The sequence below is a fragment of the Kaistella sp. SH40-3 genome, assembly GCF_030686865.1.
In the GTDB taxonomy this organism is placed as follows: Bacteria; Bacteroidota; Bacteroidia; order Flavobacteriales; family Weeksellaceae; genus Kaistella.
The window spans coordinates 230,687-288,357 of record NZ_JAQYUS010000002.1 but is presented as its reverse complement, the minus strand read 5'-3'; the positions used below and the strand labels follow the sequence as shown (position 1 = coordinate 288,357).

Genomic DNA, 57,671 nt, shown 5'->3' with positions numbered 1-57,671 from the left:
AATTCATATAATTTCCCGGTTCGCTGGAAGTGAGTATTCTCTCTGAATCAGCATTTTCATTTTCATAATTTAGAATTCCGTCGGGTTGGGTTAAAGGTTTTGTCCAGTCTTTATTTAAAATAGGAATTGCGCCGGCAACCAATTCAGTTTCCTGATTATCAGTTCTTTCCTGTAAAAAACTTCCTTTGTTGCCGTGAAGAGTGTAGGCGTAATGGGCCTCTTTGCTGAAAACAGAAGATTTCAGACGAACTCTTAAATCATTTTTATAATAGAGGAGAATTTCAAAATAGTCATTGGCGAAGGCTGAACCTTTCATTGAAAATACATCTGCAAACATTTTCTCAGGGAAACCAAAAAGTTGAGTTGCCTGATCGATGAGATGCGAACCTAAATCATGAAGTGCACCAGAGCCATTCAACTTCGGATTTTCTTTGTGTTCTTTTGCGCTTGGTTCAGTTCGGAAACGGTCGAACCGGATTTCAACTTCTTTTAATGTTCCTAGTTTTCCGGTTTCTAAAATCTTTTGAACCTGAAGATAATCGCGGTCAAATCTACGGTTTTGATAAACACTGAGAAAGAGTTTTTTTTCTTTTGCCAATGTTACCAACGCTTCGGCTTCGGAAGTATTTACGGTAAACGGTTTTTCTACAATTACATTTTTACCCGCTTCCAAAGCCATTTTCACATATTCGAAATGGGTTTGGACCGGCGTGTTGACGACGACTAAATCAAGATCTGCCTGCTGAAGCATTTCTTCTACAGACTTATAAATCGTGCTTTCAGGATATTTGGCTTTGGATTCTTCTTTGGACCGTTCAACGACTGCAGCCATATAAAAGCCCGGATGTTCTTTTAAAAACGGCGCATGAAAAACTTTTCCACTCATTCCATAGGCACAAAGTCCCACTTTTACCAATTGCATATTCTAAATTTTAATAAATGTATTGATAAAAATAGTGCTTTAAAATTACATCAGTTAAAAATTAGGGGAAATTATTCAGTAACTATGGTTGGCCGATCACCTTCTTCTTCAATTCCTTTTTGTATTAATTCTTCAACTTCTTGTTTTTCATCGTCTTGCAGGTATTCCAGTTCGTCTTCCTGAATATCTTCTTTTTTATTAATGAAAAACGTGCAGTAGAGTGGTAGATGATCACTGCCAATATTTCGCAAGGTTCTAAAATCTTCTATGAAAATATCGGTAGAATGAAAGAACAAGTCGATGGGAAATCGCAGAAACCAATATTTTGCGTGGAAGGTGGCAACAAATCCTCGTCCGATTCGGGGATCGATTAATTCAGAAGTTTTCCGAAATAAAACAGAAGAGCGAGCCCAAGCAACATTGTTAAAATCACCGACCACAATCACCGGGCTTTTTATTTCTTTTACCTCTTTTGCCACGGCCAATAATTCACCATCTCTTTCTTTTGACGTGTCTTCTTCGGTCGGACTTGGCGGTGGCGGATGAACACCGAAAAAGGTGAAAGGTTGCCCGTTGTCAGTTAAGAGAGAGGCTTCGATGCTTGGTAAATCGTCGGCAATAAAGTAATTGACTTTAATGCTTTCCACTTTAAGTCGCGTATAAAAATGAATTCCATACGTGTTTTCTAAAGGAACTTTTTTGAAATTAGGATAATCACTTTCAATTTTGGTTAAGGCATTTTCCCAATCCTGATTCGATTCCATGGTTAATAAAATATCAGGTTTGGCTTCATTTACCAAATCGATTAACTTTCGATAACCGTTATTAAACTGATAAACATTGACTGAAATGATTGATATTAACTCGGAATGTTTCACTACTTTTTGCGCAGGTTTTCTTTTATAAATTACCGTGTATGGAATTAAAATAATAATATGGTTGATGATAAAGCCTATACTCACCACGGCGCTTCCCCAGAAAATTAGGGATTTTGGCGTAAAGAATACCAATCCAAAAACCAAAATTCCAAGTTGCAAAATGACTACCTGGATTCTAGCAAATTCCCAAATTCGAAAGAACCAATGCTGATTCGGGATTAGAGGAAGAATACTTGCGACAATACAAAAGGAGGTGAAAATAAAGTAAAATAGATGCATAGAATGTAAATAGGTTTGATCCTTTTTATTGGCAGGTGAATTTATTTGCAATAAAGATAATAAATTATACAGGAGTTCATCATGAAAATTAACGGATAACGGAAGTGAACTCAATTCTATTTCTTCCCAGGAATAAAACTAGCACCAGTTTTTACCTTTACGTTTAAAATATTTATAACTGCAGTTTTCAAATCCTCATATTTTTAGTACTTATTTTTTCATAATTAATGAGAACATAATTAATGATCTTAATCAAATTTCTAATAATCAAAAAGTCTTTGTAAATCATTTCCTGATTGAACTTGTGCGTTGGAATAAATCGCAAAAATGTAAAAAGTACAAGTAAAATCCCTTTTATTGTTTGATTAACTTTAAAAAGTGTTTTAGTACAATTTTATTTCTCGAAATAGTCCGAAATGTTTTTTCTGAAAGTGATCAGAATTCCACCGAGCAGAAGATTAAGAGCTGGAACAATAAGGTTCATCGCAGGGTTTTCTTCAACTGGAAAATTAGAATCAAGGCTTTTTCTGAAAACAAGATAAAGACCAGAAATTAGAGTAGTACTATTTTCAATAATTAAAAATCCACCGGTAATAAAAAGCGAGATATGGAGAATATTCTTTGCATTAAAATTATTAATGGAGATTGAATTATTATCAAAGTTTTTATCGAGTTTAAAAAGGTCAATGACTTTTTCCGGATTCCTGATGAGGAAATATAAAATTCCGATAGTAATTAGAAGAATGAAGATGAGGTAAAAAATAGTTCCTATTCTCTGGCTGAAATCCACGTCGAAACTCATAAATCCAATTTGAGACGGTAGGAACGAGAAAAGAATTTGAATGAAAAAATAAAGCCCGACGACTTTAATTAAAATTTTGAAGAAATCTCTGTTGGTCATGCTTAATGATTTTGTTGCTTCGTAAATGTAATTACAATCTGACTCTCAGACAACTGTTTTTTCACCGTCCAATTTTCAGTGAAATATTCCCACTGCTATTCGGTTAAAAAACCTTATTTTTGCAAAAATTATAGCCCGAAGATTCGAGGCTGAATTTAATTTAAAACATCCTAAATGGAACTCATACACAGAAACTTACTCATCGGAATTCACGATGCTTTACAGGAAACATTTTTTGAAGATAGAAAGTACGCCGATAAGGTTATAGAAAGACTTTTAAAAGGTCACAAACAATGGGGCAGCGAAGACAGGAAAGTGGTTGCACAGATTTTTTATGATATCATTCGTTGGAAAAAACGCCTAGAATATTATATGGGTGAAGGTGTAAAACCGGCTAATATCTATAAATTAATATTAACGTATTGCCTTTGGACCAAAACACATTACAAAAAATTTGAAGAATTCGACGGTATTAAAAACGCCGAAATTATTAACAAACTAAAGAAAAATAACGTTCCTACCAAAGCGATTGAATACTCAATTCCAGATTGGTTGGCAGAGACTTTAGAAAAAGAACTCGGGCCAAGTTGGGAAAGAGAAATGGTGGCCTTGAACGAACAGGCACCTACAGTTCTTCGAGTAAATACTTTGAAAACAACTGCCAGAGAACTTGTTTCTGATTTACGGGACGAAGGTGTAGAAAGTTTCCAAATACCGAATTATCCCGACGCTGTGCAATTAGAGCAAAAGAAAAACGTCTTTTTAACTTCCGCTTTTAAAGATGGTTTGTTTGAGGTTCAAGATGCTTCTTCTCAAAAAATTGGTGAGTTGTTGGATGTAAAAGAAGGAATGCGTGTGGTCGATGTTTGTGCCGGAGCGGGTGGAAAAACCTTGCACTTAGCGGCTTTAATGAAAAACAAAGGTCAAATTATCGCGCTTGATATTTACGAATGGAAATTGGCAGAACTGAAACGTCGTGCTAAAAGAGCTGGCGCACACAATGTTGAAACAAGATATATTGAAGATAATAAAGTCATCAAAAGATTACACGAAAAAGCAGACCGTTTGTTGATCGACGCACCTTGTTCAGGTTTGGGGGTTTTGAAAAGAAATCCAGATTCTAAATGGAAAATCGATCAGGATTTCATCGACCGTATCAAAAAAGAGCAACAGCAGATCTTACAAGATTATGCAAAAATATTAAAGAAAGGTGGGAAAATGGTTTACGCTACCTGTTCAATTTTACCAAGTGAAAACAATGAGCAAGTCGCAACTTTCCTGAAAAATAATGAAGGGTATACTTTAATCAAAGAAGAGAAAGTAATGCCGAGTTCAGGATTCGACGGATTTTATATGGCGTTGATTAGTAGAAACGCATAATATAATTAGGAGCAACACGATTTTCAAATCTTTTGACAGTTCGGTCGCGCTTTCCGCTGTATCTTTTTTTCGTCGTTCCTCCTCAAAAAAGGATGCCGCTTCAATCGCGGCTAAAATAAAGAATAGTACTGCTTTTCACAATTTCAAATACAGATAGCGTTCCTACAGAACGCTATTTTTTTATATTCAACCTTCCAAAGTTATGTGGCGTTCCTGCGAGTATCAATTTTTTTCACAAATCTTATGTAAATCATCTTTATTTTACGCGTTGTTTCCAAATCTAGTATGGTTTTTGTTTAGTGATCATCATGAATCGCAAAGAATTTATTCAAACAAGTAGTTTAGGAATCGCTGCCTTTTTCTTTTTAGGATCAGGCAATTTATTTGGGAAAACACAAAACCCACTAGAAAATAAAGTCAATCAACCCACAGAAATCATTGACAAAGAAGTCGTCATCATCGGCTCCGGTTATGGAGGTTCGGTGGCGGCACTGCGTCTTTGTGAGAAAAATATCCCAGTAACTCTTCTGGAAATGGGCTTGGACTGGGAAAAGTCTGGGTTGAAATTTTCAGCAATGAGCAATCCGGGACATTCCGCTGCGTGGTTGAAAACAAAAAGTATCGCCCCATTTTTTAATCTATTTAGTTTAGAGAAATTTACAGGAGCGCTCGACCGTTTGGATTTTGAGCATATTAAGGTCTGGGTAGGTCGTGGAGTAGGTGGTGGTTCTTTGGTCAATGGCGGAATGGCTGTAACACCTAAAAAAGAATACTTTAAAGAAATATTTCCAACTTTAGATACCGAGAAATTCTATTCTCATTATTTTCCTTTAGCAAATGAAGAACTGAAAACAAATGTCGTTTCAGAAGATTTTCTGAAAGATTGTGATTTCTATAAATTTAATAGGGTCGGCGAACAGGAAGCACATAAAGCCGGTTTCAAAACAGTTCGTGTTCCCAACGTCTATGATTTTAAATACATGGAGAAGGAATACAAAAATGAAGTTCCACGCTCTGCTTTAGCTGGAGAAGTTATTTATGGAAATAACCATGGAAAAAATTCTCTAGATAAAACCTATTTGAAAAAAGCATCGGCTACTGGAAATTTAGAAATTCTGGAACTGCATCAAGTGAATCATATTTCTCAAAATTCAGATAAAAGTTATGCTATTGATATTTCGGTTATTAATACAAAAGGGGAAGAAATTCAACATAAAATTATCAACACTAAAAAATTAATTTTATCAGCGGGAACAATGGGTTCGCTGGAATTATTATTAAAATCAAAAGCAAAAACTCAATTTCCTATCGATGAAAATATCGGTAAAGAGTGGGGGAATAACGGGAATTTTATGACGGGAAGAAATTGGGTAAAAGCATTTTCGGGCGGAACGGGATTTCAGCAAGCTACCATTCCTGTCGGTGGGATCGATCATTGGGAAGATCAAAAACATCCATTTTTTGTAGAGATCGCTCCTTTGCCAATGGGCATGAATGTGGCAACTTCATTGTATTTAATGGTCAACAAATTGAAGAAATTTGGAGAAGTTAATTACGATACTGAATCTCAGAAATTACAAGTTGATTGGGATGAATCACACACGGCTCATATGAAAGACAATGCGAAATATTTTCTACGAACCATGAATAAAGCCAATGGCGGAACTCGTTCCCACATGTTGTTTCATAATGGTTTTGGTGCAGATGTTTGTTATCATCCGTTGGGTGGAATTGTTTTAGGAAAAGCCACCGATCAATTCGGAAGATTGAACGGTCATCAGAATTTATATGTGATTGATGGTTCTTTAATTCCAGGCACAATTGGAGTGAATCCTTTTGTTACGATTACGGCGATTGCGGAATATTGTATGGAACATTTGATTAAAGAAGATTTTGGTTAAAATAACTTCTCTTGTACAAAATTGTTAATTCCTCTAAAAAAATAAATTCCACTTTAACGGATCAAAACTTTGGTAAAACTTAAATTTTTCCTCTTTATAAATTAATATTAGTAATTAATTCGCTTTTGTTAATTTTTACTTTCTATTTATAAAGGTTTATAATATGTTTGCATTAGAATTTTAATCAATTATTATAAAAAACCTAACAACGATATAAAAATGTGTGGAATAGTATGCTTGTTTGACGCCAAACAAAAAACCGAAATCTTAAGACCTCAAGTTTTAGAAATGTCGAAAAAAGTCCGCCACCGTGGTCCGGATTGGAGTGGCGTTTTCCAAAATGAAAAGGTGATTTTTTCGCACGAAAGATTGGCAATTGTAGATCCGACTTCCGGGAAACAACCTTTGTTTTCAAAAGATAAAAAAATAGTTTTAGCCGTAAATGGGGAGATTTATAACCATAGAGAATTAAGAAAAGAATTTCCAGATTATGATTTTCAAACCGAATCTGATTGTGAAGTGATTATTCCTTTGTTTCAAAAATATGGGAAAACGTTTGTCGATAAATTAAACGGAATTTTCGCTTTTGCAATTTATGATATTGAAAATGATATTTATTTAGTTGCCAGAGATCATATGGGGATTTGTCCACTCTATCAAGGTTGGGATAAAAATGGAAGTTACTATGTCGCTTCAGAACTAAAAGCGCTGGAGGGAGTTTGCAAAAGCATCGAAACTTTTTTACCGGGACATTTCCTGTTCAGTCAAGATGGTTATAAAATGCAGCAATGGTACAAAAGAGATTGGGAAGATTACGACAATGTAAAAGACAATACAACTGATATTGACGTGTTGAGAAAAGCCATGGAAGATGCTGTACACCGCCAATTAATGAGCGATGTTCCTTATGGAGTATTACTTTCAGGTGGTTTGGATTCATCAATTATTTCTGCGCTTACTGCGAAATATGCCAGAAACAGAATTGAAAGTGGCGATACTCAAGAAGCCTGGTATCCGCGTTTGCACAGTTTTGCAATTGGTTTAGAAGGAAGTCCGGATTTGATTGCTGCTAAAAAAGCCGCTGATCATATCGGGTCGATTCACCACGAAGTTCATTTCACTATACAGGAAGGTTTAGATGCTGTTCGCGACGTAATTTATCATTTGGAAACCTATGATGTTACTACTATTCGCGCTTCCACGCCGATGTATTTATTGGCGAGAGTCATTAAATCAATGGGAATAAAAATGGTTCTTTCCGGCGAAGGAAGTGATGAGATTTTTGGAGGATATTTGTATTTCCATAAAGCACCAACTGCGAAAGATTTTCATGAAGAGAATGTTCGTAAACTGGGAAAACTTCATTTATATGATTGTTTGCGAGCCAACAAAGCCTTGATGAGTTGGGGAATTGAAGGTCGTGTTCCGTTTTTAGATAAAGAATTTATCGATGTTGCGATGCGCATTAATCCGAAAGATAAAATGGTTGGAGCGCATGAACCAAGAATTGAGAAATGGATTTTAAGAAAAGCCTTTGAGGATATTTTACCAGCCAATATTACTTGGCGTCAAAAAGAACAGTTCTCTGATGGTGTTGGTTATTCCTGGATTGATTCTTTAAAAGAAGTTGCCGAAAATGAAGTAACGGATGAAATGATGACGAATGCGAAATTCCGTTTTCCATTAAATACGCCACAGAATAAAGAGGAATACCGTTACCGCACTATTTTCGAAGGACATTTTCCAAGTGAAACTGCGGCTGCAACTGTTCCCTCAGTTCCCTCGGTGGCTTGTTCTACGCCAATTGCTTTGGAATGGGATGAGGCCTTTAAAAACGCCAACGATCCAAGTGGAAGAGCAGTGCTTTCTGTTCACGAAGATTCTTATTAGAAGAGCCAAAGAAAGAGAAAATACAACCAAGGATAAATAACGAATGATAAAGGTAATTGTCTAAATTTCTTTTAATCCGCAAAAGAGGCAAAAGTTTTACTTAAAAATAAATAGTTCAAGAGTTTGTAATAGCGCTAAAATAAAAATTTTACCATTTTGTATTCTTCTGAAATTTTTTTTTAATTTGTCTTTTACTTTTGCGGTTTAAAAGAATTCGTATTTGAGTTTTTTAACTATTAATAAAAAAATAGGTCATTTTTTTAATTTTTAAATTCTGCGATTTAGGTCGTAGAATTTTTTTTGTCATTATTCAATAATTTTTTAATCCCTGATATAAAGATTAAACTTTCTTTATCTTTGCAAAATGATACGCATTACAAAAATTTTCACGTTCGAAACTGCACACGTTCTCTATAATTACGATGGCAAATGCAAGAATATGCATGGACATTCTTATAAACTTTTCGTTTCTGTAAAAGGAAATCCAATCAATGATTTAGACGATCCAAAAAACGGAATGGTCGTGGATTTTGGGGATATTAAAAAAATTGTAAAGTCAGAAATTATTAATGTTTGGGATCATGCCGTAATGTTGAACGGAACTTCACCACACAAACAATTAGGTGAAGATTTAGAAAATCAAGGGCATAAAGTAATTTACTGTGATTATCAACCGACTTGCGAAAATATGCTTTACGATATTGCAAATAAGATAAAAAAACAACTTCCAGAAACGGTTTCCTTGGCTTATCTTAAACTGCACGAAACCGAAAATTCTTATGGAGAATGGTTTGCTGAAGACCAAATTTAATTTGAAATGAGAAAATCAATTCATTGATAATAGTATTTAAATTAAGATAAGTAACCTTCCAACCTTCAATCTATAAACTTGCAACCCGAAACCTGTAGCATGAAAATCAATTTAGAATCAAATAAAAAAGTCTATTTCGCTTCCGATCAGCATTTTGGTGCACCAACACCAAAGGAAAGTAAGATTCGGGAAGAAAAATTCATCCGTTGGCTTGATGAAATAAAAACCGATGCACAGGTTTTGTTTTTGATGGGAGATTTATTTGATTTTTGGCACGAGTGGAATCATGTTATTCCAAAAGGTTACGTTCGTGTTTTAGGGAAATTGGCAGAATTAAAAGATTCCGGAATCGAACTCTTTATGTTTGTCGGAAATCATGATTTGTGGATGAAAAATTATTTCGAAGAAGAAATCGGTTGTAAAGTTTATTTTGACAAACAGTACTTCGAGATCAACGGAAAGAACTTTCTGCTCGCACATGGCGATGGTTTGGGACCTGGTGACAATGGATATAAAAGAATGAAAAAACTCTTTACCAATCCAGTTGCACAGTGGGCTTTCAAATGGTTGCATCCTGATATAGCCATGAAAATTGCCATCTATTTTTCTACCAAAAATAAAATGATTTCTGGAGAAGAAGACAAAGCGTTTTTGGGAGAAGACAAAGAATTTTTAATCATTTATTCTAAAGAAAAACTCAAAACTGAAAAGATAGATTATTTCGTTTACGGTCATAGACACTTACCAATGGTTTTGGATTTGGAAAACGGAAAAGCCAAGTACATCAACCTCGGTGACTGGATTTCTTACTTTACTTATGGTGAATTCGGTACTGATTTTGAACTGAAAACTTTTGAAAAGTAAAATATTTCGGAACGATTGTTGACCAAGAGAATCGCCGTGAAAATGTTAGGATTTTCGGCAAAATAACTTTTAATAATTATCTAAATTTTCATCATGAAAAATTCATTTATTGCGCTTTTCTTTGTGCTTATCTCCGCTTTTAGTTTCGGACAGAAAAAAGAAGTTACTTACCAATTATCGAGTCATATTTTAGATGTTTCAAAAGGAATGCCGGCTGCAGGAGTTACCATTAAACTGGAAAAATTTAATGACGCTAAAAAAATCTGGACTGCTGTTGAAGAAAAGGTAACCGACAAAAACGGGCGAGTTCCTGATTTTTTACCGAATGACCAATCAAACCTGGGAATTTACAAACTGACGTATTATACCAGCGAGTATTTCAAAAAAATGAACACTGAAAGTTTTTATCCTTGGGTTGAAGTGGTTTTCCAAATTACAAATGCGGATCATTACCACGTCCCAATCACTCTTTCTGCATACGGTTACTCGACTTATAGAGGAAACTAAAATTTTTCTTTAATTAAAATTAATGAGCGGAATTCAACTATAAATTTTGAATTCCGCTTTTCTTTTTTGACTTTTGTGCTTTCAAAACCAATGATTAATATTTTCAACATCCAGACCGAAGAAGAATTCCAGCAGAAATGTCTGGAAACTTTTCGATATCAATATCATAACAACGAGGTTTACAAGAAGTTTGTCGACTATTTAAACATTAATCCAGATGAAATTCAGGAAGTTGAAAAGATTCCTTTTCTGCCAATTGAGATGTTTAAAAATCATAAACTTTTAGATAAAAACAAAAATGCAGATCTGTTTTTTCAAAGTTCAGGAACCACTCATATAAATCTTTCTAAACATTGGATTGCTGATGAAAAGTTGTATCAGGAAAGTATTGAGAAAAGTTTCGAGCAGTTTATCGGAAAGCCTGAAGATTATGTTTTCCTTGGACTATTGCCAAGTTATCTCGAAAAACAAAATTCATCTTTAATCTATATGGTTGATTTTCTGATGAAGAAATCGGGGAAACCTGAAAATGGATATTTCTTGTATAATCATCAAGATTTGTTTGAATTGTTAAAGAAACTTTCCAACGACAATAAAAAAGTAATTCTTTTCGGAGTTTCTTTTGCGCTGTTAGATTTTCTGGACTTTTGTCAGCCTAATCTTGTGGAAGGATCTTTTCAATTGACAAACGATTTCACCATCATCGAAACGGGGGGAATGAAAGGTCGTAAGCAAGAAATGACGAAAGACGAATTGTTGGCCATTTTTCATAAAGGCTTTGGAACAGATAAAATTTATTCAGAATATTCGATGACCGAATTGCTTTCTCAAGCGTATTCTTTAGGTCAAAATATTTATGAAAGTCCAAACTGGATGCGGATTCTCATTAGAAATACCGAAGATCCCTTTTCGTACGTTGAAGCCGGACGAAATGGTGCTATTAATATTATCGATTTAGCAAACCGTCATTCCTGTAGTTTTATTGCGACGCAGGATTTAGGCAAAATTTTGACAGATTTTGAAATTCCTCACTTCATTCAGAGAGAAAGTGAAATGATGTCAAATCAATTTCAAGTTTTAGGAAGAATCGATCATTCTGATATTCGCGGTTGCAGTTTATTGGTTTCTTAATTTTAAATTTCATGTTGAAAGTAGAAGAACTGACCTATAATTATATTTCTCAATTTTGTGACTTTGAGAAAGATTTAGTGTTGACGAATCACTTTCATTCTGATTGGGAAGCCGATATTTTAATTATTAATGAAGAGGGTTTCAGTCATGAATTAGAAATTAAATTCTCTAAAGCCGACTTTAAAAATGATTTTAAAAAGCAATATCAAAATCAGAAAACCAAAGAAAAATTTTTGAAACACGATAAGATTTCCTCTGGAGATTATCCTTGTAATCAGTTTAGTTTCCTTTTACCACAGGGAATGATTGAGGCAGAGGCTATTCCGGAACATTGCGGGATTATCGAATTTTACCACAATCCAGATTCCTGGATAACCACTTTTACGGAAATCAGAAAACCTAAAAAAGTTCATGACGATTCTTTCTGGAAGTTTTTTGACAAAGATTTGATGCTGAAAATTATGGCTCGAAATCTCTACTATAAAAAGTTAGAAGTCAAAGGGAAATTTGAAGAATTAATTCTACCGCCGAAGTTTATTTTAAGGAAATAGAAATTGAAAACGGGTCTATAATTCGGTGATATTTAGAGTTTCAATATTTTTTGAAAATTCCTACCTTTACCTAAACTCAACATTATGAATTTTAAAAAATATAAAATTATTTTCTGGGCTTTAGGAATTGCGATTGTCGGTTTTCTTGTTTTTTTTCTTTATCAAATGACCCAAAGCGAATCGATCAATTCCATGATGACTTTGTTGATGTTGTTATTAGGTTTGATCCTCGGTGGAATTATTGCATTTCTTGCTTCTAATAAATGGAGTTCGTCGCCACCAGTTATTACTGAAAGTTCGCACACCATTGCAGAAAGCATGAGAAAGGTTTTCAAAGTAGTTTCTGCAGAAGGTCATTTTAATGAAATTTATAATTATGAAGAAACGACTAAACTTTTTAATTTTATTCCCTCCAAAAAGAAAGCATTGGTCATCATTCAGGCCAAAGTTCTGGTGGGTTATGATTTTGAAAAGTTTAAGTGGGAAGTCGATGAACAGAAGAGAAGCGTGAAGTTATTAAATTTTCCTGCACCAGAAATACTGTCTACTGAAACCGACTATAAATATTACAATATCGAAGAGCAGTTTTTCAATCTTTTCAGTAAAGATGATCTGGCAAAAATTCAACAGAACGGAAAACAACAAGTAATCGAAGCGGCGAAGAAATCCCATCTTCCGGAAGTGGCGGCAGAACAAATGCGAACTTTGCTCACCGAACTTTTATCGGGAAAAAACTTCTTTCTGGAAAATGCCAATGTAATTTCGGAAACTAAAAATCAAATTCAATACACCCCGCTCAATATTAAAGAGGTTTCTTCTACAAAAATCTAAATTTTTAATAATAGTTTGGCAAAAACCCTAGAACATTAATTTTTATTAGTAATGAAAATCTTTCGGTGTATGTTTAATGTAATCCGCTAAAACTTTGATTTGATGGTCATTTCCCATTTCCACCAGTTTTTGATATTTCGCAGCATTCCTTAAGTAAATTTTCTGAGCGATTTTATTTCCTTTAAAAACGATTTTTGGGAAAATTCGGAAAGCCTTCGCTGGTTTTGGAATTTCCAGGCGCTTATTTATTTCTTCATCCAATAAAAACCAATTCATACTTTGATGAAGATTTTTCAACAGTTTTCGTTGAAAGAAATGTTTGTAAATAGTATTTTCTAAATTTTCATTGAGCAATGCTTTTGCTAATTGAACGGAATCGTCATCACCTTTATCCTGAATCGTGGTCCACCAATAAAACTGTTCTACAGCTTGCTGTCGATTATCGGGTAAATAGTCAGCCGGAATTCCCAGCAGATAACCAATATATTTCCAAAGGTGAAATAATCCTTTTTCTTCCTCATTTGAAATGAGAATTCCTAATTTTTTTAAACCTTGCATAAATACCAATGAGAAACCCGTATATGTTGCGATCATATCCCAGGAATTAATGGGGTCGCCCCAATTTTCATACTCCCAGTGTTCTGTTTTTTCTTTAATTTTTAAACGAGCGTAAGAATGCATTAATCTTGTTCTCACAATTAACTGATAGGCTTCTGAGTTGATTACTAGAGCATTTTCTCTGGTAACATTAACCCAGAATTCCAAAGTGTCTTTTAATCGTTTTACCGCGCCTTTTTTTAAAGCTTCCGTGAAGATTAAAGGTTTGCTGATGTAAGCGAAATCGTAACCGCCCATCAAAGTGAAATCACGTAAAATCATTAAACCATTTGCGCCGGTTCTCATGCAGAATCTCGCGCCTTTATTCGCTAAGTTTTCATCGAACCATTCAGGAGTTTTCTGTAATTGAAGAAATAGTTTTTTGACATTTTCGGGAGCATCATCATTTTCAGAAATTGGTTGTGTTGAATATTTTTGAATCAATGAACTCGCATCTTTGTATTTGAGTTTCAGATAAGTTTCTTTCACCACTTCATCTCCCAGTTCATCGACTTGATGATAGAGTGGAATGTAATTTTGAAAAGTCTGAAAGTCTGGTTTTATTTCTGCCCAATCCAGCAGTTCTTTTCCGTTTCCTTTTTCCCAGAAATTTTTGAAATGAGTGGCGTTTTGGAATTTTGGTGTCATAGTTTTTTATGGAATAGTTTTTAACGCAAAATGACGCAAAGATTTTTCCACATCATCCTTCTGAAATTACGAGCGCAAAGGCGTTTCACTTAGCAAAGAGAAAATAATATTTTTTATAATTTAAATGCGTTTTAACTTTATTAAGATACGGATTTCTTTTATCAATTTTTAAACCAATTTTCTTATAATAACTGCCTTGCTGGAAAAGCAAGGCGAGGGGATTGGCCAAATGATTTTATAAAAAAAACCTCCCGAAATTCGAGAGGTTTAGTATTTTCATTACTGAAGTTCTGACTATAGAGAAGCAGAATGTACCAATAAATCGGCTAATTTGTTAGAGTATCCCATTTCGTTGTCATACCAAGAAACGATTTTCACGAATTGTGGAGACAGCATGATTCCAGCGTCTTTATCGAATACTGAAGTTCTTTTTTCGCCCACGAAATCCTGAGAAACTACTGCATCTTCAGTGTAACCTAAAATTCCTTTTAATTCTCCTTCTGAAGCTGCTTTCATTGCTGCACAGATTTCTTCGTAAGAAGTTGGTTTTTCTAATCTTACGGTTAAGTCAACTACAGAAACGTCTGCTGTTGGTACTCTGAAAGACATTCCGGTTAGTTTTCCGTTCAAAGCAGGAATTACTTTTCCTACTGCTTTTGCAGCACCTGTAGAAGATGGGATGATGTTGTTCAAAGCAGAACGTCCACCTCTCCAATCTTTCATTGATGGTCCGTCAACTGTTTTTTGAGTCGCAGTAGTTGCGTGAACAGTCGTCATTAAACCTTCAACAATTCCAAAGTTGTCATGCATTACTTTTGCAATCGGCGCCAAACAGTTGGTTGTACAAGAAGCGTTAGAGAAAATTTTGATATCGTCTGTCAATTCTTTGTGGTTCACACCCATTACAAACATTGGCGTGTCATCTTTTGATGGAGCAGAAAGAACTACTTTTTTCGCACCCGCGTTGATGTGCGCTTGAGCAGCTTCTTTTGAAAGGAATAAACCTGTAGATTCTACGATGTAATCTGCACCTACTTCATTCCATTTTAAGTTATTAGGATCTCTCTCAGCAGTTACTCTGATTCTTTTTCCGTTTACGATAAGGTCATTTCCTTCAACAGAAACTTCACCTTTAAATTCACCGTGTACAGAATCATACTTTAGCATATACGCCATGTATTCGGCATTGATAAGGTCGTTGATTCCAACTACTTGGATGTTTTCTCTTTCGGCCATTGCTCTGAAAACAAGACGACCAATTCTACCGAATCCGTTGATTCCTACTTTGATTGTTGACATAATTTTTATTTTAAAATTAGATTTGTTGTTAATTATATTGCCAAGATTTCTGAAATTTTCAGTAAATCCTGATCGACTTCATTGTGTTTTTTTACGGCTTCTTCAATTGGTGTGTAAACCATTCTGTTTGATTGCATCCCGACCATTACATTGGTTTTGTTGTCCATTAAACCGATAACGGCTCCGTATCCTAATCTGCTTGCCAGTACTCGGTCGGCACAACTTGGTGAGCCTCCTCGCTGAATGTGGCCTAATACGGCAACGCGAATATCATAACTTGGGAAACCATTTTGAGTGGCTTTGGCGATATCGTAAATACTGCCCAGTTTTTCACCTTCAGCAACCACCACAATACTCGAGGCTTTTCCAGCTTTTTCTGCTCTTTCAAAAGTGGCAAAAAGTTCGTCGATGCTGTCTTTCTTTTCTGGAATTAAAATACCGATTGCACCCGTTGCCAATCCACTGTTTAATGCGATGAAACCTGCATCACGTCCCATAACTTCAACAAAAAATATTCTGTTATGTGAAGTGGCAGTATCTCTGATTTTGTCGATGGCCTCCATGGCAGTATTCAAAGCCGTATCGTAACCAATGGTATTATCGGTACCGAAAATATCGTTGTCAATAGTTCCGGGAACACCAATTACGTGGATTCCGAATTCTTCGCAGAAAATTTTTGCTCCTTTGAAAGTTCCGTCTCCACCGATACAAACCATTCCGTCGATCCCGTGTTTCTGACAATTTTCAAAAGCCTTTTTTCTTCCTGCTGCTGTTTTAAATTCTAATGAACGGGCAGACTTCAAAATCGTACCGCCTTCAGTAATAATGTTTTTCACAGAACGAGGTCCCATTTTGGTAAAATCGTTATTGATTAAACCATTAAAACCTTCTCTTACTCCGTAACATTCTATCTTGTAGTGACTTGCAGTTCTCACAACCGCTCTTAAGGCGGCGTTCATTCCGGGTGCATCTCCACCTGAAGTTAGAACCACAATCTTTTTCACTGCGCTTTCTTTCATAGTTAAAAATTTCAGCACAAAATTACGAAATCTCTATCAATTATGTAAGTCTTTGTGATATGAGTTTTAACCATAATTTAAATTTTGATTTATTTCATTTTTTCATTATTTAATTTTTATCTTCCTGGATGATTGTTTTGTTTTAAAAATCTTAAATTTGCAAAATGTTGAGAAATAGAAAGAGTCAGAAATTTTTAGCATCGCTGTTTACAGTGGTCTATCTTTTCGTGGCGTTATTTTCTCAAAGTTTTCACAATCATGGAAGCGGTGAAGTCTTCAAAGATTTTCATTTTACCAAATCCGATAAAACTTTTACAACTTCTTCTGAAGTTGCACATTATGCAGATTGTCTTTCCTGTCATATTTTACATGAAGGAAAATATATCACTGCTCAGGAGTTTTTCTTTAAAGCAATTTCGGTTGAAGAATTTCAATTAGAAATTGGTGAGGCAGAAAGAGTCTTCAAGCCACTTTCCCTCTTCAATTTTCAGTTGCGCGGTCCGCCGGCATTCTTCATTTAATTACAGATTTTTTTTTCGAAATGAATACTAAAAAATTGATAATCAGTTTTTTAATGATTCATGTTTTTTTATTCTTAACTCAATTTAAATGAAATTTACTTTAAATATCATCGCAATCTTGTTTGGATTGCTATTCGCTAATGCGCAAACTACTTTTACAGTCAAAGGAAAAGTGATCGATTATCACGACAAAACGCCTTTGAAGAGCACAAAAATTACGATCGGAACTACAACTCAGGTTTCAGATTCTAAAGGGAACTTTACCTTTAAAACTGTAGAAAAAGGAAATTATACGCTTGTCGCTAATCACCCTGATTGTGACCCGATTACGGAAAATCTTACCGTTAATAAAGATATTGAGATTACGCTTCAATTGGAACATCATGTTGCAGATATTGAAACAATTACGCTTCATGGAACTCATAAAAACGTGAATTCATTGATTGTAAAATCTTTAGACCGAACAGATATCGACCGAAATTCAACAGAGAATTTAGGAAATATTTTGTCCTCGATTTCGGGTGTTGGTGCTTTGAAAACGGGAAATAATATTGCGAAACCGATTATTCATGGGCTTTACGGAAGCCGAGTTCCGATCATTAATAATGGGGTGAAAATGGCGGAACAGGAATGGGGTGTTGAACATGCACCGAATATTGATGTGAACCAGTTTGAACACGTCGATGTGATTAAAGGCGCATCTGCCTTAAAGTACGGAAGTGATGCAATTGGTGGAGTCGTAGTTTTAGAACCTGCCGTTTATAAAAGAAAAGATACGATTCAGGGAAGTGCAAATCTTTCTGGGATTTCTAATGGAAAAGGAGTTGGACTTGGAATTAATTTATTGAAAACCTGGGAAAATGGCTGGGTGATAAAAACAACTGGTGGATTTAAAAAATTAGGTGATTTGAAAACGCCGAATTATAATTTAATGAATACCGGTTTGCAGAATAATTCTTTTGGATTGACGGTTCAGCATAATACTTTCTTACAGGGAATCTCCTTTGATTACAGCGTTACCAATCAAGAAATTGGAATTTACAGAGGTTCTGATTTAGGGAATTTAGAAGATTTTTATAAAGCCTTAACTTCTGATATTCCAATTTATGAAAGAGATTTTTCTTATTCGATTGATAATCCAAAACAAGATGTTCAACATCATATTGCCAAGATTTCTGCTTTTAAAAGATTTGAAAATCTAGGAAAGGTTTCTGTTGATTATAACGTTCAATACAATCACAGAAAGGAATATGATGTGAGAAGAGGTGAATTGGCGCAAGTTCCGTCTTTGGATTTGGAATTATATACGAATCAATTCAACATCAATGATTTTATCGAGCGACAACACTGGAGTTTAGAAACCGGAATCGATTTGAAATACCAGTTTAATTATTCTACGCCAGAAACGATGGCGAGAAGATTGGTTCCAAATTATGATCAATATGCCGGCGGTGTTTATTCTGTTTTTAAATATAAGTTGACTCCAAAATTTACTGCAGAAGCAGGATTAAGATATGATGTGACGAAATATGAAGTCAAAAAATGGTATGATTTAAGTGATTGGGAAAATTTGTACGCAGATGATTTTTCGCAATATTATGTGGAAACTGATGGAAATCGTGTTTTCACCAAACCGAATTTGACGTACAAGAATTTATCTTTTAACGCAGGTTTAGATTATCAACCTTCCAAGAATTTTGATGTGAAACTGAATTATGCGAAAGTGGGAAGAACGCCAAATGTAGCAGAACTTTTTGCTGATGGATTGCATCATTCCGCTGCGATTATTGAAGTTGGAAATATGGGAATTAAGAATGAAGACGGAAATCAATTCAATTTAAATGTCGATGGAAAACTGAATGTTTTAGATGGATTAAGAGTTACCGTAAATCCTTATTTATTCATTACTAAAAACTTCATCACTGAAATTCCGACTGGAATTCAAAATACAATTCGCGGGGTTTTCCCAGTTTGGTCATATAAACAAATTGATGCGAGAATGTACGGTTTAGATGTTGATGCACAGTTGAAACTGAATAATCATTTTGAATATCATGGAAATTTCTCTTACATCAATGGTGAAGATCAAACCAACGATCAACCTTTAATAATGATGGTGCCGACGAATTTTGCCAACAGTTTAGAATTCAAAAATGAGCAGTGGAAAAATTTCTATTTCAAAGTTCAGCAACAAACTTTCTTGCATCAAAAGAGATTTCCAGTTTATAATCCAACCATTAATATTTTCGAAAATGGAGTAGAGGTCGAAAAGACTTTAGATCTTTCTACGCCTCCGCCGACTTATACGTTGTGGAGCATACAAACTGGTTTCGACTTTAATAAATACTTTTCTGCAGGTTTAAATGTGACTAATCTTTTTGATACCAATTACAAAGATTACCTGAACAGAATGCGTTATTTCTCTTATGAAATGGGCCGTAATATTATTTTCAATATTAAATATAACTTCTAAAATTTTAAAAATGAAATCATTAATTAAACTAAAATATATCATCCTTTTATTTATAACCGTTTTTGCAGTAAGTTGCAGCCGCGCTGATGAAGATGATGACGTGCTTTCCCAGGAAGATATTTCTAACATTATTCTCAATGTAAAAGATGATGCAACCGGAATTACAACCACTTATAATTACACGGTAAATTCTACCACAAATCCAGACATTAAATTGACGGACGGAAAAACCTACACCGTAAATGCAGTTTTCCTCAATGGAAATGAAGACGAAACAGAAAGCATCAAAGAAGCCAAGGATGAACATTTCTTATTATTTGATTTTCAGAATTCCAATATTGGTTTAGAGAGAATCGATGATGAATCTTCTACGAATAGTGATGGAATTAAAATTGGCTTAAAAACTAAATGGACCGTAAATAAAGCCAAGGACGGCGTAAATCCGCAATTGGTTTTAACGGTAATTCACGATCCGGTATCGGTTAAAGTAGGCGAACCTGGAAAAGAATTCGGTTCTGTAATCGGTGGCGAAACCGATGCGATGGCGACTTATTCAATTTCTAACTAAAAGACTTTAAATCAAAATAAAGGGTGGAAAATTTCCATCCTTTATGTTTAAGGAAAAGAAAATTTTTCCTTTTTAATTAATCAAAAAAAATTCCTATTTTTGCAACCTAAATTTTCAATACATTAAAATGAACGTTACAGCGACCAAACACGATGAAGTAAGTGCGTTACTTACCATTACATTAGATAAGTCAGATTATAAAGATAAAGTTGAAAAACAATTGCACCACTACGCAAAAAATGCACAAGTTCCTGGATTTAGAAAAGGAAAAGTGCCATTGAGCATGGTGAGAAAGCAATATGAAGCGGGAATCGCTTTTGAAGAAATCAATAAACAAGTATCTGAAGCATTGAACGGTTATGTCAATGACAATAAATTAAGATTGGTAGGTCAGCCGGTTCCACAACCAGTTGAAGAATTAGATCATAATGCGGAACAACTTTCTGTAGCGTTTGAAGTTGGTTTCGAACCAGAATTCACTATTGATTTAGCGAAATACGAAGCGCCTCATTTTAAAGTAGAAGCATCTGACAAAGAAATAAATCAGAGCATCGAAAACATGCAGAAGCGTTTCGCAGAGCAAGAACCACAAGATACAATTGGTAAAGATTCTACCGTTGCTTTAGAAATCAGTCAAGTGATTGAAGAAGGAGCAGAAGGGGAACACAACCACGCACCAAAAAACATCACTGTAGATGCTGCTAAAAAAGATGCTTTCAAATTGGTGAAGTCTTTGGCAAAAGACGAATCTGTAAAAGTTTCTAAAGCAGATTTAGAGAAAAACGAAGAATTGGCAAAAGAATTAGGTTTCAGCACAGAAGAAGTTGAGCATTTACACCACGACCAAATCGAGGTTAAAGTAAAAGATTTCTTTAAATTGAACTTAGCGGAATTAAACCAAGAATTGTTTGATAAAGTTTACGGTGAAGGAACTGTTTCTTCCGAAGAAGAACTAAAAGCGAAAGTGAAAAGTGAATTAGATGAGTATTTTCAACAAAATGCTGACATTCATTTCGTAAATAAAGTGTTGGCTCAAATCAATGAAAAAGAAGAAGTTCAACTTCCTGAGACTTTCTTGGTTAAATGGTTAATGTTCAGCAATGCGCAAATTACCTCTGAAGAGCAGGCAAAAGAAATTTTAGAAGCAGAAAAAAATCAGTTAAAATATCAAATCCTTGAAGGAAAATTGATGAATGACAACGAGATTACTTTAGACTACGCTGATGTTTTAGGACAAGCAGAACAGTTGGTAAGAAATCAATTAGCAATGTACGGTATTCACCATTTACCAGATGAAGAAGTACAGAAATATGCTGCCGATATGTTGAAAGACCAAGAGCAGGTTCGTCAGATTTCTTCTGAAGTTGGAATGGCGAAATTGAAAGACGTTATCTTGGAAAAAGCAACTAAAAAAGAAACCAAAATTTCTCACGATGAGTTTTTGGAAGAATTGAAAAAGTAATTTTTCTTTAATAAATATAGAATCCGTTTCGTTCATTCGAAACGGATTTTTTTGTCATGTATTTAGATTTTTCTTACGCAGAAAGGCGAATTTCATCTTTATTATTTTTTATAAGTTGTAACCTTTTAATAAAATTGGCGACTATTTAAGTACAGTTTATCAAAAATATATATGAAGAAATTTATTTTATCGTTCTCCGTCTTTTGCATGACACTGGGAACAACATTCGCGCAAAACATTCCCGTAGATCCTGCCGTAAGGACAGGAACACTAGCAAATGGAATGAAGTATTACATCAAAAAAAATACGAAACCAGAAAAGAAAGTCGAATTTCGACTGGCGATCAACGTGGGTTCTATTTTAGAAGATGATAATCAGAGAGGTCTTGCTCACTTTATGGAGCACATGAACTTTAACGGGACAAAAAATTTCCCGGATAACAAATTGGTGGATTTTCTACAATCCATCGGGGTTAAATTTGGTCAGCATTTAAATGCCTACACCAGTTTTGATGAGACGGTTTATATGTTGCCAGTACCTTTAGATAAACCAGGAAATCTTGATTCAGGACTGAAAGTGATGGAAGACTGGGCTTTTAACGCCACCTTAAGCGATAAAGAAATCAACAAAGAAAGAGGCGTAGTTTTAGAAGAACTAAGAATCGGTTTAGGTCCAGACAAAAGAATGATGGATCAGTATTTACCGAAATATTTATACAAATCTCATTACGCCGACCGCTTGCCGATCGGTAAAAAAGAAATTTTAGAGAATTTCAAACCCGACGTTATCAGACAATTCCACAAAGATTGGTACCGTCCGAACTTGATGGCTTTGGTAGTTGTTGGAGACATTAATGTTGATGAGGTTGAAAAGAAAATTAAAGCCAACTTTAGTTCGTATAAAAATCCAACCAATGAAAGACCAAGGCAGAGTTTCGATTTACCAAATCACAAAGAAACTTTGGTTGCGATTGAAAGCGATCCAGATGCTACGAATTCTACGGTGCAGTTTATTATGAAAGATGCTGGCAAAGCAGAACCAGATGTAACTGTTCCACAGTACAATCAAAGTATTGTAAAAAACCTTGCAGCGACCATGATCAATAACCGTTTGATGGAAATGGTGAATTCTAATAATCCACCTTTCACTTACGGTGTAGTTTACCATGGTGGAACTTATGCAAGAGGAAAAGAGGCATTCCAGGGAATGGCTTTAACAAAAGACGGAAAACAATTAGATGGATTGAAAGTTCTTTTAGAAGAAGTTGAAAGAGCCAGCAAATTTGGATTTACGCCGGTGGAATTGGAAAGAGCAAAATCACAGTTGCTTTCTAACTTGGAAAAATCTTACAATAACCGTGATAAAACGGAAAGTGCTATGTTAGTTGGCGAATATGTGAACAGTTTTTTAGAGCAAGAACCAATTCCGGGAATTGCTTGGGAATATAATCAGACTAAAAGTTTTTTACCTTCTGTAAAATTAGATGAAGTAAATACTGTTGTTAAAGGTTATGTGAAAGATGACAGCCGCGTTATTGTAATTACAGGTCCGAAAAAAGAGGGATTAGTTCAGCCAACAGAAAGCCAGGTTTTAAAAGTATTAGACGAAGTAAAATTGGCCAAACTAACCCCGTATGAAGAGAAAGCAAACATCGAAAGTTTGTTGAAACCCTTTAAATCAAATGGTAAAATTGTAAAAACTGAAACGGATTCAAAATTAGGAACCACGACTTTAACCCTAAGCAACGGAGTAAAAGTTACCTATAAGAAAACAGATTTCAAGGAAGATGAAATTGTATTTACAGCAAGAAGTTTGGGTGGAAGTTCATTGGCTTCTGATGCAGATTTTGTAAAAACTCAATTCGTGTTTCCAGCTTTAGCAGAAGCAGGTGTAAATGGATACTCTAAAACAGAGATCACCAATTATCTGGCAGGAAAACAAGTGAGCGTTTCACCGTTCATCGGGAATTTAACCGAAGGTGTGAATGGTAAAACAACTGCAAAAGATCTGGGAACTGCAATGGAATTAATTTATTCTTATTTTACGGGTTTAAATAATGATCCAGCGTCTTTCAACGCGTACAAAGAAAAACAGTCTGCCATGACCGCGAACCTTTTGTCTAATCCACAGTTTTATTTTTCTAATGAATATTCCAAATTCTTACAACAGAAAAATCCAAGATTTACGAATGTAGTTCCGTTAACGGAAGATTGGGAAAAAGCAGATTATAAGAAAGCGTACGAGATTTATAAAGAAAGATTTGCAAACGCCGGAAACTTCCATTTCTATTTTGTAGGAAATCTGGATGAAAATAAATTGAAAGAATATGCAACCCAATATTTAGCAAGCCTTCCCTCAACTGGAAAAACGACTTCTTTTAAAGACAACGGATATCGTACTACAAAAGGGACTTTTAATAAAGTTTATAAAAAAGGAAAAGATCCGAAAAGTTTGGTGGTAATCAGTTATTCTGGTGAAGCGCCTTACAGTGAAAAAGACGATTTAGCATTAAGTGCTTTAGGCGAAGTAGCAACCATTAAAGTAATTGAAAAACTGAGAGAAGAAGAAAGTGGAATTTACGGTGGTGGCGCCAGAGGCGGAATGAGCAAAGTTCCTTACGGAATGTATCAGTTCAGTCTTCAGTTTCCATGTGGACCAGAGAATGTGGATAAACTCACGAAAAGTGCTATCGCTGAACTTCAGAAATTTATCGATAAAGGTCCGGAACAAAAAGATCTAGATAAGTTTAAAGAAGGAGAATTAAACGATGACAGAACGAACTTAAAAGATAATTCTTACTGGTTATCTAATATTTCAAATTACCAGTTAGAAGGTGGTGACCGTTATGAAATCTTAAATTACGAAACGAAATTAAAAGCGCTGACGGTTAAAGATCTTCAAAATGTTGCGAAGAAATATTTATCGAAAGATAGAATCTTGGCGACCTTAATGCCAGAAGATGGTTGGGAAGCCAATGTGAAAAAAGAAGAAACTACCGCTACTGCACCGGCTGCAGTTTCGCCTCAACAGGTGATCGATAATTACATTGCTGCTTTGGGTGGAAAGGCTAAACTAGAAGCCGTAAAATCCATTAAGTCAAATTCTACAATGAGCATGAGCGGAATGGAAATTAAAACGACGGAGAAGAAAATGGGTAACAAATCCAAAGCAACTCAAAGTGTGATGGGACAAGAATCCGTGACTGTTTTTGATGGCGAAAAAGGATACGTAATGCAAGGAGGCCAAAAAATGGATCTTCCAGCTGCTGCAACTGATAAAATGAAAACAGCAAAATTGTTCAATGCTTTATCCATGAATGCTGCAGATTATACTGCGGTTACCAAAGGATCAGTAGATGGTAAAGAAGTTTTTGTTTTGGAAGGAAAAGACGGCAAATCATATTTCGATATGAGTTCTGGATTATTACTTAAATCTACCACACCGCAAGGTGATATGACCATCACAGAATACATGACCGTTGATGGAATAAAGGTTCCGAAAACCATGAAGATTTCTGCAATGGGACAAAATATCGATATGACGGTAACTGAATTCGTTTTGAACAAAGATGTTTCAGAGGCTGACTTTAAATAAGATAAAATAGTTACAAAAGAAAATCCGTCTCGTTAATTCGAGACGGATTTTTTTATTTTAAAAGGGAGTAATCTAATAACTAAACGATACAATGTTTTCATTGTTGATGAGGTAAGATTCCATTGTTTCAATTTGTTGATTGTTGATGTGAAGGTCGAGCGTTACCAATAAAAACTCATCCTCTCTTTCTAATGCAATTTCATAAGCCACTTTTGAAATTTGTTTAATATCACTAATGATCGATTTTTTTTGATCCACAGATGATACGGGAATTTTAAATTTCAAAATCTTATTGTGATGATAAGAAACAAATTGACTGGTGAAAAATTTTGCAACATAAATCACGATTAAAGCACAAATTAGAAAGGTAAAAGCAATATAAATTTCACCAAATCCAATTGACATTCCAATCGCAGCAGCAATCCAGATAATTCCGGCAGTAGTTAAACCATAGACACTGAATCCTTCTTTAAAAATAACGCCAGCACCCAGAAAACCGATTCCGCTCACGATATAAGAAGCAACTCTTGTGGGATCACCGTTACCGGCTAATTTATAAGAGATGATGGAAAACAGTGTTGAACCCAAACAGATAATCGTAATGGTTTTTAAACCCGCAGATTTGTCTTTCATTTCTCGTTCTAATCCCAGAATTAATCCGGCAATTAATGAAATGAAGGCTTTATAAATATCTAAAAGTTCAAAATGTTCTTGCATTTTTATTTTAAAGGTATAAATTTTCTACGAACCGTACTCTGCTTTCCATTCATCAGCCGCATCACATAATGTTTGGTACCATTCTTCACCATATTTTCTAATGAGTGGAGTTTTTACAAATTTATAGATTGGGACTTTTAATTCTCTTCCCAATGTGCAGGCATCACTACAGATTTCCCATTTGTGATAATTAAGTGCGGTGAAGGTTCTGTATTCATCAACACGGATAGGATAGAGGTGGCAAGAAATCGGTTTTTGCCAATCCACAGCACCATCTTCATAGGCTTTTTCGATTCCACATTTTGTAATTCCTTTATCATCAAAAATTACATAAGCACATTCTCTACCTTCCACCATTGGCGTCACGTAATCATTATCGCTCGGATCCAAAACCCAGGTTCCCTGTTCTTCGATGGCTTTTACACCTTCCGGCCTTAGGTAAGGTTTAATTTGATCGAAAATCCTGTCGAGTATCAATGTCTCGTTTTTATCTAATGGAGCACCTACATCGCCTTCTACGCAGCAAGCGCCTTTGCATTTGCTCAGGTTACATACAAATTCTTCAGAAAATATATCCTCAGAAATTAATTTATCGTCAATTTGAATCATGTTGTATTATTAAAAGAAATTAAAATAAGTAGTAAGTTTAAAGATAAGAAGGGAAATAATTATGACCCATAAACCAGTTTCCTGCATCCAGTATTTTTTAGTGAAACGCAGCATTCTGCTTAAAATGATAGAAGCAGGTAAAGCCAGTAAAAGTAAATATTCAAAAGTATTTCCCATATAAAGAACAATGGTAATTAGTTGTGCTAAAGAGAAAACAAGTAAGAACGTATATTTAAATCTGCTGGTCGGACTTTTTTTATTAAAGTTCCTGAAATGGTCCATCACAGCATGCAGCAATAAAATAACAATTGGACTTAACCATAAGAGATTATCAAAATGGGATTGCGGTTTAAATCCAGTAAAAGGGAAATAAGCGGGATTCCAAGAATTCATTCCCAGAAAATAGGCAATTCCAAAGTAGGTGAGAGCCACGAGTAACATTCCGAAAAATAAGCGGAAAAAGTGAAGCCCAATCCGGTCAGATGTTCCGATAATATGAAACATAACGAAAATCGATATCGGCCAGGTAGTCGGAAGAAAAATAAAATTTAAGGCCAGAATTGAGCCGACGAGCATATAGGAGAAATTGCGAACAGAAATATTGTCATTCGTTAATAACAGGACAATAATCGAATTGGTGAAGAGTGAAACCGCAATTCCGATATCCAGATCACCCGGATATAAGGCGAAAACAAAGACCGTATATAAAAATAGGGGTAAATGAGTTTGATAAGTCAGCCCAATTGCATTAAAACAGAAATATCCCAAGGCAACTCCTGCAAAAGTTATTATGGCAGAAATTATTTCTAAAGTATTGAAGTCTAAGAAGTTAAAACTAATTACAATTAAAAGAAGAATCCCAATATAAGCGGGAACTGAAAATATATTGCTTTCTTTAGAAAGTAATCGAAACATTTTTTATAAATTTGTGCAAAGTTAATTTAAAAAAGGAAAAAAATGACGTCTTTCTTCTTATTCTTAAGCAGTGTGTTTAAATGGTCTTTCGGTTTCTTCGATTTCGCAGGAAATGTTGCAAACTGGATTTTATTCTTTGCTGGAACCATTATTTTTTGCTACTGGTGCTATGTACTTGTTACCACTTTAGGAGGTAACAAAGACAAAGAATATTTTTCACCTACAGAAGGTCATCATCCTTATTACGACCCAAAAATCCACAGAAAAGAAAGTAAATAATTGATATCCGATTTACAATAAAAATCCCGAAATTTTTTGAATTTCGGGATTTCTTTTATTTATTTTAAACTTAATGAATTGGAATTACCAATACCGGAATTGGTGAACGGCGTGTGAGTTCTTTAGTTAAACTACCCACAAAGACATCATACATATTGCTTCTTCCGTGGGAACCCATTACAATGTAGCCCGCAGTTCTGTCTTTGGCATATTCCAAAATAATGTCCCCTGCTACTCCTTGTTTTAAAAGGTGTTCACAATCAACACCTTCGGCAAGAATTCTTTGTTCCAAACTGTTTAAGTGTAGAAGTTCTTGCTTGATTTCATTTTGCTCCACCTCTGGAAAATACTGAAATCCCATATCACCAATTGCAAATCCTATATCAGAAGGTGCCACGTGAATAAGACAAATTTTTCCGTTGGTTTCTTTTGCGAATTTTATCGCGCCCTCAACTAATTTTTCTGTCGCTTCTGAAAAATCTACAGGTAAAATAATGTTTATCATGATCTTAAATTTTGTACTATAAAGTTACAAATATTTACCGACATTCTCAAGGGAACTCCTACTGAATTCGCAAATCAAATACTTTTTGTTTTTCTAAAAATGCTTCCAAAATATCATTTTCAGAAACTTTGCCAACGCCTTTTGGAGTTCCAGTAAAAATTAAATCGCCAACTTTCAACGTAAAGTATTGAGAAACAAATGCGATGATTTTTTCCGGTGAGAATATCATTAATGAAGTATTTCCGTTTTGAACTTCCTCTTTATTTTTTAATAATGAAAAGTTCAGGTTTTTCATGTCGAAATCCTCTTTTTTATAGAAATCAGAAACGACGGCGCTTCCATCAAATGCTTTCGACAATTCCCAAGGAAGTCCTTTTGCTTTCAATTGACTTTGTAGATCTCTAGCGGTAAAATCAATTCCTAAACCGATTTCGTCATAATGTTTATCGGCGTTTTCTTCTTGAATGTATTTTCCTCCTTTTGAAATTTTCATTACGACTTCTAATTCGTAATGAACGTCATCAGAAAATTCTGGAATATAAAAATCGCTTCCTTTTTTTAAAACTGCCGTATCTGGTTTCATAAAGATAACGGGACTTTCTGGGATTTCATTTCCAAGTTCCTGAGCGTGTTCTGCGTAATTTCTGCCGATGCAAATGATTTTCATTGTGATTTTATATAAAATTTCGTGATTTTTGACTGGAATTCTGTACGACTTCTTTAAATTAAATTCTTATTGAAAATTAAGTGGTAATCTGAAGTTATATCGTACTACATTTCCGCTTACTTCGCCAGGTTTCCACTTTGTTTTAACCTTTAAAATTGAAGTTGAAATGTCTTTAAAGAAGTTTTCTGTATTTTCTAATTTTGGTTCAATATCAATATTGCTAAGGGATCCATCAGTATTTACGGTAAAGAAAACAGTGAATCGTCCGGAAGGAGTATAGGAACGGAAATCTAAATTGTTCATTAATTTGGTGGTAAATTCTTTTCGAAATTGATTAATTCCACCTGGAAATTCTGGGGTTTTAAAATCTTTTAAAATATCGTAACCTTCCTTATAATTTTCAAAAAAAACTTTTGTGTAGAAAGGAAAGTCAAAGTAAGCACGAACTTTAACTCCATTTTCTGTCGCAGGTTGCCAGTTTTTCAGACTCCCTAAAACTTTTTTAGCCAATTCATAAGAACATTTATTTTCTTCAACTGCTTTCTCGTCACGTGGATTTCTAACCAGATATGCTTTTCCGGTTTCATCAATGAGCAACGTGATCCAATACATTTCATTCTCGTTGCAGGGACGTAAATCGTTCTTCACGAAAAAGTCCTGCATATCTTTGAATAATTGGATGTTGCCACCTTTGTAAGCATTTTGAGTCGTAGGATAATTTTCTAATATTTTTTGAGAAAATAACGAGTGAAAAGCCAGTGTAAATATTAATAATAGAATATTTTTCATTTTAATTAAATAAATTTTAATGAAGAATTGTGATTAGAATTTTAATTTTTTTGGCTTTTTAAAATTTTGAACGCAATTGAATTCCCGTTAAAACTTTTTTGGTATACAAGGGAAAATCAGCATTCTGAATCCAGCCGTAATAACCCAAATCTTTCTGGAAAACTTCTTTCACTCGTTGACCTTTGTATTTTCCGAAAGTGAAGATTTCTTTTTCTTCTTTATCAAAAGCAATAAATCCTGCCAAGTCAGCAAATTTAAAATGGGAAGAGATTTCACTCAATCCTGCGATATCATTTGGTAAATCGTCGTAATGTCCAACTTGCGCATCTAAAACTTCGAAAGTTGCCAAAACATCTGCTTCGGCAGAATGGGCGTTTATGAGTTCTTTTTTACAATAAAATTGATAAGCCGCCGTCAAATTTCTCGGTTCCATTTTATGAAAAATCGTTTGTGCATCGACCAATTTAAATTTACTTAAATCGAAATCGAATCCTGCTCTCAGTAATTCTTCCGCCAAAAGAGGAACGTCAAAACGGTTAGAATTAAATCCGCCTAAATCGGTACCAGAAATCATGTCCATCACTTTGGAAGCAATCTCTTTGAAGGTTGGTGCATCTTTTACTCTCTCATCCGTAATTCCGTGGATTGCAGAAGTTTCTGGTGGAATTGGCATTCCTGGATTCACCAACCAGGTTTTGCTTTCCCGTGAAGAATCTGGATTCACTTTTAAAATAGAAATTTCTACGATTCGGTCTTTGGCAACTTGTGTTCCTGTAGTTTCTAAATCAAAGACACAAAGCGGTTTATGTAGTTTTAAATTCATTTTTTATTTTTTGTACGGACATGTCATCACTTGTCCAAATGTGTTATTTAATAGTAGAAGTTTGAATGTGTTTTTACGCTTTCAATTGTTTTTGAAAAATCACCGATATCAAAATATAATACAACATCGCTAATGGAATTCCCACTGTTTTAAAAATGATTAAAAGAATTATTACCCCAATCAGCAAAGCAACTTTCGGATAATTGTCTTCCAGTTTCATGGATTTAAATTTCAGTGAAATCATTTTAATCGGACTTACTAAAAGCCATGATAAAATAAGAGTGATCAGAATTAAATATAGAGGGTTTTCAAAAATAATTTTAAAACTTTCTGTTTCTAAAAAAGCGTAATACAAACCGAAAATTAGAATCGTGTTCGATGGCGTATTCAAACCTTTAAAATAATAAGTTTGCTCATCATCTAAATTAAAAATCGCCAATCTTAAACAAGAAAATAAAGTAACGAAAAGTCCAATATATTTTATTTCAAACGGAAGATCCAGTCCGAATAATTGGTTGCCAAACGGTTCTAATGCTTTGAATAGTACAAGTCCGGGTAATAAACCAAAACTTACCATATCAGCCAAAGAATCGAGTTGTACGCCGAGTTCAGAATTTGATTTCATGACGCGGGCGATAAATCCATCGAAGAAATCTAAGATCAAAGAAACGATAATGCAAATTGCAGTGGTTTGATAATCACCATTAATTAAATGGATTACTCCAACACTTCCAGAAAATAAATTTCCAAGCGTGAAAGCGTTTGCCAAATTGTTTTTAATAAAGTTCATAAGCACAAAAGTAAGGTTTTTATTAAAATTAATTTTCAGAGTTTTTAGAATCTTTTTAAACCACAAAAGAGACAAAAGTTTTATTTTTATATAAGTGAAGCAAAAGTTTGCAAAGGCATGAAAAAATAAATATTTTTCTATTTTGCAAACTTTTGAAAATCTTTATTTCTGCATTGGTCTTTTGATTTTTTTGCGGTTTAAGTAATTGCATTTTTAGATCATTTCTAAATTCTAAAATAGTGTAAATTTGCATCCTAAATTTGAACAAAATAGTAATGAAAGAAATTAGATTTCAAGAGATTTTTGCTTTAATCTACCGAATATTCCTCGCTTATTTTTTCTATCAAATCGCACGATTGCTTTTTTGGTTTTTTAATAAAGATTTAATTGCGGTTGACAGCGTTTCAGAATATCTGAATTTGGCTTATCGTGGAATTGCCTTTGATACGACGGCGATTTTATATGTGAATGCGCTATTCATCCTTTTGAGTATTATTCCGATTGTCATTAATACAAAGAAGTCTTACCAGAAATTTTTGTTTTACCTTTATTTCATTACCAATGGAATTTCTTACGGAATGAATTTCGGAGATTTCGTTTATTTTAAATTCTCTCAGGCAAGATTGACCACTGCAGCAATGAATGTTGCGCAACATGAAAGTAATATTGGTAAAGTTTTTTTATTGTCGATTGTAGAACATCCTTTTGTGATTGTTTGGTTTGCGGTTTTAATGATTCTTTGGATTTTCCTTTATAAAAAGGTGAAAGTCATTTGGAAAAAACCTGTAAAATTAGTTCCGTATTTTATCTATTCGGTATTGACTTTATGTATAACTGCTTTATTGGTTGTGGGCGGCATTCGAGGCGATTTTAAACATTCGACGCGTCCGATTAATTTGGTTGATGCGAACCGACATGTTACCAAACCGGCGCAAGCAAATGTTGTTCTGAATAGTGTATTTTCTTTTTTCAGAACGATGAATACGAATAATTTTCAGGAAGTTCATTTCGTTGATCAAAAGTTCATTGATGAAAATGTACATCCTTATAAATTATATACACGTGAACCTGTGAAGCCAAAACCGAATGTTGTTATTTTTATCCTAGAAAGTTTTGGAAAAGAATATTCCGGTGCTTTTAATAAAGATACTAAAATTAAAGATTTCGTTTCTTACACGCCGTTCTTCGATAGTTTGGCAACCAAGAGTTTAATTGCTACAAATGCTTTTGCCAACGGAAGACAATCGATCCACGGAATGAGTTCTATTTTGGCGGGCATTCCAACATTGAAAGATGCTTTTACGAGTTCGCCTTATTCGAACCAAAAAATACAGTCGATTGTTTCTGTTGCCAATGATATGGGTTATAATACGTCGTTCTTTCACGGAGCGCCAAATGGGTCGATGGGCTTTTTAGGTTTCGGAAACATTTTGGGCTTCAAACATTACTATGGAAAAACCGAATATAATAATGATGCAGATTTTGATGGAATTTGGGGGATTTGGGACGAACCGTTTTTTCAATATTTTGCAAGAACTTTGAACACTAAGAAATCACCGTTTATGGCGACTTTGTTTTCGGTTTCATCGCATCATCCCTTTAAAGTTCCTGAAAAGTATCAGGGCAAATTTAAAAAAGGTCCACTAGAAATTCATGAACCGATTGGTTATACGGATTATGCTTTGAAACAATTTTTCAAAACCGCAGAGAAAATGCCTTGGTTCAAAAATACGATATTTGTTCTCGTAGCCGATCATACGAATCAAGTTGGCTATCCAGAATATGAAAAATCGATGAACAGGTTTGCAGTTCCAATTTTGTTTTACTCACCCAATCCAAAATATAATTTAACCGGAGAAATCACAGAGCCTGCACAGCAAATGGATATTTATCCAACTTTAGTAGATTTACTGGGTTACAATAAAAAGATCAGAAGTTGGGGGAGAAGTTTAGTTTCCGATAAGAAGGAAGATTATATGATCATCAACTCCGATTCCATCAATGAACAATTCATGATTGGGAATTATATTTATCTGTTTAATGGAAAAGAAGTAACCGGAATTTATACTATTGATGATAAAGGTTTGGAGCAAAATCTCGTTAACAAAGTTAAAAACCCGGAAATTGAAAAAGGAATTCTTTTAAGCAAAGCCTGGTATCAAGATTATATGAATCGGGTGATCAATCGTAAACTGCAATAAGTTTTAAAATGTTTTTTAAACCGTTGTTTAATTTTTATTATTTTGTCAATACTTTTGATTAGTATGATATGAATAGTTAAAAGTTTGGTGTTTAACTTTTTTTAATTACTTTTATCCAACTAAAAAATTAAACAATTTTACAATGAAGAAAATAATTTTCAGTTTTGTTGCTTTATTATTCGCAACACTATCTTATGCCCAAATTGAAGGAAAATGGAAAACCATCGATGATGAAACCGGACAAGCAAAATCAATCGTAGAAATTACCAAAAAAGCAGATGGTAAATATTACGGTAAAGTGATTCAACTTTTAATCAAACCTGCAAATGCAAATTGCACGGATTGTAAAGATGACCGCAAAAACAAACCAATCTTAGGAATGGAAGTCGTTCGGGGAATGAAAAAAGAAGGTTCTGAATTTTCTGGTGGAACAATTACAGACCCAAAAACAGGAAAAACTTATAAATGTAACATCACCCGAGATGGTGATAAACTGAATGTAAGAGGGTATGTGGGATTCTCGTTAATCGGAAGAACACAAACCTGGCACGCAGTTAAATAAGTTTTCTCCATATAAACTTGATAAAAAGCATCTTTTCGAAGATGCTTTTTCATGGGATGATGTACTGTACTTAACTAAAAAATCTTTACTTTTGTACTTTAATTTTTGAATAGATTATGAAGGAATATACTTTTAGAGAAGTGATTGCACAGGCAATGAGCGAAGAAATGCGAAAAGACGAATCCATTTTCTTGATGGGAGAGGAAGTTGCAGAATACAACGGTGCTTACAAAGCTTCTAAAGGAATGCTCGATGAATTCGGAGCTAAAAGAGTGATTGATACTCCAATTGCTGAACTAGGATTCACTGGGATTGCCATAGGTGCAGCCATGAATGGTAATAGACCCATTGTAGAATATATGACTTTCAACTTTTCGTTGGTAGGAATTGATCAGATTATTAATAATGCTGCAAAAATCCGTCAAATGAGTGGAGGGCAGTGGAGTTGTCCTATCGTTTTCCGTGGTCCAACGGGTTCTGCAGGACAATTAGGAGCAACGCACTCTCAAGCTTTAGAATCTTGGTTTGCAAATACTCCTGGTTTAAAAGTAGTTGTACCATCTAATCCTTATGATGCAAAAGGTTTATTGAAAACTGCAATTCAAGATAATGATCCGGTAATTTTCATGGAGTCTGAACAAATGTATGGCGACAAAATGGAAATTCCAGAAGAAGAATATTATATCCCAATCGGAAAAGCAGATATTAAAAGAGCAGGTACAGATGTAACTTTAGTTTCTTTTGGTAAAATTATGAAACTGGCGATTCAAGCCGCTGAGGATTTAGAAAAAGAAGGAATTTCGGTAGAAGTTATTGATTTAAGAACGGTACGTCCATTAGATTATGATACGGTTTTGGAATCAGTGAAGAAAACGAACAGATTGGTGATTTTGGAAGAAGCTTGGCCATTGGGTTCCATCGCAACGGAGATTACGTATATGGTTCAGCAAAAAGCATTTGATTATTTAGATGCTCCAATTAAAAGAATCACAACACCAGATGCTCCGGCACCTTATTCAGCACCACTTTTTGCAGAGTGGTTCCCGAAACTAGAAAAGGTGAAGGAAGAAATAAAGAATGCCTTATACATCAAAGCATAATAGATAAAAACTCTCGAAAGAGAGTTTTTTCATTTATAAATACTTTCAGGAAAACGTGCAAGAAAGATTTACCTTTGACTAAATTTTTTAAACTTAATGTCACAGACTATTTCATCAAATTTTGACACTAAAAAACTCACTGCTGTAGGAGTTTTGGTTTCCCTAGGAATCGTTTTCGGAGATATTGGAACTTCGCCTCTTTATGTAATGAAAGCGATCGTTAATGCCCGACACGGAACTGGGAATTTGCCTTTTGATGAATATATCGAAGGAGCATTGTCCTGTATCATCTGGACCTTAACATTGCAAACCACTTTTAAATATGTGGTCATTGCTTTACGTGCAGACAATAAAGGAGAGGGTGGGATTTTATCTCTTTATTCTTTGGTCAAGAAACTCAAGAAAAAGTGGCTCTACGTCATTGCGATTATTGGTGCTTCAACATTGGTGGCCGATAGTATTATAACGCCGTCGCTTACCGTAATGTCTGCGGTAGAAGGTCTCAAAATATTTTCGCCGCATACGCCCGTTGTTGCTATTACCCTCGTAATTTTGGCGATTGTTTTCATCGTGCAGCAATTCGGAACAGCCTCCATCGGAAAACTTTTTGGTCCCGTAATGGTGCTTTGGTTTTTGGTATTAGGAATATTTGGTTCTGTTCATATTGTTGATCATATCGAAATTTTGAAGGCATTCAATCCGTATTACGCTTACCAACTCATTACGCATTCACCAAGTGCCATTGTAATCATGGGCGCAGTTTTCCTTTGTACCACGGGTGCAGAAGCATTATATTCTGATCTTGGACATTGTGGTAAACAGAATATTCGGGTAAGTTGGATTTTTGTAAAAACAATGTTGATTTTAAATTATTTGGGTCAAGGTGCCTGGTTACTGGATAATCCAGAATCTGTTTCACAAGGAATTAATCCAATTTTTGGAATTATGCCGGAATGGGCAATTTTACCCGGAGTTATTTTAGCGACTGCTGCAGCAATTATTGCGAGTCAGTCGGTGATTACCGGTTCGTTTACGATGTTCTCAGAAGCGATGTCGGTCACCTTTTGGCCGAATCAGCAAATCGATTATCCCTCCGGCGTAAAAGGGCAAATGTACATTCCCAGAATTAATTGGGGTTTAATGTTCTTTTGTTTTATTGTCGTTATCTACTTCCAAAAGTCTGAAGCGATGGAAGCTGCGTATGGTTTAACCATTACGATTACAATGTTAATGACAACGATTTTACTGTTCTTTTGGCTTAGCCGAAATAAAGCAACTAAAGTTTTTGCACTCGGTTTTATCACCGTTTACCTATGTATTGAACTCGGATTTTTCTATGCGAATGTGATTAAGTTTTTTGATGGAGGTTGGTTAACTATGGTCTTAGGGGGATTTATTGCAGTCTGTATGTACGCCTGGTACAACGGAAGATTAATCAAAGCCAAGTTTATCACCTTTGTAAAACTTGATAAATATGTACCCGTAATTAAAGAAATGAAACTGGATGAAACGATTCCTAAATATGCCACGAACCTTGCTTTTTTAAGCCGGGCAAAAAGAACTGATGAAGTAGAAGCCAAGATCATCTATTCTATTTTGCGCAAGCAGCCGAAAAGAGCAGACCATTATTTTATTTTGAATATTTCTAATCAGGAAGACCCATATACCTTTAAATATACCATTGATGAAATTATGCCAGGTACTATTTACCGTATTAATTTCATGCTCGGATTTAAAGTAGATCGACGAATCAATGATTATTTTGACCAGGTTTTAGAAGACATGATGGAGGAAGGAAGTATCCCATCTAGAAGCAGCCATCCATCACTTCGACATTATAATGTACCACCAGATTTAAAATATGTGATTATTGATAATACTTACATTAATGATACTTTGCTCACCGTAAAAGAAAAAATTACACTTAATATCTATAATTTCGTGAAATATATTGGTAGTGATGATTTCAAAGCTTGGGGAGTTTCTGCTCATAATGTAGTCGTAGAGTCAGCGCCGCTATTGGATCAGAAGAGTATTACCAATAAAATTCAGCAGGTAAATTTCCATAGATACGATTCCTAAAACTCTAAGAATCACTGAAAATATCGGTAAGCGTCATTAATAAAAAAATCAATAAATTTGCATATAATTATTTTTAATGGACGCTAAACAAAAAGATCTGAATATTTCAACGATAAAGGAAGTTTTAAAACAATACCTTCTAGAAAAAGGTTTCAGAAACACGCCCGAACGTTATACGATTTTAGAGGAAATCTACAATATGGAACATCATTTTAATGTTGATGATTTGTATCTTTTAATGATGCAGAAGAAATACCATGTTTCCAAAGCAACCATTTACAATACCATAGAAATTTTTCTAGATGCAGGTTTGATCAGAAAACACCAGTTTGGGGAAAAAACTTTGACTTCTTCCTCTTACGAAAAATCTTATTTCGATAAACAACACGATCATCTGGTAATTTATAAAAAAGATTCTGATAAAGAAATTCTGGAAATTATCGAATTTTGTGATCCAAGAATTCAAGGAATCAAGGAATCTGTAGAAGAAATTTTTGGTGTAAATATTGATTCCCACTCTCTTTATTTTTACGGAACTAAAAAAGATTAATGAAAAGACTTCTTGTTTTTTTTCTCTTTATAAGTATTAAATTTTTTGCGCAAATTCCTACGCAACCGCTTGAACCTACTGTAAAAGATCCTTTTTTTAATCAAACAAAAAAAAGTCCTGGTGGGGAAAAAGTAAAATTAATTCATTCGGATGAGTTTGGAATTGTAAAAGGAAAGTACAATGATAATCCCTTCTTTTCGGGCAATGTGCAGTTTTTTCATCAAGGCTCAATTTTAACAGCAGATGAAGTTGTTTTTTACAAAGATCAAAATTTCGTAAAAGCCATTGGCAACGTAAAACTCCAAAATGCCGACGGTTCTGTCATCACTTCCGGTGAAATGGAGTACGACGGAAATAGTCAAAAGGGAATCGCGCGTAAAAAAGTACTTCTAGTCGATCCCGGCCAAACCATCGAAACTGAAATATTATACTACGACCGACTTTCTAATAAAGCCTATTTCAATACTGGCGGAACCATTACCAAAGATGGAAACGTAATGTACACCAAAGCTGCAACCTACGATTTAAATAGCAGATTAATTGATTTTACAGGAAATGTAAGAATCGATAATCCCGAGTATATTGTAGAAGGAGTGAATATCGTACAAAATCAAAATACGAATACAGCAACCTTTAACGGAGCCACAACCATTACCAATAAAAAGAATCCTTCCAATCTTATTTATACGGAGAAAGGAACCTATAACATGAATTCAAAGGAAGTCTATTTAAAGAAAAATTCCAAAATTCATTACAACGGAAAAATATTGACAGGCGATGATTTGTACTTCAATCAAATCACTGGTTTTGGAACCGGAAAAGGAAATGTGATGTTGCGTGATCCTTTAGAAAAACGCTTTATGAAAGGCGGTTACGGCGAAATCTACGAAAAGAAAGATTCCGCGATGATGACCGATAAACCTTATGCGGTGAAGATTTTAGAAAAGGATTCCATGTATTTTTCTGCAGATCGAATTTTGGCGTATCAAAAATTAGATTCTGTAAATCCGCTCAAGAAAAAAAGTTTCCTGCGTGCTTATAAAAAAGCCAGAATGTTCAAGTCCAATATTCAGGTTCGTGCTGATTCGTTGAGTTTTAATGAAACAGATGGAGTGCTGCATCTCGACGGAAAACCAATTGCGTGGAGTGGCGAGAAACAAGTTACAGGCGATAAAATTGAAGCCTATTTCGATACCGAAAAAGAGTTCATCGACTCTTTAAAAGTCATTGGAAATGCCTTTGCAATCAGCAAGGCAGATTCTTTAAACATGAAAGATGAATTCAACCAAGTCAAAGGAAAGTTGATGACGGTTTATTATAAAGACAACGAAATCTCTCTTGCCAAAGTGATCGGCAACGCACAAGCAATTACCTACGCCGACGATCAAAACGAAAAGACCAAAGAAGTAGAGCGAATCGGGGTCGCACTTTCAACATGTGGTATGATTGAAGCCGAATTTGAAGACCGGAAAGTTCAAATAATTTCCTGTAATATTGGAGCAGATAACGAGGTTTATCCCATGAGTTTAATCTCGCGTGAAAAAAGATTTTTCCCCGATTTCAACTGGAATACCAAAGACCGACTTCGTACCTGGAAAGATATTTTTGTAGAAACACCAGATTATCCCGAAACCAAATACGAAGCCGACGACGCTCTTTACAACGCTGCTCAAAAAGCGATTGATGATGAGAAAGCCAAAGAAGAAGCCAAGAAGCCGAAGCGGGTTCGTAAGTAATTTTTTTTATTGGGCGCCTTAATCCGCCTTCCACTCCCGCTTTTTTGTTCCACTTCGTTCCACAAAAAGAGCTCCGTTCAAGTCGGGGCGCAACACCAGATTGTAATAAAACATTTTCGCTAAATGCAAACAGATTTTTTTAAATACCAAGCCCAAACCACCCAATTCGCCGCAGGTTTCGAAGTAGAAAAAGCCGCAGGATCTTATATATACGGAAAAAATGGTCAGCGCTATCTCGATTTTGTAGCTGGAGTTTCTGCCAATACTTTGGGACATTCCCATCCGAAAATTGTAGAAGCGATTAAAACGCAGGCAGAGAAATATTTACACGTCATGGTTTATGGTGAATACGCTCAGGAAATGCCGGTGAAATTATGCAAACTGTTAGCAGATGCTACACCCAAACCTTTAGAAGTTACGTATCTCGTAAACTCAGGCGCAGAAGCAATTGACGGCGCTTTAAAACTAGCCAAACGTTTTACGGGCAGAGAAGAAATCATTTCGATGACCAATTCGTACCACGGAAATACACACGGCGCTTTATCGGTTTCTGGGAACGAATATCACAAGCGGGAGTTTCGTCCACTCTTGCCGATGGTGAGTTTTATTGAATTTAATAATCAAGAAGATTTCATAAAGATTACCGAAAAAACGGCTTGTGTTATCGCAGAAACGATTCAAGGAGCAGCAGGATTTTTAGTTCCGGATTCCGACTATTTTTATAATTTGAAGAAACGATGTGAAGAAGTTGGCGCTTTATTAATTCTGGATGAAATTCAGCCAGGATTTGGACGAACAGGAAAACTCTTTGCTTTTGAACATTTCGGAATGGTTCCAGATATTTTGGTCATGGGAAAAGGTATGGGCGGTGGCGTTCCGGTTGGTGCTTTTATGAGTTCCAAAGAAATCATGCATTCCCTTTCACATTCTCCAAAGTTGGGACACATCACTACTTTTGGTGGAAACCCTTTAATTGCAGCGGCAAGTTATGCGACTTTGCATGAAGTTATTGAAAGCGGTTTGATGAATGAAATTCAGGAGAAAGAAAACTTATTCCGTGAATTACTAATTCATCCAAAAATTAAAAATGTCAATGGAAAAGGGTTGATGTTGGCGGTAAATCTAGGTTCACCAGATTTCACTTTAGAAGTTGCAAAACGGTGTATGGAAAAAGGATTGATCGTTTTCTGGCAACTGTACAGAAATGAATATTTACGAATTTCGCCGCCGCTTACGATTTCTTTAGAGGAAATTAGAGAAGGTTGTGGGATTATTCTGGATGTATTGAATGCGATGTAGGTAAGTTTGCAAAGACGAAATTAGAAATGGTTTTAAAACGATGAATAAACAGTGATCGTTTAAAAAATTATAATTCCTCAGGTTTATTGATTTCATCAATGATCACTCTTAAATCTCCGATGGTTAACTGGTCAGAATTACATTCAATTTCTGAAATTTGATGTTGTTTTAAAAAATCATTAAGATCCTCACAATTTCGCAAAATATTAAGTTCTTTATTTTCAACATCCAGGACCATTCCTTTAATATTCCCGGCCATTGAATAGGTCGCTGAATTTAAATTTCCTAATAGAGCTTTCGACCAAAGCCCCCGCATGCTTTCTTCAAAATATAAAAATCTGCCGTAACTGGTTACTTTACAAAATCTTGAATATTCATCGGGATCATATCCTTTGTCTTTTTTATTGGTATATTTTCTATAAGTTTGAAAATACATTTCGCCTTTATAGGAAAGGGCTAAGGGAGTTTTTACTTTCTTGTCATTTGCTTTGAAATAGAAAAATGCTTGCTCCGGTAAGTATTTTATAAAATCAAATTCTTCGGATATTTTAAGTGTAATTTCTTCTGTTGAGGAGGGTTTTTTACTGATCACATCATCCATTGTCATATAAATTCCAGCGGGAAAATCTCGTTTTTGAATTCGGGGTTGTTGTTTATATTGCGCAATTGCTAAATTGAAAATTAGGAAAGAGAAGGATGTAAAAAGTAATTTCATACACTAACTATTTAATATTTGATTTTTAAATAAGGGTTTTTTGAAGAAAGAGTGGATATTGTTCATGTTTTCAGTAAAAACTTTATTACTGCATGAAGTTATCGAATATTTTCTTTATTTCGGTAAAATATTGGAGATCGTTTTTTGTATAGTTTCCTCTGTGCCTACAATGTCTAACATCAATATGTTCAAAAATTCTTTTTTATCTTTTCTTGTTTCTTTTACTTTGTTAATAGGTAAATATACTTACGTTTTCCAAAACTGCAATAAAATATCTTTCGAATTCCTCGTAAGTGAGTGTTTTTATTACTTCTTTTTGATCTCAGAATAATCTATTATTTCAATTTTATTTACGCTTATTTGATTGTGTATATTTTAGGGTAAACATTTTTTGCAGTCTTTTAATTAAGAGAAATTTTTACGTTTTGCAAATTTTTTAATTCAAGTATTTGATCTTTTGATTTCAATTGAATTTTGGCTTGTTTTAAATCTGAGTTAATGTTGAGAACAATTTCAGCAGGTTTATTTGGATTGTTTTCTGTGAGTTTTTCAAAAGCGTTGAAGAGTTTATCTTCTTCAAATTCGATAAATGCTTTATACTTTTTTTGATCTTTTGTAAAGACGAATTTGATGAAATCGGGCAAAACTCTTTCTTGAAATTTAAAATTAATAAGATCTTCATTGAACATCGTATTTCTTTCTCCATTAAAATAATAAAAATTCAGCGCTGATTTTGATTGACCAAAATTATTGATACTGACTTTCCAATTAAATTTTTTACGATATTTATGGCTCCAGATTCCGAAAGGTATCGGTTGATCGTTGTGTACTATTTTTCTAAACTGCGGTCGATCTTCGCACGTACACGTATCTTTTAAAACTTTTTGTCGGGCATCTTCAGTTACGATATCGTAGTCTTTTAATTGACTGCGATTAAGTTCGTTGGCTTTAAATACTTCTAATTCCTTCGTGTCGCTGCCGCCTGAAATCCATAACACTACATCGCCACCGGGCGCAATACCCGCAATTAAACTGTTGTACTTTGCGTTGATGGCATCTGAACTGGTCAATGTTCCTTTGATATCCCGTTTAAATCCATTTTTGAAATTCTCTGATATTTTATCTCGGTCCAGTTGGGTATTTAAACCGTAATATTTATCTTCTAAATAAGAATACCAATAGAGGCTGAGCGCATCTGGAACCGCTACGCCACCATCCATAGATGATTTAAAAGTCGTGTCGCCATTTCCCCAGTTGATCGAATATACTTTATTGGTCTCTAAAAGCGTTACCGAATTTCGATCTCCTTTTACAGAAATCCCAAAACGACTATTTGAAAGTAATTTTACAGGATAACCTTCTGGTGTAGAAATGCCCTGTTGATAATCGTATTTTTCTGTTGTATTATAAACTTGTTCATTGTTGTAAGTTGTTCTTTCTTCTGCAGAAGTAAACCAGAGTAGGAGCGTGCAGGTTACAATAAATAAAAAGGAAGTGATGATCAACGCCGGTTCATTTCTTTTGGAAAGATGCGCAACAAGAAGTAAGATCAAAAATTGTATCGGAACTGCGATTAAAATTAAAATGAAAGGAAAGAATTCTTTAGGTACATAACTGCTGTTATGCACAATTTGAAATTGTAATAAAGAGAAGAAAATGAATAGATTAACACAACCAATACCTACCGAAAGGAGAAGAATTTTAAAATAATATTTCATTGATTTATGTTCATTTGGTTAATCAACTTGTTATATTTTTTAGGATTAAACTCAACAGTTGGTTTCTGTTTTCCGTCGAATAAAATCATTGCTGTTCTTTTTGGCAATTTCTCAACTTCGATGCAATAAGTTTTCTCGTTCAGATTAAATTTAAAATCTTTTGCATTCGTATTTGCAATGTGAAAATTATCTCTTGCGGGACCATATTTATTGTACATTGAGTTCGCTATTTCGTTGTGAATGCTGATGTTTTCACTTTCAATAGTTTTATTTTCTACGAAAAAAACCGCTTTATTTGGTGCGGTTATTTCAAAGCCAAAGTTTGCTTTGGTATCAGGATTTACCTGTTGAATATATTTGGATTTGCATGCGGTGAGCACGAAAAGAAAAGAAAATAATAGCAAAAACTTCATATCCGATTTGTTTAAAGTGATTTTTAAAGATATGAAATTAAGGCTACGGTTTTTCAAATTAGAGTAGTGGTAGAAATCTCAGATTATTTTCTTAACCCATTTTTATCTTTACTGCTGAAATTTTATCCAGTTCAAGTCTTTCGTGGGTAAGGGTTTCAAAACCACATTTCTCGTAAAACTTTAAGGGCGATAAATAGGATTTCCCATTATTTTTTTTGTCGTTGTTATGATCGATAACCCAACCATTTAAAATGGTTTCTTTTTGTTTCAGAACATCCAGCATTTTTCTGCCAAAACCGTTGCCTTTTATTTTTTCAGATAAAATTATGGCGAACCATTTTTCATTTTCTCTTTCAAAAATGAAGGTCCATCCTACTATTAAATCATTCTCATTGCTCAGTAAAAAATGCGTTAGATTTGATAAGTTATCTAAATATTGATTAAATTTATATAGGTTTTCAAAAGCAAGTTTTTCCGGATATTCAGTATTCCATAAAGCAACGACTGCTTTTTTTGCTTGGTCGTTTAGTTCTTTTGTGGATTCTATTTTTAGATTTTCAATCACTTGCAGTATTTTTTTTTGCTGAAACTTTCTCTAACAGAAATATGTTCAGTTCAGAAATTTCTTCTATTTACTATACTTTACGGATTCATTGATTTCGACTGAATTGAAATGTGTTTTTACAAAGTAATCGGAATTACTTCCTTTCCTAAATTTGAAACTGAAAACTCTGCGGTTATTCTATTCCTGCCAAGTTTTTTTATTTATAAAGTTCTAAATCTAAATAATTGTTAACATCTGCAATCAATTTTTTAGCATAGTTCAATTCCTCTCTTTTTGCTTGAGTCATATCCATTTCATTTCCATGCGCATCAAAACTTTTTCCACTGAGCAGCCCAGGATTTATAATCATAAACTGTTCAGTACCACCTATGGGATTATTCCGGTAAATATTCCACTTTTTATTAAACTGTGAGCGATTTATTGTAGCAGATAAAAGATAAGGTTTTTCAATAATATTTGTTTTTACATTAGAAGTTTTATAATTGGCAATTAAAGAAAAAGAATGTTGATTTTTTTCATCATTCATCTGGATTATTAAACCCGGGAGATTTCCGAAAATAGAAGGTCCTTCTTGAAGTGGTATTTCCTGAGTGAACCAAGCTTCCCAGTTTCTTTTCCCAAAATTGATGATGGCTTTTTGACAATGATAGCCTTGAAGTTTTTTAGTTTCTTTTAAAAGTTTCCAATTAAGTTTTTCATTTTGTAATACTTTAAAAGGTTGAATTCCTACAAATTCTAAAGTATAGTTAAGTTCCTTACTTTTGTAAACGATATTTTTATAATTCCCTATCGGAAAAGCACCATCTTCTTCATCAATGTTTTTTCTAGTCGCAGAAAGAGAATCTCTAATTGCAGTCAAATCGCTTACAAATTCAGAATGGTCTTTAAAAATTTCTAATCTTGTATTTTCAGTAATAATACTATCGATTTTTGTTGAATCAGGAACGAATTTATATTCATAAATAAAGCGATGAGTTTGAGACTTTATCAATGTAAAAAAACAAATAAGTACTAAAAATAATATTCTTTTATTAATCACTTTTTTAATTTCTGGTAACGGTTGGGTATTTCTGTTGGCGTGGATTTTTTATAAATAGTCTTTGTAAATATAACAAAAAGAACAACTAGCGAAAATCTTTATGATAGGAACTTCCGACCCGCTCATAGAAATATTTTTATATAGACAGTGCTATTTTCCGATTTTAATATTGTGTTTTTCAGAGTTTCCTTTTAAATTTTTTAAGTCAATTACTGAAGAATCAGGATTATAATATTGAATGTCTTCTCTTTTTCCGTCTGTATAGAAGTTTTGTGTTGAATGGTCCAATTTTAAATTATCAGGAACTTTCAAAAACTTTCGTGCTGTAAAGTATTCTTTTTGATCTAAAGGTCCGTAAATACGATCATTTGTTAATGTTATAATCCAAAATTTAGAAACGCCTAACCTGAAGATCAGTTCTTGTTGTTTGTCAAGTGTAAGATTGGTAGCACTATTATAGATGCTATCAGTAGGTTTCTGGTTTGCTAGTATGAAATCTTTGTTGTGTACATAGAATAAAATATGTCCAGGAATTTCAACTCGTTGATAGCCTTGCTTTTCTGGCACAACCAAATTAATTTCATTCATTGGATTATAATCTAACTCATAATTTTTCTCAAGTGGATCGTTTCCGCATGAGAAGATAAACAACAGTATAATTATTATAAAAAATTTAATATAGTCTTCTGTGAAAGAATTTTTGGCAGCGTTGCGAGGTGGCGAACTTCGTAACCGATATTTTTCTGCTAAGATAAAATTTCTTGCGAAAGATAAACGTGAATTAATTACCTATTTCTCAATCTCGCAAAATTCCTGTTACCGATAGTGGTTTTAGTAGTTAAACGATTTTCTAAATTCTAAAAGCGACATTCCGATTTTATTTTTAACTAATTGGTCTCATTAGTAAATAAAAAAAAATATGATGCAGAACTCGTCTGCATCATATTAAAATATTTTGATTTTTAAAAATTACTTTGCTTGCTTGTAAGGCTTATAGTTTTCTGCATTATTTGCTTCTCTAAATTCTTTGCTTATCGGACCTGTGATCACCAATTGAACCATTTCTGTAATCTGACTCCATTCTGTCAATTGCTTTTCTGTGTTTTTCATATGAAGAATGCATGCTGCTTCGTCAGTATATTGTTCGTGCTGAAAATGCAAACCATCATCAGTTTTGAAAATTTTATATATTAAGGTGTCCGGTTCATTCCTTGTGATGGCAAGTTGCTCTTCTACGATTTCGTTATAACGTTCTTGTTTTCCTTCTTTTATTTTAAAAACGAAATAATTGTCTACTGTTTTGTTTTCCATTTTGATCAATTTTAAGTGTTAAATTCTTTTACAAAGTTCAAGAATTTACGATCATAAAAAGTGTCCACAATACGGAAGGTTGTGTCCAAATGTGAGAACCTTTTAATTAAAAGACTGCCTAAATTCTAACGGTGACATTTCGGTTTTATTTTTGAATAGTTTGTTGAAGGATTGCGGATATTCAAAGCCTAATTGATACGCAATCTCACTTACTGACAAAGTAGTGGTTGGTAAGAGTTCTTTTGCTTTTTCGATGAGTTTATTTTGAATGTGCTGTTGTGTGGTGTGCCCTGTACTATTCTTCAACATATCATTTAAATAATGTGGCGAAACAGACAACTTTTTAGCAAAATATTGAACAGTTGGTTTCTCATCTTGAGCGTAATTTTCTAAATGCTCTTCAAATTTTGTCAATAAATCGTTGGATACTTTTTTACGGGTAATAAATTGACGGTTGTAAAAACGGTTGCAATAATTCAATAATAAATCGATGTGAGAAATGACCACATCCTGGGTAAAGTTGTCAATCATTCTTTCAATTTCCTGTTGCAGATTTTGCATAATACCATAAATCAAAATTTCCTCTTTATCCGATAGATGTAAAGCCTCATTGGTGGCATACGAGAAAAATCCATATTCCTTTATTCGCTTTGCCAAGGGATAACTTTGCAGAAAATCGGGATGAAAAACAAGGATCCAGCCTTCCACTTTTTGTGAACTATTTGCCTCTAAAGATAAGGTCTGTTTGGGAGCAATAAAAGTCATTGTACCATCATCAAAATCATAATATTGTTGCCCATATTTAATTTTCCCATCAAAATTCTTCTTTAAATTAATGGTATAAAAATTATAAATAAGCTGTATTTCATCTGCACTTTTAAACGCAAGATCATCCAATTTAATCACACTTACCAATGGATGTGTGGGCTTTTTTATATTCAGAAAAGAATGAAGTTCTGATACGGAATTTAGAAAAATTGGGTTTTCTTTTTTCATTGCTTTTATTTAATTAGACAAAGAAATTACATTGAGCAATTTCTTTGTCTTGGATACTTTTATAAATTTACGCCTTTCATGCTTTCTGCATCGTATCTGTCGCCCGTATTTAAACTTAAAGGAATTATTTCTTCCAAACGGTTCAAATCTTCTGCGGTAAGCCCCACATTTGTTGAAGCAATATTTTGCTCTACATATTTTACACGTTTTGTACCCGGAATTGACAAATGTCCTTTTGCAATAACCCAAGCCAAAGCCAATTGTGCTGAAGTAATTTCCTTTTCGATTGCTATTTTTTCAATTTCATTTAAAAGGTCGATGTTTTTTTGAAATTGTTCGCCTTGGAAACGAGGAAGATATCTTCTGAAATCATTTTCCGCCATATCATCCAGACTTTTGATTTCGCCAGAAATAAAACCTCTGCTCAATGGTGAATACGCCACCAAACCAATTCCCAATTCGTTTAATGTTGCTAAAGTTCCCAATTCTTCCACTTGTCTTTCAAACAAAGAAAACTCTGTTTGTACTGCTGTTAATGGATGAATTGCGTGTGCTTCCGAAAGCCCGATATATTTTACTTTTCCTTCTTTTACCAATTCTGCCATTGCCTCAACGGTTTCTTCAATCGGCGTATTCGTATCTAAACGGTGCAAATAATACAAGTCGATATAATCTGTATTTAGGTTTTTTAAAGAACGCTCAACCGCTTTTTTCACATACGCTTTTTTACCGTTTATAGCACCTGTCATTTGTCCATTATCATCGATTTCATAACCGAATTTGGTGGCAATGGTGTATTTCTCTCTATTTCCAGCAATTGCTTTGGCTACTAATATTTCATTCAAATGGGGTCCATAAACATCAGCAGTATCTAAGAAACTACCACCCAATTCCAGCGAACGCTGAATGGTTGCAATGGCTTCTTTTTCGTCTGCATCACCATAAATATTTCCACCAAAACCTGTGGTCATACCCATACAACCTAAACCGATTGCAGGAACAACTAATCCTTGACTTCCTAATTTTACTGTTTTAATATTGCTCATAATAATTGATTTGTATTTTTAACAAAGTTATAGCGAAATAGGATTAAAAACGTATCCAAATCACTCTGTGTTGTATCCAAAAGTGAGTTTGAAATTTAGATTTTGAGTGGTGTTTTACCAAAAAAAAATTGAATTATTTGATCTTTAAAAACCAATAAGTTCCATCTTAAAAAAAAACTTTTGTGCCTAAAAAATGCTATTAAATTCTAAGATTTAAGCCAAAAAAAATCTCTGCAATTGCAGAGATTTGATTTATTTACTTTCAACTGTTTTACGCCAGTCGGTTTTAAACGTGCAGTCTTTGTACCGATCATTAATGGAGATAAATACATTCGGTAATTTTTCCTTTACCCATTTTTCTACCATTTCATTTTTCTTTTTGTTAAGCGCCATTTGCTTAATTCTGTTGTAGTCGGTAGAAATATCTAATTTATGTGCAGCGATTACATCATCTACTTTAAGGATCATCACGGTTTTTCTATCCTGCTGTGCCACATCTTGGAATACCTCGGTAATATCGCCTTTATTATGTCCAGCGATCTGGTAAGAAATTGTTGGCGGAAGATTTAATTTTTCGATTTTATCTGAACCGTCTTCGGAAGTGATAATTCCTGCATTAAACTTGGTTTGCTTGTCATCTGAAAATCGGTAAGCCGCATCTTTAAAACTCATTTTACCATCAATAATCAAAGTTCTAATGCTGTCTAACTCTTTTTTCGCTGCTTCGATTTCCTCTGCATTCGGTTCGGCTTTTAGCAGGATATGTCTTGCGTCATATTGCTTTCCGCTTTTCTTGACCAATTGAATAAGGTGATAGCCGAAATCAGATTCTACAGGATCAGACATTTCGCCTTCCTGTAAATTCAGCGCTGCTGCTTCAAAAGGTTTTACCATTTTTCCTTTGGCAATATTGGTATATAAACCGCCTTTTGCAGCAGAACCTGGATCGTCAGAGTAAATTCTGGCTTGGCTTTCAAATGATTCGCCGGCTAAAATATCTTGCTTTATTTTGTTCAATTTTGCAATGATTTCATCTTTGTGCGCATCGGTCAGTTTTGGGAACATTACGATTTGGGACAAGGATACTTCATCTTTTACTTCAGGTAATTGGTACTGAAACTGGGTAAAGAAATCGGTTACTTCATTCGGAGTAACATCAGCTTTATCCGTAATTCTACCAAATTTCATCTGTCCGTAATAATTATCGCTGTCAATTTTCTCGATTGCGTTTTTCATCTCGTAAGATGTACGGAATTTATAAGTAGCGAGCATTGTTTTCTCGTCTGGGAACTGTCCTAAGATCTGCGTGTATTTTTGGTTTGCATTGTCTTTGATTGCGGCAGAACGGTTTTCGATCAAGGTATCTCTTTTGGCTTCGTAGATCAATAATTTATTATTAATGATGCTTTCTACAAACTCACATTTATCGGCTACCGTTGCTCCTTGCTGTTTAGCAAAGTTTGCCTGATCTTCTATATCAGATTCCAAAATAATTTCATCACCTACGACTACTGCGATCCCATCTATCAAATCTCCTTTTTTCAGTTGCGATTGCGCTTTGCTTACGGTGCTGAAAAACACTAGAAATAAGCTGAAGAGCAGGGTGAATTTTAAATTCTTGTTCATATCTATTTTTTATCGATTTGCAAAATTATCATTCTAAACGAAATAACATGCATTTTTTATTATAATTATTTCTTAAAATTCTTTTCCAAATCTTTTAAAAACTCGGGTTGAATCACGATTTTGGTTTTCGCTTTTTGTAAAGCGATGATTTCATTTAGCTTTTTCTCGTTCACCGCATCTCTCAATTCTTCTGCCGCTTCTTCTTGCGTCATTTGCGAAGGTGCCAGTAATTTATCAACTGCAATGACCAGAGTTTTGTCGCCCATTTTGGTTTCGTGAACTCCGGTTTTAAAAGGAACATTGTATTGCGTGAAAACATCGGCCTCTTTAGACATTTCGCCTTTTTCAAACTGAACCAGGACTTGTTTTTTAGCATTCAGTTTTCCGGCAAATTTCGCTTTTAATGTTTCCCAGTTCTTCGCATCTTTAATGTCTTTCGCAATTTCTTTGGTTAGTTTTGGATCATCAATAATGGCGACACGACCTTCCGCTCTTTCGCCCCAAAAATATTTTGCTTTATTTTGGTTGTACTGTTCAGTTAGCCATTCCGGGTGTTTTGCCATTTCCTCTGTCAAATATTTAGAGAAAATATAATCAGAATAAAGAGATTTTTTGAAAGCCTCCATTTCCTCTTTTACATTCTTCAACTTCGTAAAGTTTTTGCTGTAAATTCTCAGCAATTCCTGACCATTGATATTTTGAATAGCTTCTGCCCAAACTGCTGGAGTTAATTTTGCAGCATCTTCTTTTTTATCACCAATCATTTCTTTAATGAAACCCGCGGTTACTTTTTCGCCTTTGTATTGAAAAAGAACTTCGCTGTCTTTTGCCGCTATTAAATTCGCATATGATTTTTTGACTTGGTTAAAAGCAGGAAACTCTTTGTAAGAAGGATCTGTTTTTAAATAGGCAGTCATATTATCTTGCAAAGTTTCTGCGTAAAGCGAGTTGTTCATTTCTCTTAAGAAAAACGCTCTGTTTTTTTCTGTCAAAACGTAAGGTTCTACATTATAAATGTTGAAAACAAAATATTTGTCCACAAATAGGAGAGGTTCTGGGGTATAATAACCTGCTTTCTGTCCTTTGAATAATTCATAAACTTCATCTGGCAAAGTTGGTGAACCCATAATTACACCGCCATTATCTTTTTCATGTTCGTTGGCTCCGTATAATTTTGCCACTTCCTGAAAAGTTTTTCCAGCTTTTAAATCTTTGTAAATACTTTCTTTTATGGTCGCCGCATTCTCATCTTTCGGAAAAGAAATGGTGCCAAAAACCATATAACCCAAACTCGGTCTGGAATTTAAAACTTTCGCAAATCCAACATAAGATGGCGTGTCGAAAAATTGGGTCATCGTATTATTCGGCAAGTTTTTAATGGCAGAATACATTTGATTATCCAAACTTCCCGGTTTCAGGTAAAGTGGTTTTGGATTTGATTTCGTGTATTTAGAAATCGCATCTTCCATGGTCATTTTGCCCGATTTCACATCATTGTAAACCTGCAGATAATCGATCGTGTCGCCCGGTGTTTTTTCTAAAATAAAAACCTGAACTTCCTTTTCAGTCTGATTGTCTTTAACATAAGCGTTTAAAACAGGATCAATAATCTGAGTTGGGAAAAAATATTTGCCGCGCAGTTCTCCTTCTTTATCTGCCATTTTCTCCCGGAAATAGGTCAGTGTATCTGCTTTTTTATCTGCTGCAAACTGCTGAAATAAATAGAAATTGGTGGTGGTATTTATGGTGTTTTCAACGCCCGTATTTTCTAAACCGTAGGCATTGTCTTTTTTAAATTGTTGAAGCGAAATACTGTCTTTCCCTACAATCATATATTGTGCAGACAAGGCACCGCCTAAAGCCAACATCATCGCTACACCGAATATTTTTCTCATATTTTTATCTGTCTTTTTATTTGAAGATTAAACCTAAAATCAATTTTTCTGTCTTAGACTGAACTCTTCAGATTCTGTAATTCAAAGAATGTTAAACTTCAACTTCAAAAGTAGTTAATTCTTTAAAACTTTTAATTCTGGCAATCATTTCACTTTCTGTTACTTCTTCCAAACGCTGAGTTCCGAATTTCTCTACGGTGAATGAAGCCATTGCAGAACCTACGATTAAGGCAGATTTCATGGTTTCGAAAGAGAAATCTTCTTTCTTTGCTAAATAAGAGGCAAAACCACCTGCAAAAGTATCTCCTGCACCGGTTGGATCAAAAACATCTTCTAGTGGAAGAGCAGGGATTGCAAATACTTTACCTTCGTGGAATAATAATGCACCGTGTTCTCCTTTTTTAATGATCACGAACTTTGGTCCCATGGCATGAATTTTCTGAGCCGCTTTCACTAGTGAATATTCACCAGAAAGTTGTCTCGCTTCTTCATCATTAATAGAGATGACATCAGTTTTTGCAATCATTTGCAATAAAATATCCAACGCTGAATCCATCCAGAAATTCATGGTATCCAGAATAACCAATTTTGGACGGTTACGCATTTTTTCTAATACAGAAAGTTGTACGCCAGGATGAAGATTTCCTAATAATAAAATCTCCGCATCTTGCATTGATTCAGGGATTTTCGGATCGAAGTTTTCTAAAACATTTACTTCGGTCACCAAAGTGTCTCTTGAATTTAAATCGTTGTGGTATTTACCGCTCCAGAAAAAAGTTTTTCCTTCTTTGATGATTTCAATTCCTTCGATATTTACGCCTCTTCCAGTAAGCATATCTAGATCGCTTTGTGGGAAATCACCACCAACTACTGAAACAATTCCAGACTTTACATTAAGAATAGACGAAGCGATGCTGATGTAGGTTGCTGCGCCACCCAAAATTTTATCTGTTTTTCCGAAAGGTGTTTCGATCGCATCAAATGCTACTGAACCAACAACTAATAATTTCATATCTAATTTGTTTTTATTTTTTTAAAGGATTTTATCCTGTTTTTTTATTTAAATCGCCACGTTGCAGCTTCTTTATATATAATTTAAAATAGTTTATCTAAATTTTCACAGTTACTCATTGCTATTTCTTCCACTCAAAAGTTTCAATCAAATGCATCATATCTTTTTTAATGTATTCTACCGCTGGTGCCAATGAATCAGGTTTTGGTCGGGTATTGAAATATAAATTTGCGGTTACATAATGTCTGGTAGAATCGGTTACGAAAAACTGTAGATTCGAAGCGCTTTGTCCTTTTAATTCATAAAAATTTCCAAACACTTTTTTAGCTGGAAAGCTGAAAGATTTGGTGTCGATCGAACTCGCCTTAATCGTATGCTCATAAACCATTTTCTCTGATTCTCTTACATGCAAATCAAAATCATTTTTAATGGGAAAATAAGTAATAAAAACTTTCGCTTTCATTTCCGGATACTCAATATAATACCAGCACGGATTTTTTGCCTCTCTAACTTTGGCGAAATCAGAGTAGTCAAAACCAAAATTACATGGCGATGTAAATTTTTGATATTTCGGGTTGGGATATTCTAAACGAAGTTCACCAGAAGGTTTTGGCTGTGCTTCTTTAGCACAAGAAAGCAGAACAAATCCTAAAAAAGTGAAAATGAGTTTTTTAAACATTGCGCAAAAATACGAATTAGTTTTAAATTTTTTAGTAAAGATAAATGAGGACCACAAATTTTATCATAAGGCTTAACTACAAAGTCACAAAAGTTTCACTAATCTCTAATTTAATGACTTTTTCAAGTCAATTTTAAATGGAAAGTTTCAAGTAGAAATCCAATTTATAACCATAAAAAAGAACTTTTTTTACAGCAAGCATTCAATTAAGCAATTCAGAAAGTAATCAGACGCATGTGTTTTGTGTTCTTTATGCGAAATATTTTAAACTTAAAACTTTTGTGATTTTAAAAAAAAATTATTTGGTTTTAAAACATTCAGTTAGATAATTTTCCAGTGGTTTTGGGAAAGATTTTTCATGCGATTCTTCTTCATTCATAATTACAAAATCATTTTCATCGGCGAATTTGGTAAAAACCTCTTTTGATTCCAGTCGAATATAATTCATTTGAATCGTCAAGTTTTTATGCGTCAGTTTATGCGAAATGGTTTTTTGCTTAATGATATACTGTTCCCAATTTGCTGGGATTTCAATTGGGAATTCATAGAGTTTTTTCCAGATGAAATCATCTTTTCTTTGTCGCACAAGAAATTGTCCTTCAAATTCTACGAAAGAATAATGAAGTTCTAAGTCAGTTGGTTTTACTTTCTTGCTTTTCATCGGAAAGTTTGGAATCTTACCTAAATTAAAAGCCAGGCAGTCCTTATTCAAAGGACAGGAATTGCACAAAGGATTTCTGGGTTTACAAATTTCTGAACCTAAATCCATCATGGCTTCATTAAAATGTCCGGCTTCATTTTCGGGCATCGTTTTTAAAGCAAGTTCTGAGAAATAGTCAAATGCTTTTGAATTTGAAACATCAAAATCATCAGCAAAAACACGGGATAAAACGCGATAGAAATTACCATCAACCGCGGCGATTTTTTTTCCGAAGCAGATGCTGGAAATGGCAGCAGCAGTATATTTCCCAACCCCTTTTAATTCTAATAGGTCTTGGTGTTCGGTTGGGAAAATACCTTTAAAATCATTAACGATTTGCAAAGCCGCTTTGTGTAAATTCAGTGCTCGGGAATAATAACCCAGGCCTTTCCAGTAGAGCAGAACTTCATCAGTTTCGGCGCTTGCCAGCGATTGTACAGTGGGAAATCTTTGGATAAAATTCAGATAGTGATTAAGACCTTGTTCTATTCTGGTTTGCTGAAATATAATTTCGCAAATCCAAATCTTGTATGGGTCGTTGGTTTTTCTGAAGGGTAAATCTCTACCATGAATTTGATACCAATCGAGCAGTTTCCTACCAACATGAAGAAAATCAGCATTTTGTTTTTTTGTTTTCAAAAATTCTTATTATATTTGCACACCAAAAATATAAATAAAAAAAGGAAATGACAAAGGCAGAATTGGTAAACACCATCTCAAATAAATTGGGAACTGAAAAGAATGAAACCCAGAAAGTTATAGAGGCATTTATGCAGGAGATCAGAACATCAATGTACAATGGAGATAACGTATATCTAAGAGGATTTGGTTCATTTATTATCAAAACCAGAGCAGCAAAAACAGGAAGAAACATTTCTAAGAACATCGCAATTGAAATTCCTGCTCATAATATCCCAGCCTTTAAACCTTCAAAAACTTTCGTAGAGAAGATCAAAACGAAAGTCCCTGTTAAATAAATAACTAAACAAAGAATATAAGTTACAAACAAAAAATTTAAAATTATGCCAAGCGGAAAGAAAAGAAAGAGACATAAGGTTGCGACCCACAAAAGAAAGAAAAGAAGAAGAGCAAACAGACACAAGAAAAAATAATCTCTTTGCGATTTACAATATAACAATATAGTTGGTGTTTTTATATGTTTAAAATTTCACCAGCTATATTTTTGTTTTACATCAGATTCAGATCCAGAAAAAAATGTTTCATTATTCCTAATAAACGCCCCGTTTTTAGGCGATTTGTCTCTACAATCAGTAAAACACCATTAACAAGAAATAATTAAAATTTTAAAATTGAGTATTTAGATATCTAAAAACCTTAATCCCTAAATTTTTTAATTCCTTAAAATTACAATGAAGAAAGAACTGATTATATCACATGAAGATGAGCAGTCGAAGATTGCCTTGCTGGAAGACGGACGGCTTTTTGAACTCCACGAACAGGAGGACAAAAGCGACTTTGTGGTCGGTGATTTATTTATCGGTAAGGTAAAAAAACTGGCACCTAACCTAAACGCTGCTTTCGTAAGCATTGGTTATGAGAAAGATGCCTTTTTGCATTATCAGGATTTAGGTCCACAATTTCTTACGTACAAAAAATTTCTACAAGACACAGTTGCCAAAAGACAACACAATTCTTCATTAAAAAATTTCGAAATTCAAAAAGAAATTCATAAAAATGGAACGATTGATAAAGTGTTGGCCAAAGACGACAGTGTCATTCTTCAAATTACCAAAGAACCAATTTCTACTAAAGGTCCCAGAATATCTACCCAGATTTCTTTAACCGGACGTTTTTTGGTTTTAATTCCGTTTGATAAAAGTGTTTCTATTTCTAAAAAGATAACCAATTCTGAAGAAAAAGAAAGACTGAAAACTTTAATTGAAAGCATTAAACCAGAAGGTTTCGGTGTCATCATTAGAACAGTTGCTGAAGGAAAAAAAGTTGCAGAACTCCATAACGATATGAATCAACTGGTTCAGAAATGGGAAACTGCTTTTAAAAACCTACAGAAAAATAAAGTGCCAAGTAAAGTCTTGAGCGAAGAAGATAAAGCGTCTTCTATTTTGCGGGATAACTTTAATGCAGATTTTGTTTCTATTATTTGCGATGATGAAGAAATGGTAGAAGACATGCGAAATTATATCGAAGTCATTGCGCCAGAAAGAAAAAATATTGTTCAATTCTACGACAAGCCAATTCCGTTAATGGAATACTACAACGTAGAAAAACAAATGAAGCAAAGTTTTGGAAAACACGTGAACATTCCAAGTTCGAAAGGTGCTTATTTGGTGATTGAACATACAGAAGCACTCCATGTTATTGATGTGAACTCGGGGAATAATTTATCCTCCGGAGCAGGCGCATCCAACAAAGAACATGCGTTGACCGTGAATAAAATGGCAGCCACAGAAATTGCGCGTCAACTGCGTTTGAGAGATATGGGTGGAATCATCGTAGTCGATTTTATCGATATGATCAACCCAGATCACCGACGTGATTTGTACGAACATTTCAAAGAAGAGATGAAGCGCGATAAAGCCAGACACAAAATTTTACCGCCGAGTAAATTTGGCTTGATTCAGTTAACGAGACAAAGAACCCGTCCGGAAATGGTTATTAAAACCAAGGAAGACAATCCTAATATTGATGGCGAAATTCTAGCTCCAATTGTGGTCGTAGAAAGAATGGAAGAGGTGATTCGAAACTTGATCCAAACCGAAAAAGGAAAACTGTTTTTACACGTGCATCCTTTTGTAGAAGCGTATTTGACCAAAGGTTTGATGAGTATTCAAACGAAATGGTATTTAAAATACAAAAAATGGGTAACGATTATCCCACGCGATTCCTTTAAATATTTAGAATACAAAATGGTTAATTCTAAAAAAGAAGAATTAATGAGTTATTCAAATTAGGAATACCAAAAAATCGTACTTACAACTATTACTCCTGGAATTTTTCGGGAGTTTTTTTGGCTTTAGAGTACTAAGTCAAAAGAAATTCTGCAACGAAATTTTCATCATTTTTCAACCAAAATCTTAATTTAAATTAATTCCCGAATGTTATAGATTAAAACTAAATGCTCAAAAAATCTTTATATATTTGATTTAAATAAAAATAGGACAATGAAAATAAAACTACTGTTTCTAATTGCATTCATTTCGTTTTCAAATACTTTCGCCCAAAATTTTGAAAAGTTGCTTTTTTCGAAAAAGGATAACCCAACGGTGCTCATTAATAAAAACATCATTGCGAATTTTGAATTGATAAAGCAGATTCCTTCCAGT

At 34.4% G+C, this 57,671-nt stretch carries 53 protein-coding genes (2 of these 53 running past the window's edge); 25 read left to right on the top strand and 28 right to left on the bottom strand.

The features are described 5' to 3' along the window. The 3 genes from PUH65_RS05090 to PUH65_RS05080 all read right to left on the bottom strand — a co-directional run. Positions 1-922: the 5' portion of a Gfo/Idh/MocA family oxidoreductase gene (locus PUH65_RS05090; protein WP_305518712.1), read on the bottom strand. The gene continues 143 nt to the left of window position 1, outside the view; the window shows 922 of its 1,065 coding nt (coding positions 1-922); the start codon lies at positions 920-922; its stop codon lies beyond the left edge, outside the window. Between the two features lie 71 nt (positions 923-993). Continuing rightward, positions 994-2,079, bottom strand: a complete 1,086-nt coding sequence (locus PUH65_RS05085) for an endonuclease/exonuclease/phosphatase family protein (protein WP_305518711.1) — start codon at positions 2,077-2,079, stop codon at positions 994-996. Positions 2,080-2,473: 394 nt separating this feature from the next. Beyond that, the gene (locus PUH65_RS05080; RefSeq protein WP_305518710.1) at positions 2,474-2,980 is read right to left on the bottom strand and encodes a hypothetical protein; all 507 of its coding nucleotides are present in this window, start codon (positions 2,978-2,980) and stop codon (positions 2,474-2,476) included. 174 nt (positions 2,981-3,154) lie between these two features. Between PUH65_RS05080 and PUH65_RS05075 the strand changes: the two genes are divergently transcribed. The 9 genes from PUH65_RS05075 to PUH65_RS05035 all read left to right on the top strand — a co-directional run bounded on the left by PUH65_RS05075 (position 3,155) and on the right by PUH65_RS05035 (position 12,846). Beyond that, positions 3,155-4,360, top strand: coding sequence for an RsmB/NOP family class I SAM-dependent RNA methyltransferase (locus PUH65_RS05075; RefSeq protein WP_305518709.1), 1,206 nt, complete (start codon positions 3,155-3,157; stop codon positions 4,358-4,360). Between the two features lie 308 nt (positions 4,361-4,668). Next, positions 4,669-6,261, top strand: a complete 1,593-nt coding sequence (locus tag PUH65_RS05070; protein WP_305518708.1) for a GMC family oxidoreductase N-terminal domain-containing protein — start codon at positions 4,669-4,671, stop codon at positions 6,259-6,261. A 219-nt stretch (positions 6,262-6,480) separates the two neighbouring features. Beyond that, positions 6,481-8,151 carry an asparagine synthase B gene (asnB, locus tag PUH65_RS05065; protein WP_305518707.1) on the top strand — a complete coding sequence of 557 codons (1,671 nt, stop codon included), beginning with the start codon at positions 6,481-6,483 and terminating at the stop codon, positions 8,149-8,151. A gap of 364 nt (positions 8,152-8,515) precedes the next feature. Continuing rightward, positions 8,516-8,962 (top strand): 6-carboxytetrahydropterin synthase, encoded by a 447-nt coding sequence (locus PUH65_RS05060; protein ID WP_305518706.1) that lies wholly within the window; start codon positions 8,516-8,518, stop codon positions 8,960-8,962. A gap of 99 nt (positions 8,963-9,061) precedes the next feature. Beyond that, positions 9,062-9,826 (top strand): UDP-2,3-diacylglucosamine diphosphatase, encoded by a 765-nt coding sequence (locus PUH65_RS05055; protein ID WP_305518705.1) that lies wholly within the window; start codon positions 9,062-9,064, stop codon positions 9,824-9,826. A 93-nt stretch (positions 9,827-9,919) separates the two neighbouring features. Next, positions 9,920-10,333, top strand: coding sequence for a hydroxyisourate hydrolase (gene uraH, locus PUH65_RS05050; RefSeq protein ID WP_305518704.1), 414 nt, complete (start codon positions 9,920-9,922; stop codon positions 10,331-10,333). 90 nt (positions 10,334-10,423) lie between these two features. Next, complete coding sequence (locus PUH65_RS05045; protein ID WP_305518703.1) at positions 10,424-11,464, top strand: acyl transferase; 1,041 nt, start codon at positions 10,424-10,426, stop codon at positions 11,462-11,464. Between the two features lie 11 nt (positions 11,465-11,475). Continuing rightward, positions 11,476-12,015: a hypothetical protein gene (locus PUH65_RS05040; protein ID WP_305518702.1), complete on the top strand. Its 540-nt coding sequence runs from the start codon at positions 11,476-11,478 to the stop codon at positions 12,013-12,015. Positions 12,016-12,099: 84 nt separating this feature from the next. Next, positions 12,100-12,846: a DUF4230 domain-containing protein gene (locus tag PUH65_RS05035; protein WP_305518700.1), complete on the top strand. Its 747-nt coding sequence runs from the start codon at positions 12,100-12,102 to the stop codon at positions 12,844-12,846. A gap of 45 nt (positions 12,847-12,891) precedes the next feature. Here the strand turns inward: PUH65_RS05035 and PUH65_RS05030 are convergent, their stop codons facing one another. The 3 genes from PUH65_RS05030 to pfkA all read right to left on the bottom strand — a co-directional run bounded on the left by PUH65_RS05030 (position 12,892) and on the right by pfkA (position 16,409). After that, complete coding sequence (locus PUH65_RS05030) at positions 12,892-13,701, bottom strand: oxygenase MpaB family protein (protein WP_370692019.1); 810 nt, start codon at positions 13,699-13,701, stop codon at positions 12,892-12,894. Between the two features lie 684 nt (positions 13,702-14,385). Next, positions 14,386-15,390 carry a type I glyceraldehyde-3-phosphate dehydrogenase gene (gene gap, locus PUH65_RS05025; RefSeq protein ID WP_305518698.1) on the bottom strand — a complete coding sequence of 335 codons (1,005 nt, stop codon included), beginning with the start codon at positions 15,388-15,390 and terminating at the stop codon, positions 14,386-14,388. 32 nt (positions 15,391-15,422) lie between these two features. After that, complete coding sequence (gene pfkA, locus PUH65_RS05020) at positions 15,423-16,409, bottom strand: 6-phosphofructokinase (protein WP_305518697.1); 987 nt, start codon at positions 16,407-16,409, stop codon at positions 15,423-15,425. Positions 16,410-16,573: 164 nt separating this feature from the next. Here pfkA and PUH65_RS05015 point away from each other — a divergent pair, with 164 nt between their 5' ends. The 5 genes from PUH65_RS05015 (at position 16,574) to PUH65_RS04995 (ending at position 25,027) form a co-directional block, all read left to right on the top strand. Then, positions 16,574-16,930 (top strand): hypothetical protein, encoded by a 357-nt coding sequence (locus tag PUH65_RS05015; RefSeq protein ID WP_305518696.1) that lies wholly within the window; start codon positions 16,574-16,576, stop codon positions 16,928-16,930. Positions 16,931-17,018: 88 nt separating this feature from the next. Beyond that, the gene (locus PUH65_RS05010) at positions 17,019-19,403 is read left to right on the top strand and encodes a TonB-dependent receptor domain-containing protein (protein ID WP_305518695.1); all 2,385 of its coding nucleotides are present in this window, start codon (positions 17,019-17,021) and stop codon (positions 19,401-19,403) included. Between the two features lie 10 nt (positions 19,404-19,413). After that, entirely contained in the window at positions 19,414-19,971 is a 558-nt protein-coding gene (locus PUH65_RS05005) for a hypothetical protein (RefSeq protein ID WP_305518694.1), read from the top strand. Between the two features lie 127 nt (positions 19,972-20,098). After that, the gene (locus tag PUH65_RS05000) at positions 20,099-21,433 is read left to right on the top strand and encodes a trigger factor (protein WP_305518693.1); all 1,335 of its coding nucleotides are present in this window, start codon (positions 20,099-20,101) and stop codon (positions 21,431-21,433) included. Positions 21,434-21,604: 171 nt separating this feature from the next. After that, a complete protein-coding gene (locus PUH65_RS04995; protein ID WP_305518691.1) occupies positions 21,605-25,027 on the top strand; it encodes a pitrilysin family protein in 3,423 nt (1,140 codons plus the stop codon). 72 nt (positions 25,028-25,099) lie between these two features. Here PUH65_RS04995 and PUH65_RS04990 read toward each other — a convergent pair whose 3' ends face one another. Genes PUH65_RS04990 through PUH65_RS04980 form a run of 3 tightly spaced genes read right to left on the bottom strand, consistent with a single transcriptional unit; the run spans position 25,100 to position 27,268 of the window. Further along, positions 25,100-25,744, bottom strand: coding sequence for an MgtC/SapB family protein (locus tag PUH65_RS04990; RefSeq protein ID WP_305518689.1), 645 nt, complete (start codon positions 25,742-25,744; stop codon positions 25,100-25,102). Between the two features lie 24 nt (positions 25,745-25,768). Continuing rightward, entirely contained in the window at positions 25,769-26,353 is a 585-nt protein-coding gene (locus PUH65_RS04985) for a DUF3109 family protein (RefSeq protein ID WP_305518687.1), read from the bottom strand. A gap of 9 nt (positions 26,354-26,362) precedes the next feature. After that, positions 26,363-27,268 carry a DUF6427 family protein gene (locus PUH65_RS04980; protein ID WP_305518685.1) on the bottom strand — a complete coding sequence of 302 codons (906 nt, stop codon included), beginning with the start codon at positions 27,266-27,268 and terminating at the stop codon, positions 26,363-26,365. A 42-nt stretch (positions 27,269-27,310) separates the two neighbouring features. On the opposite strand from PUH65_RS04980, the gene PUH65_RS04975 reads away from it, so the two are divergent. Then, positions 27,311-27,547, top strand: a complete 237-nt coding sequence (locus PUH65_RS04975; protein WP_305518682.1) for a hypothetical protein — start codon at positions 27,311-27,313, stop codon at positions 27,545-27,547. A gap of 70 nt (positions 27,548-27,617) precedes the next feature. On the opposite strand, the gene PUH65_RS04970 is transcribed toward PUH65_RS04975, so the two are convergent. From PUH65_RS04970 to PUH65_RS04950, 5 genes are all read right to left on the bottom strand, one after another. Beyond that, on the bottom strand, positions 27,618-28,052 hold the full coding sequence (locus PUH65_RS04970; RefSeq protein ID WP_305518680.1) for a universal stress protein: 435 nt from the start codon (positions 28,050-28,052) through the stop codon (positions 27,618-27,620). Positions 28,053-28,110: 58 nt separating this feature from the next. After that, a complete protein-coding gene (locus PUH65_RS04965; protein WP_305518677.1) occupies positions 28,111-28,719 on the bottom strand; it encodes a fumarylacetoacetate hydrolase family protein in 609 nt (202 codons plus the stop codon). Between the two features lie 66 nt (positions 28,720-28,785). Continuing rightward, positions 28,786-29,508: a hypothetical protein gene (locus PUH65_RS04960; protein WP_305518676.1), complete on the bottom strand. Its 723-nt coding sequence runs from the start codon at positions 29,506-29,508 to the stop codon at positions 28,786-28,788. A gap of 58 nt (positions 29,509-29,566) precedes the next feature. Next, on the bottom strand, positions 29,567-30,331 hold the full coding sequence (locus PUH65_RS04955) for a 3'-5' exonuclease (protein WP_305518675.1): 765 nt from the start codon (positions 30,329-30,331) through the stop codon (positions 29,567-29,569). 73 nt (positions 30,332-30,404) lie between these two features. Continuing rightward, the gene (locus tag PUH65_RS04950; protein WP_305518674.1) at positions 30,405-31,121 is read right to left on the bottom strand and encodes a phosphatidylcholine/phosphatidylserine synthase; all 717 of its coding nucleotides are present in this window, start codon (positions 31,119-31,121) and stop codon (positions 30,405-30,407) included. Positions 31,122-31,396: 275 nt separating this feature from the next. Here PUH65_RS04950 and PUH65_RS04945 point away from each other — a divergent pair, with 275 nt between their 5' ends. The 7 genes from PUH65_RS04945 to PUH65_RS04915 all read left to right on the top strand — a co-directional run bounded on the left by PUH65_RS04945 (position 31,397) and on the right by PUH65_RS04915 (position 40,651). Beyond that, positions 31,397-33,322: an LTA synthase family protein gene (locus tag PUH65_RS04945; RefSeq protein ID WP_305518673.1), complete on the top strand. Its 1,926-nt coding sequence runs from the start codon at positions 31,397-31,399 to the stop codon at positions 33,320-33,322. A gap of 142 nt (positions 33,323-33,464) precedes the next feature. Next, entirely contained in the window at positions 33,465-33,884 is a 420-nt protein-coding gene (locus PUH65_RS04940; RefSeq protein WP_305518672.1) for a DUF2147 domain-containing protein, read from the top strand. A 116-nt stretch (positions 33,885-34,000) separates the two neighbouring features. After that, complete coding sequence (locus tag PUH65_RS04935) at positions 34,001-34,984, top strand: pyruvate dehydrogenase complex E1 component subunit beta (RefSeq protein ID WP_305518671.1); 984 nt, start codon at positions 34,001-34,003, stop codon at positions 34,982-34,984. A 96-nt stretch (positions 34,985-35,080) separates the two neighbouring features. Next, positions 35,081-37,066 (top strand): KUP/HAK/KT family potassium transporter, encoded by a 1,986-nt coding sequence (locus PUH65_RS04930; RefSeq protein ID WP_305518670.1) that lies wholly within the window; start codon positions 35,081-35,083, stop codon positions 37,064-37,066. Between the two features lie 76 nt (positions 37,067-37,142). Beyond that, positions 37,143-37,616 (top strand): Fur family transcriptional regulator, encoded by a 474-nt coding sequence (locus tag PUH65_RS04925; RefSeq protein WP_305518669.1) that lies wholly within the window; start codon positions 37,143-37,145, stop codon positions 37,614-37,616. Next, on the top strand, positions 37,616-39,352 hold the full coding sequence (locus PUH65_RS04920) for an OstA-like protein (protein WP_305518668.1): 1,737 nt from the start codon (positions 37,616-37,618) through the stop codon (positions 39,350-39,352). Before PUH65_RS04925 ends, PUH65_RS04920 begins: the two co-directional genes overlap by 1 nt. Positions 39,353-39,475: 123 nt before the next feature. Next, the gene (locus tag PUH65_RS04915) at positions 39,476-40,651 is read left to right on the top strand and encodes an aspartate aminotransferase family protein (protein ID WP_305518667.1); all 1,176 of its coding nucleotides are present in this window, start codon (positions 39,476-39,478) and stop codon (positions 40,649-40,651) included. A 67-nt stretch (positions 40,652-40,718) separates the two neighbouring features. Here the strand turns inward: PUH65_RS04915 and PUH65_RS04910 are convergent, their stop codons facing one another. From PUH65_RS04910 to mutY, 14 genes are all read right to left on the bottom strand, one after another. Further along, positions 40,719-41,366, bottom strand: a complete 648-nt coding sequence (locus tag PUH65_RS04910; RefSeq protein WP_305518666.1) for a hypothetical protein — start codon at positions 41,364-41,366, stop codon at positions 40,719-40,721. Positions 41,367-41,767: 401 nt separating this feature from the next. Further along, entirely contained in the window at positions 41,768-43,084 is a 1,317-nt protein-coding gene (locus tag PUH65_RS04905; protein WP_305518665.1) for a DUF2931 family protein, read from the bottom strand. Then, positions 43,081-43,497: a hypothetical protein gene (locus tag PUH65_RS04900; protein ID WP_305518664.1), complete on the bottom strand. Its 417-nt coding sequence runs from the start codon at positions 43,495-43,497 to the stop codon at positions 43,081-43,083. The genes PUH65_RS04905 and PUH65_RS04900 overlap by 4 nt, the downstream gene beginning before the upstream one ends. Positions 43,498-43,588: 91 nt before the next feature. Continuing rightward, a complete protein-coding gene (locus PUH65_RS04895) occupies positions 43,589-44,062 on the bottom strand; it encodes a GNAT family N-acetyltransferase (protein ID WP_305518663.1) in 474 nt (157 codons plus the stop codon). Between the two features lie 196 nt (positions 44,063-44,258). Next, positions 44,259-45,101, bottom strand: a complete 843-nt coding sequence (locus tag PUH65_RS04890) for a GLPGLI family protein (protein WP_305518662.1) — start codon at positions 45,099-45,101, stop codon at positions 44,259-44,261. 150 nt (positions 45,102-45,251) lie between these two features. Next, positions 45,252-45,689 (bottom strand): hypothetical protein, encoded by a 438-nt coding sequence (locus PUH65_RS04885; protein ID WP_305518661.1) that lies wholly within the window; start codon positions 45,687-45,689, stop codon positions 45,252-45,254. Between the two features lie 381 nt (positions 45,690-46,070). Further along, on the bottom strand, positions 46,071-46,412 hold the full coding sequence (locus PUH65_RS04880) for a putative quinol monooxygenase (protein WP_305518660.1): 342 nt from the start codon (positions 46,410-46,412) through the stop codon (positions 46,071-46,073). A gap of 102 nt (positions 46,413-46,514) precedes the next feature. Then, positions 46,515-47,408 (bottom strand): AraC family transcriptional regulator, encoded by an 894-nt coding sequence (locus tag PUH65_RS04875; RefSeq protein ID WP_305518659.1) that lies wholly within the window; start codon positions 47,406-47,408, stop codon positions 46,515-46,517. A gap of 59 nt (positions 47,409-47,467) precedes the next feature. Further along, complete coding sequence (locus PUH65_RS04870) at positions 47,468-48,454, bottom strand: aldo/keto reductase (protein ID WP_305518658.1); 987 nt, start codon at positions 48,452-48,454, stop codon at positions 47,468-47,470. 252 nt (positions 48,455-48,706) lie between these two features. Beyond that, complete coding sequence (locus PUH65_RS04865) at positions 48,707-50,080, bottom strand: peptidylprolyl isomerase (RefSeq protein ID WP_305518657.1); 1,374 nt, start codon at positions 50,078-50,080, stop codon at positions 48,707-48,709. A 65-nt stretch (positions 50,081-50,145) separates the two neighbouring features. Continuing rightward, on the bottom strand, positions 50,146-51,975 hold the full coding sequence (locus PUH65_RS04860) for a peptidylprolyl isomerase (RefSeq protein WP_305518656.1): 1,830 nt from the start codon (positions 51,973-51,975) through the stop codon (positions 50,146-50,148). Between the two features lie 91 nt (positions 51,976-52,066). After that, positions 52,067-52,987 carry a PfkB family carbohydrate kinase gene (locus PUH65_RS04855; RefSeq protein ID WP_305518655.1) on the bottom strand — a complete coding sequence of 307 codons (921 nt, stop codon included), beginning with the start codon at positions 52,985-52,987 and terminating at the stop codon, positions 52,067-52,069. 121 nt (positions 52,988-53,108) lie between these two features. After that, on the bottom strand, positions 53,109-53,666 hold the full coding sequence (gldD, locus tag PUH65_RS04850; RefSeq protein WP_305518654.1) for a gliding motility lipoprotein GldD: 558 nt from the start codon (positions 53,664-53,666) through the stop codon (positions 53,109-53,111). Between the two features lie 298 nt (positions 53,667-53,964). Beyond that, positions 53,965-55,005 carry an A/G-specific adenine glycosylase gene (gene mutY / locus PUH65_RS04845; RefSeq protein WP_305518653.1) on the bottom strand — a complete coding sequence of 347 codons (1,041 nt, stop codon included), beginning with the start codon at positions 55,003-55,005 and terminating at the stop codon, positions 53,965-53,967. Positions 55,006-55,052: 47 nt separating this feature from the next. Between mutY and PUH65_RS04840 the strand changes: the two genes are divergently transcribed. From PUH65_RS04840 to PUH65_RS04830, 3 genes are all read left to right on the top strand, one after another. Beyond that, entirely contained in the window at positions 55,053-55,343 is a 291-nt protein-coding gene (locus tag PUH65_RS04840) for an HU family DNA-binding protein (protein ID WP_305518652.1), read from the top strand. 393 nt (positions 55,344-55,736) lie between these two features. Beyond that, entirely contained in the window at positions 55,737-57,299 is a 1,563-nt protein-coding gene (locus tag PUH65_RS04835) for a ribonuclease E/G (protein WP_305518651.1), read from the top strand. 210 nt (positions 57,300-57,509) lie between these two features. Continuing rightward, positions 57,510-57,671: the beginning of a hypothetical protein gene (locus tag PUH65_RS04830; protein ID WP_305518650.1), read on the top strand. It continues 381 nt past the right edge of the window; the window shows 162 of its 543 coding nt (coding positions 1-162); it begins with the start codon at positions 57,510-57,512; its stop codon lies beyond the right edge, outside the window.

What these genes read in the sequence shown, in the direction of transcription:
- PUH65_RS04870 (WP_305518658.1), bottom strand. Translation starts at nt 48,454, where the DNA reads ATGAGCAATATTAAAACAGTAAAATTAGGAAGTCAAGGATTAGTTGTT.
- PUH65_RS04935 (WP_305518671.1), top strand. Translation starts at nt 34,001, where the DNA reads ATGAAGGAATATACTTTTAGAGAAGTGATTGCACAGGCAATGAGCGAA.
- gldD (WP_305518654.1), bottom strand. Translation starts at nt 53,666, where the DNA reads ATGTTTAAAAAACTCATTTTCACTTTTTTAGGATTTGTTCTGCTTTCT.
- PUH65_RS04880 (WP_305518660.1), bottom strand. Translation starts at nt 46,412, where the DNA reads ATGGAAAACAAAACAGTAGACAATTATTTCGTTTTTAAAATAAAAGAA.
- PUH65_RS04840 (WP_305518652.1), top strand. Translation starts at nt 55,053, where the DNA reads ATGACAAAGGCAGAATTGGTAAACACCATCTCAAATAAATTGGGAACT.
- PUH65_RS04965 (WP_305518677.1), bottom strand. Translation starts at nt 28,719, where the DNA reads ATGAAAATCATTTGCATCGGCAGAAATTACGCAGAACACGCTCAGGAA.
- PUH65_RS04855 (WP_305518655.1), bottom strand. Translation starts at nt 52,987, where the DNA reads ATGAAATTATTAGTTGTTGGTTCAGTAGCATTTGATGCGATCGAAACA.
- PUH65_RS05055 (WP_305518705.1), top strand. Translation starts at nt 9,062, where the DNA reads ATGAAAATCAATTTAGAATCAAATAAAAAAGTCTATTTCGCTTCCGAT.
- PUH65_RS04955 (WP_305518675.1), bottom strand. Translation starts at nt 30,331, where the DNA reads ATGAATTTAAAACTACATAAACCGCTTTGTGTCTTTGATTTAGAAACT.
- PUH65_RS04885 (WP_305518661.1), bottom strand. Translation starts at nt 45,689, where the DNA reads ATGAATGAAATTAATTTGGTTGTGCCAGAAAAGCAAGGCTATCAACGA.
- PUH65_RS05085 (WP_305518711.1), bottom strand. Translation starts at nt 2,079, where the DNA reads ATGCATCTATTTTACTTTATTTTCACCTCCTTTTGTATTGTCGCAAGT.
- PUH65_RS05010 (WP_305518695.1), top strand. Translation starts at nt 17,019, where the DNA reads ATGAAATTTACTTTAAATATCATCGCAATCTTGTTTGGATTGCTATTC.
- PUH65_RS05080 (WP_305518710.1), bottom strand. Translation starts at nt 2,980, where the DNA reads ATGACCAACAGAGATTTCTTCAAAATTTTAATTAAAGTCGTCGGGCTT.
- PUH65_RS05015 (WP_305518696.1), top strand. Translation starts at nt 16,574, where the DNA reads ATGTTGAGAAATAGAAAGAGTCAGAAATTTTTAGCATCGCTGTTTACA.
- PUH65_RS05070 (WP_305518708.1), top strand. Translation starts at nt 4,669, where the DNA reads ATGAATCGCAAAGAATTTATTCAAACAAGTAGTTTAGGAATCGCTGCC.
- PUH65_RS04860 (WP_305518656.1), bottom strand. Translation starts at nt 51,975, where the DNA reads ATGAGAAAAATATTCGGTGTAGCGATGATGTTGGCTTTAGGCGGTGCC.
- asnB (WP_305518707.1), top strand. Translation starts at nt 6,481, where the DNA reads ATGTGTGGAATAGTATGCTTGTTTGACGCCAAACAAAAAACCGAAATC.
- PUH65_RS04940 (WP_305518672.1), top strand. Translation starts at nt 33,465, where the DNA reads ATGAAGAAAATAATTTTCAGTTTTGTTGCTTTATTATTCGCAACACTA.
- PUH65_RS05045 (WP_305518703.1), top strand. Translation starts at nt 10,424, where the DNA reads ATGATTAATATTTTCAACATCCAGACCGAAGAAGAATTCCAGCAGAAA.
- PUH65_RS05030 (WP_370692019.1), bottom strand. Translation starts at nt 13,701, where the DNA reads ATGGGCGGTTACGATTTCGCTTACATCAGCAAACCTTTAATCTTCACG.
- PUH65_RS05005 (WP_305518694.1), top strand. Translation starts at nt 19,414, where the DNA reads ATGAAATCATTAATTAAACTAAAATATATCATCCTTTTATTTATAACC.
- PUH65_RS04835 (WP_305518651.1), top strand. Translation starts at nt 55,737, where the DNA reads ATGAAGAAAGAACTGATTATATCACATGAAGATGAGCAGTCGAAGATT.
- PUH65_RS04910 (WP_305518666.1), bottom strand. Translation starts at nt 41,366, where the DNA reads ATGAAATTACTTTTTACATCCTTCTCTTTCCTAATTTTCAATTTAGCA.
- PUH65_RS04930 (WP_305518670.1), top strand. Translation starts at nt 35,081, where the DNA reads ATGTCACAGACTATTTCATCAAATTTTGACACTAAAAAACTCACTGCT.
- PUH65_RS04990 (WP_305518689.1), bottom strand. Translation starts at nt 25,744, where the DNA reads ATGCAAGAACATTTTGAACTTTTAGATATTTATAAAGCCTTCATTTCA.
- PUH65_RS04905 (WP_305518665.1), bottom strand. Translation starts at nt 43,084, where the DNA reads ATGAAATATTATTTTAAAATTCTTCTCCTTTCGGTAGGTATTGGTTGT.
- PUH65_RS05060 (WP_305518706.1), top strand. Translation starts at nt 8,516, where the DNA reads ATGATACGCATTACAAAAATTTTCACGTTCGAAACTGCACACGTTCTC.
- PUH65_RS04980 (WP_305518685.1), bottom strand. Translation starts at nt 27,268, where the DNA reads ATGTTTCGATTACTTTCTAAAGAAAGCAATATATTTTCAGTTCCCGCT.
- PUH65_RS04970 (WP_305518680.1), bottom strand. Translation starts at nt 28,052, where the DNA reads ATGATAAACATTATTTTACCTGTAGATTTTTCAGAAGCGACAGAAAAA.
- PUH65_RS04995 (WP_305518691.1), top strand. Translation starts at nt 21,605, where the DNA reads ATGAAGAAATTTATTTTATCGTTCTCCGTCTTTTGCATGACACTGGGA.
- PUH65_RS05035 (WP_305518700.1), top strand. Translation starts at nt 12,100, where the DNA reads ATGAATTTTAAAAAATATAAAATTATTTTCTGGGCTTTAGGAATTGCG.
- PUH65_RS04945 (WP_305518673.1), top strand. Translation starts at nt 31,397, where the DNA reads ATGAAAGAAATTAGATTTCAAGAGATTTTTGCTTTAATCTACCGAATA.
- PUH65_RS04925 (WP_305518669.1), top strand. Translation starts at nt 37,143, where the DNA reads ATGGACGCTAAACAAAAAGATCTGAATATTTCAACGATAAAGGAAGTT.
- PUH65_RS04960 (WP_305518676.1), bottom strand. Translation starts at nt 29,508, where the DNA reads ATGAAAAATATTCTATTATTAATATTTACACTGGCTTTTCACTCGTTA.
- pfkA (WP_305518697.1), bottom strand. Translation starts at nt 16,409, where the DNA reads ATGAAAGAAAGCGCAGTGAAAAAGATTGTGGTTCTAACTTCAGGTGGA.
- PUH65_RS04985 (WP_305518687.1), bottom strand. Translation starts at nt 26,353, where the DNA reads ATGATTCAAATTGACGATAAATTAATTTCTGAGGATATATTTTCTGAA.
- uraH (WP_305518704.1), top strand. Translation starts at nt 9,920, where the DNA reads ATGAAAAATTCATTTATTGCGCTTTTCTTTGTGCTTATCTCCGCTTTT.
- PUH65_RS04915 (WP_305518667.1), top strand. Translation starts at nt 39,476, where the DNA reads ATGCAAACAGATTTTTTTAAATACCAAGCCCAAACCACCCAATTCGCC.
- PUH65_RS05075 (WP_305518709.1), top strand. Translation starts at nt 3,155, where the DNA reads ATGGAACTCATACACAGAAACTTACTCATCGGAATTCACGATGCTTTA.
- PUH65_RS04975 (WP_305518682.1), top strand. Translation starts at nt 27,311, where the DNA reads ATGACGTCTTTCTTCTTATTCTTAAGCAGTGTGTTTAAATGGTCTTTC.
- PUH65_RS04920 (WP_305518668.1), top strand. Translation starts at nt 37,616, where the DNA reads ATGAAAAGACTTCTTGTTTTTTTTCTCTTTATAAGTATTAAATTTTTT.
- PUH65_RS04875 (WP_305518659.1), bottom strand. Translation starts at nt 47,408, where the DNA reads ATGAAAAAAGAAAACCCAATTTTTCTAAATTCCGTATCAGAACTTCAT.
- gap (WP_305518698.1), bottom strand. Translation starts at nt 15,390, where the DNA reads ATGTCAACAATCAAAGTAGGAATCAACGGATTCGGTAGAATTGGTCGT.
- PUH65_RS04900 (WP_305518664.1), bottom strand. Translation starts at nt 43,497, where the DNA reads ATGAAGTTTTTGCTATTATTTTCTTTTCTTTTCGTGCTCACCGCATGC.
- PUH65_RS04950 (WP_305518674.1), bottom strand. Translation starts at nt 31,121, where the DNA reads ATGAACTTTATTAAAAACAATTTGGCAAACGCTTTCACGCTTGGAAAT.
- PUH65_RS05000 (WP_305518693.1), top strand. Translation starts at nt 20,099, where the DNA reads ATGAACGTTACAGCGACCAAACACGATGAAGTAAGTGCGTTACTTACC.
- PUH65_RS04865 (WP_305518657.1), bottom strand. Translation starts at nt 50,080, where the DNA reads ATGAACAAGAATTTAAAATTCACCCTGCTCTTCAGCTTATTTCTAGTG.
- PUH65_RS05040 (WP_305518702.1), top strand. Translation starts at nt 11,476, where the DNA reads ATGTTGAAAGTAGAAGAACTGACCTATAATTATATTTCTCAATTTTGT.